We start from the raw sequence: 55,180 nt of genomic DNA, 5'->3' as shown, positions 1-55,180 counted from the left end.
GCCGATACGGAAGAACTCGTCCAGTGTCATGCTTGGCTCCCCGCGGCATCGCGCGTGAGGAACATGACGGAGTTCTCGAGCTCGAAGACGCTTTCGCCACGCTGGTTGAACAGTTCGCTGCGCATGGTGACGAAGCCGAGTTGCGGCTTCGATTTCGACAGGCGCTTGGCAATAACCATCAGGGTGCCGGTCAGTTGGTCGCCGGCCAGGACCGGCTTCTTCCATTTGACCTGATCGACTCCGGGCGCGCCCTGGCAGGTCGAGTCCAGCAGGAACGCATCGCACAGCATGCGCATGAACATGGCGCAGGTGTGCCAGCCCGAGGCGGCCAGCCCGCCAAGGATGCTGGCCTTGCCAGCTTCCTCGTCGAGATGCATCGGCTGCGGGTCGAATTCTCCGGCGAATTCGACGATCTCGGCGGCACTCACGAGTTTCGAGCCGAGGTCGATCGATGCGCCCTCGATGAAGTCCTCATAGGCCCATGTTTTTATCTCTGCAGTCATGGTCTGGAATCCGGCTTGTCGACCCGCGATCCCCAGGATCGGGGTTTCCGGATGCAGGCCGGCGTTCATTTGGTCAAGCGATTTCTACTGCGCCAGCCTGTGGCAGCCAGTCGACAGGGCCACTCAGAGCCAGCCGCGGCGGCGGAAGTACCAGAAGGGCAGGATCGCCGACAGCACCATCATGGCGATGGCGAAGGGATAGCCAAGTTGCCATTTCAACTCGGGGATGATGTCGAAATTCATGCCGTAGATCGAGGCGACCAAAGTCGGCGGCAGGAAGATGACGGCGGCGACCGAGAAGATCTTGATGATGGCGTTCTGCTCGATCGAGATCATGCCGAGCGTGGCGTCTAGCAGGAAGGAGATCTTCTGCGACAGGAAGGTGGCGTGGTCGGCCAGCGACAGCACATCGCGCGACAGCGTCTTGATGCGCGCCTTGGTGTCCTTGCTCATCTTGGTGCGGGTCGAGGCATGGGCGAAAAAGCCTGCCAGGCGCTGCAGCGAGATCAGGCTGTCGCGGATCGAAGACGCGATGTCCTCCTTGCGGCCGATGGCTTTCAGGAGTTCCTGGAAGTCGCGATTGCGCTTGGAAACCTTGGTCGATCGCGCCTCGAATATATCGCGCGAGATAGCCTCGATGTCGCGGCCGGCGCGCTCAAGGATATCGGCGAGACGATCGACGATCGCCTCCAGCAAGCCGATCAGGATGGTGTCGCCGCTGGTGCAGCCGGTCGCCACCTTTTCGGCGCGCTGCGGAAAGGTCTTGAAAGCTTTCGGTTCGTGGTAGCGCACCGTGATCAGCCTTGTGCCGGCAAGCACGAAGGTGACCGGCGACATCAAGGGATCGTCGACCTCGGTCTGGGCGGGCAGGGTGGCGGTCATGAAATAGGCGCCGTCCTCGACATAGAGGCGGCTCGAAATCTCGATCTCCTCCATCTCCTCGCGCGTCGGAATGGCAACGCCGAGCCAGCTCTCGATCGTTGCTTCCTCTTCCTTTGTCGGGTTGAACAGGTCCGCCCAGACGATGGTCTCGCTGTTTGCCAGGAGATCGTCGACGACGCGCAGGCGGTCATTGTCCACGACGAAGGCCTTGATCATCGCCTGATATCCCTTGCTGGGGCCAAAGGGTGCGTTCGGATTGACGCGTCGTGTTGGATTGCACGAGACGGACACTTTCGCCGAAAGCCGACCGCGTGCCCCAGCCGATTAGACCCGTGATGTGACAAGGTCAAGGCAGGCCATGCCGCCCGCAAAACAGGTCAACGGCAAGTGCTGTCAACGATGCAGAGAGATAGCGGACGGCACATTGCCGCCCGCCATCTTAGGATACGTCTACCGGGAGTTTGGCAGGATCTGGTGCAGCACGATGGCCCAGACCGCGCCGAAGGCGATCGATGAGCCGAGGATGTACTGCACGAGGTCGGGGAGCGTCTTGACGAAATCCGGCGGCGCCAGCGTGGCAAACAGCGCCATCAGGATCGGCAGACCGATGACCAGCATGTTGCGCTCGGTCAGGGGTGTACCGCGCACGACGCGGAAACCGTTCATGGCGATGACGACGCAGAGGACGCCGAAAACGCCGCCGATGACAGGCCCCGGTATCGAGGCGATGACCGCCGAAAGCTTGCCGATCAGCCCGAACAGCACCAGGAAGATGCCGGCGGCGGCAAAGGCGGCGCGGCTGGCAATGCCGGTGATGGCAATGATGCCGGCATTGGACGAATAGCCGGTCACCGGGGTGCTGCACAGCAGCGCGCTGACCAGGCAGCCGAGGCCTTCACCTGTCGCGCCCCTGTCGAGCTGCTCGTCTGACAGCGGCTTGTCGATGACGGCGCCGACGGCGAACCAGGTGCCGGTGGTTTCGGCGAGAACGACGATATAGACGATCAGCATCGTCAGTGTCGCCGACAGCGAGAACGTCACGTCGAGATTGAGGAAGGCGATTCGCGGCATGGAAAACCATGTCGCGTCCGCAACGCCCGCCATGTTCAACTGGCCCATGAAGGCGGCGGCCACGCTGCCTGCCACCAGGGCGATGATCACGGACAGCAGGCGCAGCCAGGCGCCCTTCGCGCCAAGTGCCATGCCGGTCAGCATGCAGCCGACGAGGAAGGCAGCGGCGACAAAAGCGAGGACGATGTTGCCGCCGACCGTGGCGGTGCCGTGGACCGCGAACACGCTCTCCTTGAGCGCCACCGGCATCAAGGCGACGCCGACGACGATGATGATCGCGCCGCCGACGATGGGTGGTACGAAGCGGTTGACGAGGCGATGGAAGATCCTGGTCGGCGACCCGAGCAGCATGACCAGTATGGCGCCCGGAATGAGCGCTCCGACCACGGCGGAAAGGCCGCCGATGCCGCCGCCCGCTCCGAATGCGATGGCCAGCACCGCGCCGATCGGGACGAAGGACGGCCCCTGTACGACCGGCAGCCGCATCAAGAGCTGCGACTGGATCAGTGTGGCGATGCCCGCCGCGACGAATGCAGACTGGATGAAGGCGCCGGCATCGCCGACGCTGAAGGCGAGCACCGACGCGATGATGAACGGCACGATGTAGACGTCCATCGCCAGCACGTGCTGGAGGCCGAGCAGCGCTGCCTTCCCCCATGGCAGCGGATCGTCCGGCTGGGCAATCAATGTGATCTCTGGCGCAACGCGTTCCATATACTGTTCCCTTCTGGCCCCTCTGGAAATTCCCGCTCAACCATGGGATCAGTCGAGGCCGAAGGACAGCGGCCACAACATTTGCCAACTGTTTTTTTGTAGGCCAAGCAGACCGTTAGCCTAACCGGAGCCGCAATGACGAGAGAACCCTTCACGCTGCTCGGCACCGCCTTCCACACGCCCCAACGCGGCAGGCTGGAGGTGCTGAAGGATCATCTGTTCAGCGTCGATGCACAGGGGCGCATCGCGGAAATGCTGGCGCCGGATCATCGCGAGTACGAGGTCAGGCAGAACGCTGCCCGCCAGGCGGGCACGCTGGTTGAGCTTGCCAATGGTCAGTTCCTGCTGCCCGGTCTTATCGACCTGCATATCCATGCGCCGCAATGGCCGCAGATGGGCAAGGCGCTGGATGTGCCGCTCGAAGTCTGGCTGCAGAAATACACCTTTCCGCTCGAAGCGCGCTACGCCGACGTCGACTATGCCCGCGAGGTCTATGCCGATCTGGTCGACAATTTGCTGGCGAACGGCACCACCACGGCGCTCTATTTCGCCACGATCCATGTCGACGCAAGCCTGGTGCTCGCCGAGACCTGTCTTGAGAAGGGGCAGCGCGCGCTTGTCGGCAAGGTGGTGATGGATGATCCAGAGCAGTGCCCACCCTTCTACCGCGATGCCGATGCGGCAAGCGCGGTGTCGGACACCAGACGGTTCATCGAGGCGGTCCAGGTGCTGGATCCGCGCGACAGGCCGCTCGTCCAGCCGGCGATCACACCGCGCTTCATCCCAAGCTGCACGGATGCGGCGCTGCAAGGACTCGGCGAGCTGGCAACCGAATTCGGCTGCCACGTGCAGACGCATTGCTCGGAGAGCGACTGGGCAAAGCAGTTCGTCGAGACGCGCTTCGGCCGCACCGATGCGGCAAACCTTGATGGTTTCGGCCTGCTCACCCGGCATACGATCCTGGCGCATTCGAATTTCATCGATGAGCAGGATATGGACCTCATAGAGGAGAGGGGCGCGGGTGTTGCCCATTGCCCGCTGTCCAATTTCTATTTCGCCAATGCCGCATTTCCGCTGCGCGCAGCACTTGACCGGCACATGCACGTCGGGCTCGGAACCGACATTTCCGGAGGCTACAGCCCGTCACTGTTCGATGGCTGCCGACATGCATTGTCAGCGTCGAGGACGCTGCAAAGCGGTGTGCATGCCGGCCTGCCGCCGGAGCAACGCGGTGCGCCCGGCGAACCCATCACGCACCAGGAGGCGTTCTGGCTGGCGACCGCCGGCGGTGCGGAAGCACTTGATCTGCCGACGGGCAATTTTCGCGTCGGCTATGAGTTTGACGCGCTGCTGATCGACACCAGCGCCAGGGCATCGAACATCCACATCGGCATGGCCGACGATACGCTTGAGGAGATATTCCAGAAGATCGTGCTCAACGCAGCGCGGGCCAACATCGCCACGGTCTGGGTGAGTGGCCGGAGGGTAGTTGGGCAATAGCTGGTTTCCCGGGCTAGCCGGAGAGGGCGCTGATCACGCCGCCACGGCGGCGTGACATCCGTCACATCAGGTGTTGAACTTGAACAACAGCACGTCCCCGTCCTGGACGACATATTCCTTGCCTTCGTCGCGCGCCTTGCCGGCTTCCTTGGCCGCCACTTCGCCGCCCAGTGTGACGAAGTCGTTGTAGGAGATGGTCTGGGCGCGGATGAAGCCGCGCTCGAAATCGGTGTGAATGACACCGGCGGCCTGCGGCGCCTTGTCGCCCTTATGGATGGTCCAGGCGCGCGTCTCCTTCGGCCCGGCGGTGAAATAGGTGATGAGATGCAACAGGTCGTAGCCGGCGCGGATGACCTTGTTCAGGCCGGGTTCGTCGAGGCCCAGCGACGACAGGAATTCCATTTCTTCCTCGTCGGAGAGCTGGGCGACTTCCGCCTCGATCGCCGCCGAGATCACCACGGTGCCGGCGCCCTGCGCGGCCGCCATCTTTTCCACGGCGCTGGTGTGCTCGTTGCCGGTGGCGGCGTCGGCCTCGGCGACATTGCAGACATAGAGCACGGGGTGCGAGGTCAAGAGGTTCAGACCCTGCAGGATGCGCAGATCTTCGGTCGAGATGCCCTTGAGCAGGATGCGGGTCGGCTTGCCGGCCTGCAGCAGCTCGAGCGCTGCCTCCATCAGCGGCAGCACGGTCGTCGCTTCCTTGTCCTTGCTGCCGGCGCGCTTGCGGAATTGAACGATGCGGCGTTCGAGGCTGTCGAGGTCGGCGAGCATCAGCTCGGTTTCGACCGTCTCGGCATCGGCGACGGGGTCGATGCGGCCCTCGACATGGGTGATGTCGTCATCCTCGAAGCAGCGCAGCACATGCACGATGGCGTCGACCTCACGGATGTTGGCGAGAAACTGGTTGCCCAGGCCTTCGCCCTTCGAGGCACCGCGCACCAGACCGGCAATGTCGACGAAAGAGATGCGAGTCGGGATGATCTCCTTCGACTTGGCGATCGCCGCGATCTTCTGCAGGCGCGGATCTGGCACCGCCACCTCACCGGTGTTCGGTTCGATGGTGCAGAATGGATAGTTGGCGGCTTGCGCCGCAGCCGTTCTGGTCAACGCGTTGAAAAGCGTCGACTTGCCGACGTTGGGCAAGCCAACGATGCCGCATTTGAAACCCATTTTTGTTCGGTCCTATCGGGAAAATAGAAATTTGATCAGGGCTATGGGCGATAGGGGTGATCAACGTCAAGCCCTTCGGTCCCCTTGATGCTCAGTCCTTGCCGCCGAACAGCTTCTTCAGCATGGCGGCCATTGGACCGCTTTCCGGCAGCTTGACCACCGGCTGTTGAGGCCGTGCTTGGCGGACATGACTTTGCTGCTTGTGCGCCGGCTGCTTCGGCGCCGGCTTTTCCGGTTCCGAGCCGGACTTACCCTGGACGGCGAGGCTGGCCTTGTTCATGAAGCCGGACTCGTCGCCCTTGGCGATCATGGCGGCGTTGTCGGCGATCGCGTCGAGCAGCGGGTCGAGCCATTCGCGGTCGGCTTTGGCGAAATTGCCGAGCACATGGTGCTGGACCATTTCCTTGACGCCGGGATGGCCGACGCCGATGCGTACGCGGCGATAGGCGTTGCCGACATGGCCGTCGATCGAGCGGATGCCGTTGTGGCCGCCGGCGCCGCCACCGGTCTTGATGCGCAGCTTGCCTTCGGCAAGGTCGATCTCGTCATAGAAGACGGTGAGCGCGGAAAGCTCAAGCTTGTAGAAGCGCAGTGCTTCGCCGACCGACTGGCCGGACAGGTTCATGAAGGTCTGCGGCTTGATCAGGACGATTTTTTCGCCGCCGAGCGTGCCCTCGGAAATCAGGCCCTGGAATTTCTTCGACCAAGGCGAAAAGGAATGGCGGCGGGCGATTGCGTCCGCCGCCATGAAACCGACATTGTGGCGGTTGTCAGCGTATTTCGCGCCCGGATTGCCGAGACCTGCAAACAGCAGCATCGCCTGCTCCGGGCGTGAAAGAGTTACTTCTCTTCGGCGGCAGGAGCCGCTTCAGGTGCAGCCGCTTCAGCCGTCTCTTCCGTCTCCGGCTTCATCGCCGACGAACCGGCAATGGTCGCGATGGTGAAGTCGCGGTCGGAGATCACAGGCTTGACGCCAGCCGGCAGCTTGACCGCCGAGATGTGGATCGAGTCGCCGATGTTGGCGCCGGTGAGATCGACGGTGATGAACTCCGGGATCGCATTGGCCGGGCAGTGGAACTCGACTTCGTGACGCACGATGTTGAGCACGCCGCCGCGCTTGATGCCGGGCGACTTGTCCTCGTTGATGAAGTGGACAGGCACGTCGACATTGACCTGGGTGTCCTTGCCGATGCGCAGGAAGTCGACATGGACAGGGAAATCCTTGACCGGGTCGAGCTGGAAGTCCTTCGGCAGGACCTGGATCTTCTTGCCGTCGACATCGATCGTGGCGATCGTGGTCAGGAACCCGCCGCCATGGATCTTGTAGTAGATGTCCTTGTAGGTGAGCGCGATAGCCAGGGGAGGCTGCTTGTCACCATAGATTACTGCAGGCACTTTACCGTTGCGGCGAACTGCACGGGCGGACCCCTTACCGACCTGTTCGCGTGCTTCGGCCTTGAGCTCGTAAGTGTCGTGGCTCATGGCATTTCCTTTCGGTTTGTTCTGGAGCGCTCACGGTTGGCAGAGTGCCTGGACCGTAAACGTCGAAAGCCGACATACCCATGCATGATCTGGTCCGAAAACCGGAATCCACTTTTCGGGATCATGCGGGAAGGCGGCCTTCCGCCGCGTTGCCTCCAAGGGTGTCTACGCGGGTGGCGGCTCTATAGCGGAAGGCGGCCGGAGGTGCAAGCCAAAGGCACGTCCGGCTTGATGCAGCCAGGCGGTCGCTATCCGCGCTTTTCGATGACGGCATAGAGCACGTTGCGGTTCTCGCCGAAGAACACCTGCGCCTCGACGGTGTTGCGGTCGACGCTGGCATTGACGATGTTCCACATATCGACCTCCGACCGCAGCAGCAACACCCAGTCCATGAATGTCTCCCGGTAGCCGGCGTCAGGCGTGCCCTCGGCGTAGTTCGCAAACAGGAAGGTGCCGTTCGGCTTCAACATCTGCAGGCAGGTCTTCGTGAGTTTCACGGCGACGTTGTGGGCGAGGTAGTCGTAAAGGCCAGAGGCGTAAATGAAGTCGAATTTGCCGAGCTTGTGGCCTCGCGTGAGCACGGTTCGCACCGAGCCGTCGATGGCTTCGACCGCGGTGCCCTGGAAGTCGCGCGCGATCAGCCCAACACTCTGGGGGTCCTGGTCGAGCGCAACCCAGCGCTTGAGCCGGCCCTCCGTCAGGGCGACCGAACGATTGGCTTCCCGCAAATGGCCGGCCGCGATCGCCAGGACCTCGGTTTGCGGCCCATTCTTGACCGCAATCTCGTCGACATATCGGGTCAGGAGGTCGCGTCGTTCCCGTGCGGCGACGCATGACGGTACGTTCTGGGTATGGCTGTACAGGGCCTTGCCGATCTCCGAGGCGTTGGCCACGCTCTCTGCCACATGCGGATCGCAATAGATGTAATCAAGCAACTGCGCGTCGCCGGAATAGCCCCTGGGCTTGGTGAACGACCAGTGCGTCAGCGGATCCTCGAGAAAATACTTCAGGATCGGATGGCTCTGCGCGACCGGTATCAACGCATGCCAGACGTCGGGATGAACCTTGGAATGCAGGCCATTCAGAAAGGACAGCAAGCGACCGACGATCTCGGCCGGGTTCTTGTCCTGTTCGACCTGCTGCTGTGTCGCGTGGAGAATGAGGGCCAGCTCAGCACGCGCGGTTTCGAACGCTTCGCCATGATGCTCGAGCTTTCCCCGAGGCAGCGTGCCGGCGAGCATCTCGGCAGTAATCAAGCTTTTGCCATCAAGAACGGTCTGCACGCCATCACTCCATAGTTAACAGTCGGTTAACTTATTGCGTAGAATGCTCCCTTTGCCAATGTCGAGCCGACGGCATTTTATCGTTATGATTAATTTCCCGCCAACCATGTTCCTCTTTAGACGGCTTTCGGCCCGAATTCCGGGTTCGAGTTAACGGAAACTTGTCTTGCGCGATTGCATTTGTTTGCCCGGCGTCGCAATCGCCGTCGCGTCCAAGGAGCCGGCCCGCGTGGGGGCAGAAGCTGGAAATGAGTTCGGAAAACAAAATCCCTTTCAAACGGGGTCTATTGTGATGAACGAACACCTGTCATCCGTATTGGTCGATGCGGTTGATGCGGAGCCGTACGAGCCGCGCTACGAACTGGGGGCCGACGAGCTTCGCACCCTTTACCGCACGGAAGCGCAGGCGACGCGAAGAGGGGAAGCCAGGCCAGGGCTTTGGATCGCGGTTGCGATCTATCTCTTGTTTTCGGCAACCGATCTGCTGCTGATCCCGGATGTGGCCGCCTATACGATCACGGCGCGCTTCACGGTCGGATTGAGCGCGCTTTTGATCCTGGAAGCGCAGCTTCGCCATGGCGTCGGGACGGAATGGCTCGACGTGACCTGCGCCGGGGCCATTATCTTTGGCTATGTTGGTTGGCTGTGTCCGGCGATTATGGGCGCGGACAAGGAAAGTGTCTCTTACTATATGGTCTTTGGGACCATATTCATGATGAGCGCCAATCTTTTCTTTACGTTCAATTTCAAGCTTTCTATCGTAACTTCCGCAATAATTTTATGTATACTTTACATTGTAAACTACTTTGTTCCTTCAACCCTCACATACAAAATGGTGTTTGGGGCTTTCTATGTTTCTTGTTTCACGTTCACCTCGTATGTGAACTGGAAACTAAATGAGGAACGCTACAACGTCTTTCTGAATGCCCTGGAAGCCAAGATCCAGCACAATGAGGCGACCGAACGCGGCAAGGCCCTGCTGAGGTTGTCGCGGACCGATCCGCTTACAGGTCTGGAGAACCGGCGCGCGATCGACGAGAAGCTGCGGGACTACTGGAGCGATTGGCAAAAGGTCGGCACCAGCTTCGGGGCGATCCTCATCGACGTGGACTTCTTCAAGAAATTCAACGACTGCTACGGCCACCAGGAAGGCGACCGCTGCCTGATCCATGTCGCCAATGCCCTTAGCGAGATGATCAAACAGTATAATGGTTCCATAGGCCGCTACGGCGGCGAAGAGTTCATCGTCCTGGCGCGCATGGAGACAAAAGAGCAGATCCTGAACATCGCGGAAGCCATTTGCAGCACGGTGGAGAACCTGGCGCTTACCCACGAGCTCCGGCGCGACGGCGTCTCGATCGTAACGGTGAGCGTTGGCGCCGCATTCACCAGGACGCAGACCGGGGCCAAGCTGGAGAAGATCATCCACGAGGCCGATCGCGCTCTCTACCTGGCAAAAGCCGGCGGCCGAAATTGTGCCCGGCTGTTCGATCCAACCGATCCGCAAAGCAGCGACGAGAGTGAGAACATTGCGGCCTTGCTGAAGATCGCGATCGGCCAGAATCTCGTTTCACTCGTTTACCAGCCCATCCAGGATGTCAAATCGGACCGGGTTGAAGCGGTGGAGGCTCTGATGCGCCTCAAGATGCTGGACGGCACATCGGTTCCGCCGAGCCTGTTCATTCCCGTCGCCGAACGAACCGGCGCGATCCTGGAACTCGGGCGCTGGGCGATAAGGACAGTGTGCGCCGAGCTCCTGGCAGACGATCACGTCCATGTCGTCAGTGTCAACGTCTCCCCGATCCAGCTCAAGACCCCGGGCTTCGCAACGTCTGTCGCGACCATTCTGGGCGAGACCCGCGTCGCCGGCAGCAGACTGGCCTTCGAGATCACCGAAGGGCTGGAGATGGAGATGCATTCGGACATCCTGCGCTGCATCAGCGACCTGAAGCTGCTCGGGATCAAGATATGGCTCGATGATTTCGGGACGGGCTTCGCGGGCCTTTCGTGGCTTCGCCTGATCGATTTCGATACGGTGAAGATCGACCGCTCGTTTCTTCACGACTGCAGCTCCCCGAGCGGCAAGGCAATGCTGCAGGACATTATCACCCTGGTCCGAAATCGCGGCCACAAGATCCTGGTCGAAGGGGTGGAAACCGACGAGCAGATGGTCTTGATGCGCGAATTCGGCATAGACAAGATCCAGGGCTTCCATGTCGGCCGCCCCGCTCCCGCCGTCAGTTTCCAGGCAAAGCGGGCCATGCGCAAACGGTCATTTGCCGTGCTTAAGTCCGCATGATGGTGGCCTCTTTCCGACGTTTGGCTTAGCCGCCGTCAAAAGCCGTGCTACCGGTCGCCAATCAACGCGTTGCGTAGCGCCTGGATCTGCCGGTTCAAGGCATCGAGCTCGGCCAGCTTCATGCCCGAGCGCTCAATCAAGGTCTCATTCAGGCAGTTGCATTGGACCAGCAGCCCGCGCCCGGCTAATGTCAGATCGACCTGCACCTGGCGTTCGTCGGTCTGGCTGCGCTGGCGTGTCACCAGCCCGGCCTGCTCCATTCGCTTTACCAGCGGCGTGACGGTGCTCGATTCCAGAGCGAGCCTGTGGGCGATGGTGCCGACCGACATGCCGTCAGCCTCTCCAAGTGCGTTCAGTACCAGGTACTGCGGATAGGTGATGCCCATCTCATCCAGCATCGGCTTGTAAGTGCGATTGATCGCCATGCTGGTGGCATAGAGCGTGAAACAGAGCTGGTTATCCAAAGGGAGAGGCACGGCGAATTCCTTCTTGCCGATACGGCCATCAATTCGATACCACGAAAAATGATATCGCGATATATATTTTCGTGGACAAGCGTTTTGGACTGAGCTAGCTCTATCATTATCGCGATATTGTTTATCGCGAAAACAATTGAAGGAGATTGAGATGACCTCGCAAACCAAGCCCAGTTCCGGCAGCGGTACGATCACCACCAAGGACGGAACGCAGATTTACTACAAGGACTGGGGGACCGGGCAGCCTGTCGTCTTTCATCACGGCTGGCCGTTGAGCAGCGACGATTGGGACGCTCAGATGCTGTTCTTCCTGTCACAGGGCTACCGTGTCATTGCACATGATCGTCGTGGCCACGGCCGCTCGACCCAGACCGATATCGGCAACGAGATGGATACCTATGCCGCCGACGTCGCGGAACTCGCAGCCCATCTGGACCTCAAGAACGCCATCCATGTCGGCCATTCGACCGGCGGCGGCGAAGTGGCGCGTTATGTCGCCAAGTATGGCGCCGGCGGCCGTGTCGCCAAGGCGGTGCTGATCGGCGCGGTGCCGCCAATCATGCTCAAGACTGCCGCCAATCCCGGCGGCCTGCCGATCGAAGTGTTCGACGGCTTCCGCTCTGCCCAGGCAGCCAATCGCGCCCAGTTCTTCCGCGATGTTCCCGCCGGTCCATTCTATGGGTTCAACCGCCCGGGCGCGGACATCTCGCAGGGCGTCATCGACAATTGGTGGCGCCAGGGCATGATGGGCGGCACCAAGGCGCATTATGATTGTATCAAGGCGTTCTCGGAAACCGACTTCACGGAGGATCTGAAGGCAATCGACGTGCCGGTCCTGGTCATGCACGGAGACGACGACCAGATCGTTCCGATCGCCGACTCGGCGCTGCTGACGATCAAGCTGCTCAAGAAGGGCGAGCTTAAGGTCTACGAGGGTTTTCCGCACGGCATGGCCACAACCCATGCCGATGTCATCAACGCCGACCTGCTGGCCTTCTTCAAGGCATAGGGCTTTCCGAATAGCCTACAAAAATGCACCCGCCATCAGGCGGGTGCATTTTTTGTGAGGTTCAGATTAGCGTGATCTAGGCAACTAACTGCGCTTTGCGTGCTTCCTTCATGTTCGGCAGGAACACGGTGAGCAATCCAAGAAACGGCAAATACGAGCAGATCTGGAAGACGAAATCGATGCCCTTCATGTCGGCGACGATGCCGAGCACGGCCGCCGCGATGCCGCCCATGCCGAAGGCGAAGCCGAAGAAGATGCCGGCGATCATGCCGACGCGGCCCGGCACGAGCTCCTGCGCAAAGACGACGATGTTCGAGAAGGCCGAGGACAGGATCAGGCCGATCAGCACCGTCAGCACCATCGTCCATTCCAGATTGGCGTAGGGCAGGGCGAGTGTGAAAGGCAGCACGCCGACGATGGAGAACCAGATCATCGCCTTCTGTCCGTAGCGGTCGCCGAACGGGCCGCCGAGCAGGATGCCCAGCGCCGAGGCACCGAGGAACAGGAACAGCATGACTTGGCTCATCTGCACCGAAACGCCGAACTTATGCATGGAATAGAAGGTGTAGTAGCTGGCGAGGCTGGCGATGTAGGCATTCTTGCTCAGCACCAGCAATGTCAGCACGATCAATGCATTCGTCACCTTGCGGCGCGGGAAAGGCGAAACGAAGCTCGCCGCCTTGCGGGTGCCCTGCGCGGCACGCAGCCGGCTGTACCAGCCGCCGACCTGCCACAAAACGATGATGCCGATCAGCGAGCCGACGGCGAACCAGGAAATGCTGGTCTGGCCGAACGGCACGACGATGAAGGCCGCCAGCAGCGGCCCCATGGACTGGCCGAAATTGCCGCCAACCTGGAACAGTGACTGCGCCAGGCCGAAGCGGCCGCCGGAGGCGAAGCGGGCGATGCGCGAGGATTCCGGATGGAATATCGCCGAGCCGATGCCGATCAGCGAGGCGCCGATCAGCAGCAGCGAATAATGCCCGGCATAGGCGAGCACAATCAGGCCGATCAGCGATGACGCCATGCCGTAGGGCAGCGAATAGGGCATCGGCCGCTTGTCGGTGATCATGCCGATCACAGGCTGCAGCAGCGATGCCGTCACCTGGAAGGTGAAGGTCAACAAGCCGATCTGCCAGAAATCGAGGCCATAATTCTCTTTCAGGAGCGGGTAAATGGCCGACAGCAGCGACTGCATGATATCGTTGATGCAATGGCAGAAGCTCACCGCCAGGATGACGGTGAAGGCCGTCGCCTGGGCTGAAGCGTGACTGGTGGTCGCCGGTGGGGCGACGCTGGCGGCTATCGTATCGGTCAAGGTAGGCTCCGTGGTCTTTTTGGCGGGCAGGGCCGCAGGCAGTTGACGGACGCACCTGCGGCCGCCTTGTCGGACGCTCCTGTGGAGCGCTTGGGGACGGTGCCTTATAAGCTGCTTGCGGGATGACTTCTTTCGTGGTTTGGTCCAATAGTTTCGCAAGTGGGCCATATCGGATGCCGCACGGCAAAGAAGTCTTTCACGCTGGCAACGCCAATCTCGGCCAGTTGCACGAGAGCCGCTGGCAGTGGCTTGAGCAAGTGGCCGGGCCGGCGGTGGCATTGCCGACCGAATATCCCGATGGCTACCGTGTGCCGCAGCACCGCCACAGCCGCAGCCAGCTCTTGCATGCGCTTGTCGGCGTGGTGTTGGTGACGACGCGCTACGGGCGCTGGATGGTGCCGCCGGACCACGCGATGTGGATTCCAGCCGGCACCGAGCATTCCGTCGAGATGCTGGGCGATGTCTCGATGCGCTCGGTCTATGTCATGCCACAGGCGATCCCCGGGCTGCCGGAAGGCTTGCGCGTCGTCGGCGTCACCGACCTGATGCACAGCCTGATCGTGGAATCGGAAAAGCTGCCGCAAGGCGGCGTTCTGGAAGGACGCGGTGGGCTGATCATGAACCTTTTGCTGCACGAAATCCCGACCTTGCCGGAACGGCCGCTCGGCCTCCCATTCCCGTCCGATCCGAGGCTGTCGGCGCTCTGCCGGCGCTTCGTCGCGGCACCGTCGCCGCATGCGACGATCGATGAATGGGCGGATGCCGCCGGCATGAGCCGCCGCTCCTTCACCCGCGCCTTCCAGCGCCAGACCGGCCTGTCGCTGTCGACATGGCGCCAGCAGGCCTGCCTGTTCGCGGCGCTGCCCAGGCTAGCGGACGGCGAGCCGATCACCAGGGTGGCGCTCGATCTCGGCTATGACAGCGTGCCGGCCTTCATCACCATGTTCAAGCGCATGCTGGGGAACTCGCCGCGCGGCTATATGCGCGGCGCACGAGAGAGCGTCGAGGTCGCTCGTCGCCTGGTCGGCCCGGTTCGGTTGGAAAGCTCTGTGCCGTAACGGCAGGTGCTGTTCTAGAGCGTTTCACCGTTTCACTGAAACGGCGATCTGCTCTAACTCTTTGTTTTGACGCGGTTCTAGACGGAAAACCGCTTCACACTTTTCCTGGAATTGCTCTAGTCGAACAGGCTCGACACCGATTCTTCGGTCGCGGTGCGCGAAATGGCTTCGCCCATCAGGTCGGCGATCGAGATGACGCGGATGTTGGGCGCGTCGAGCACGCCCTGGGTGGGCTGGATGGAATCGGTGATCACCAGTTCCTGCAGCTTCGAGCCGCTGATGCGGGCAACCGCACCGCCCGACAGCACACCGTGGGTGATATAGGCGGTGACGCTGGTGGCGCCGTTGGCCAGCAGCGCATCGGCGGCGTTGCACAGCGTGCCGCCGGAATCGACGATGTCGTCGATCAGCAGGCAATCCTTGCCGGCGACCGCGCCGATGATGTTCATGACTTCCGATTCGCCGGGCCGTTCGCGGCGTTTGTCGACGATGGCCAGTTGCGCATCGAAGCGCTTGGCCAGCGCACGGGCGCGGACCACGCCGCCAATGTCGGGCGAAACCACCACGACGTTGCCGAGTTGCTTGTATTTGGCCTTCACGTCGCGGGCCATCACCGGCACGGAAAACAGATTGTCGGTCGGAATGTCGAAGAAGCCCTGGATCTGGCCGGCATGCAGGTCAAGCGTCAGAACGCGGTCGACACCGGCGCGGGTGATCATGTTGGCGACCAGCTTGGCCGAGATCGGCGTGCGGCCGGAGGCGCGGCGGTCCTGCCTGGCGTAGCCGAAATAGGGGATGACCGCCGTGATGCGCTTGGCCGAGGAACGCATGAAGGCATCGATCATGATGAGCAATTCCATCAAATGATCGTTGGTTGGGAACGAGGTCGATTGCAGGATGAAGACATCCTCGCCGCGCACATTTTCCTGGATTTCGACGAAGATTTCCTGGTCGGCGAAGCGTCTGACCGTGGCTTTGCCCAGCGGGACGTTGAGGTACCGGGCGACCGCTTCGGCCAGCACCCTGTTGGAATTGCCCGCGAAGAGTTTCATGCACGGTTCCTGGTGGAGGATGATGAGACCTGACGGACTCGCTTGCGCCCTTTAACCGGGCTTTTAGCGGCCCGCGCCGGTATTGCAAGCGCCGAGATCGGGAATCCGCCGGCTAAACTCAAGAAAGCTCCGCGCCATCGCCGGGCTGCAACAGGGAGCAGCGGACTTGCGCTGCTCCTTCTTCTCGTTGGGCATCGGATTTTCCCAAACCGTCTCCACTTTTGGGTCCGATGCCTCTAGCCCGCCTTGCCGCCGAGCCAGGCCGCGAATTGGTCGATGGTCTGGTCGGCGATCGCCTGCATGGTGGCCGGCGAGACCCCCTTCCAGCTGTCGCCGCCCGCGCTGGCGCCGGAATTGACCGACGGGGCCTTCTGCTGACCATTGATGCGGTGCAGCCGGTTGCCGGCGGGGTCATAGACATCCCAGACGTAGATGACGGTGGTGTCGGCGCCTTCCGACATCGTCGAGAAATAGCCCTTCAGCACATGTGTCACGGTCTGGTCGGCGCTGCCGGCGAGCGTGATACCGCGCTGCCTGGCGCGCGTCTGCAACTCCGCCGTCAGAGGTGTCGCGGCCTCGACCGATGCGCCGACGATCGGCGCGATCTGCAGGCGGGTCTTCGACAGGATGGCAGCGCTTTGGGCTGATGTGACCGGTGCGGCGGTGGTTGCGGAAGCGCCCGCCGTGCTGGTGGCGGGCCCGGCCGGAACCGTGCTGCCTGACGTTGCGGGCAGCGTCTGGGTCGACGTCGCCGGCGGCGTGATCGCCGACGGTTCGAGCACGTCCTTTGCGTTGGTGCAGGCGGCAAGAGCCAATGCCACAAGCAATGACACGGTCGTCACATGCGATCGTCTCATTTGCCTTCTAACTCCTTGGCGAAGAACGCCTCCCACTGTGGATTCACTGTACGATCAAGTCGAGATCATGGCGGGACAGCGGCTTGGGCTGGGATTCGGTGGTCAGGTAGGTGCGGCCAAGCGTCATCGCCGTCTCGGTATCGGAGTCCATGATGATCATATGGGCGAACAGCGTCATGCTGGGCGCGATCGGTTCGGGATTGCCCTGGTAGAACATCGGCATGTCCATCCAGGACGGGGTGAAGCGGGCGCCGACTGAATAGCCGCAGGCGTTCAGCCGGTGCTTGGTCAGGCCGTGCGCCTCCATGGTGCGGGCATGAGCATCGAAGACGTCGCCGAAGCTGTTGCCCGGCGTCATCGCCTTTTCGACAGCCAGAAGTGCCGCGCGGGCGGCGTCGAACAGTTCCTGATGGCGCTTCGACACCTTGCCGGTCAGCACCGTGCGCATCATCGGTGCGTGGTAGTGGTTGAAGACGCCGGCCCATTCGAGCGTCAGCTGGTCATTTTTGGTGAGCTTGCGGCGGCCGGCCTTGTAGCGGCACAGCAGCGCATCGACGCCGGAGCCGATGATGAATTCGTTGGCCGGATAGTCGCCGCCGCCGGCAAAGATCGCACCCTGCATGGCGGCCAGGATCAGGGCTTCGTCGCCGCCTTGCTTGATCAGCGGCAGCGCCGCGTCGAGCGCATCATCGGAAAGATTGGCGGCCTTCTCGGCCTTGGCGACCTCGGCCGGGCTCTTGAACAGGCGCAGACGGCCGACAATGCCGGACGCATCGGCGATCTGGCCGAAGGTCTGCAACTGTTCGTCGAGCCGTCGGCCATTGAACGCGGTCAGGCCATGGGTGTCGTATTCGACACCGATGCGGGCGCCGAGCAGGTCGAGTTCGTTGAGCAGATTGCGCAGGTCGACCGCCGGATTGGCCCCGTTGCGGTCCGTCCACAAGACGATGTTGTCGATAATTGAGGTCTGACGCGCCTGGCGCAGGTCGGCCGAGCGGGTCAGAAGCACCATCGAACCGTCGGCCTTCACCACCAGGCACTGGAAGAAGCAGAAGCCGAACGTATCGTAGCCGGTCAGCCAGTACATGCTTTCCTGCGCGAACAGCAGGATGGCGTCGAGCTTCTTTTCGGCCATCTCGATGATCAGCCGGTCGCGCCGCGCGTCAAATTCAGATCGTTCAAAATGCAGCGCCATTATTCCCTCTCCAAGACAATTGCCGAAACCTGCCGGCCGTAATCGGGCTCCTTGCGATGCGTGGTGCGCCGGTAGGAGTAGAACAGGCCCTCCTCGGCGTAAGTGCAGCGGTCGAGGCCCTCAGCCGTCACGCCGGCCTTGGCCAACCGGTCAACCGTGTAGCGGTTGAGGTCGAACATGGCATGGCCGGCATTGGCGGACGGCGTGAAATAGAGGATGTTTTCGGCGTCGGCATCGACAAAGCGGGCGACGAATTCCGGGCCGACCTCGTAGTTTTTCGGGCCGATGGAGGGGCCCAGCACGGCGACGATGTTTTGGCGCCGGGCGCCGAGGCTTTCCATCGCCAGGATGGTGTTTTCGAGCACGCCGGTGAAGGCGCCTTTCCAGCCGGCATGCGCGGCGCCGATGACGCGCGCCTGCGCATCGGCGAACAGCACGGGACCGCAATCGGCGGTCGAGGCGCCGATGGCGATGCCCGGCCGGTCGGTGACGATGGCGTCTGCCTTGGGCCGCTCGCCGGCAAAGGGTTCGCTGACGCTGATGACGTCGGGCGAATGGACCTGCCAGGCGGTCAACAGATGGCTCGCCGGCACGCCCATCCAGGCGGCGACGCGGCCGCGGTTCTCGGCGACCAGCGCCTGGTCGTCATTCGATCCGGTGCCGATGTTGAGGCCCTGGTAGATGCCGCTGGAGACACCGCCGATGCGGGTGAAATAGCCGTGGCGGACGCCTTGTGCCTGCGCCTTGTCCAGCAGCGGCGACCGAACGGGATCCGGTTTGGTCTGATTCAGCATGCGGGCGTTGTTGTCCGTGTGGGCGGTTTCGTCAAGAAGAAGGTGCTTGGTCGAGAACAGGCGCTGCAAAGCGCGGACGGGAGATTGGGAGGGGCGGCGGTAAAAAGTCAATCCGCCCCGGCGAAGGGCCGAACCGCCACGCCGCGGGGCAGTACCGCAAGCACCTTGAACAGCTCGCCCATGGCTTGCGGCCCTGCGAGGCGCTCGACGTCCCCGGCGATCCTTTCGCGCGCCGCCTGGCCGGCATCGGCGCCAAGCCGGCCGGCGCGCTCGAGGATACCCATGCCGAGGAGGAAGTCGCCCTGTGTCGTCAGATGAGCTTCGAGGCCATGTGCACGCACGATCGCGGCAAGGGCGGCGAAATCGACATGGGAGGTGAGGTCGGCCTCACCGGGATTGGCCAGCACATCTTCGTGATCGTGGCTGCGCAAGGCCTGAAGCGTGTCCCCGACACCCGGCTGGAGATGGCCGTAGTCGAGAAACAGGCCAACGCCGCCATGCCTGGATATGCGCTCGGCGATCGTTGCCATGAGTGCGGTGCGGGCAGGCGCCACTTCGGCAATCGCACCTTGCGGCGCTTGAGTGGCATCGGCGGGCAGCAGCGTTGGGTCGACCGAACCGGCGCCGGCGAAGAAGCAAAGGTCGTTGGTTTCGTCGAGGCCGACCATGCGCTCGCGCCAGCCGGTGCCGGCGCGGACGAACTGGCGGATGGGCACGGCGTCGAACAGTTCGTTGCCGACGATGAACAGCGGTTGCTGCGGCAAGGTCTCGATGGTTTCATGCCAGCCAACCGCGAAGGGTGTGGCGCCAAGCGTCTGCTTCTGCACCTCGGTCAGGCGCGGGCTGGTTTCGATCATGGCGAAGAGGGCGCCGTTAGCCAGCTCCGGATCAAGCCGCGACAGCGTGCGCAGCATGTCCTTCATCAGCGTGCCGCGGCCGGGGCCGATCTCGGCGAAGGTGGCCGGCAGCGGCCGGCCGCTCGCCTGCCATGCCTGGTACATCCACACGGCGACCAGTTCGCCGAACATCTGGCTGATTTCCGGCGCGGTGATGAAGTCGCCGGCCGCACCAAAAGGTTCGCGCGTCGTGTAGTAGCCGTCCGCCGGGTCGAACAGGCACAGCGCCATATATTCGTTGATCGGAAGCGGCCCCAAGGCCTCGATCAGGTCAACGATGCGGGTTTTCAGCCGTGTCATGCCGGCTGCGGCTGCGTCACCGGCTTGGCGGTCAGCATCGCCCAGATACCGGCCAGCACCATCGGCGTCGACAGGATCATGCCCATGGTCAGCCAGTTGGTGCCGAGGAGGTAGCCGAGCTGCTGGTCGGGCTCTCGGAAGAACTCGACGAAAATGCGCGACAGGCCGTAGCCGCAGATGAAGGCGCCGCCGACGAAGCGCGGCGTCTTCAACTTGAGGCGCGAATGGGTGAGGATGCGCAGCACGAGGAACAGCACCACGCCTTCGAGAAGCGCCTCGTAGAGCTGGCTCGGGTGACGGGCAAACGGCCCGCCATTGGGAAACTCGAAAGCCCAGGGCACGTCGGTTGGCCGGCCCCACAGCTCGGAATTGATGAAATTGGCGACGCGCACCAGGCCAAGGCCGACCGGCACGCCGGCGGCCACGACGTCAAACAGCGACCAGATGCGGATGCCGCGCTTGATGGAAAACAGCGTCATGGCGAGGATGACGCCGAGCAGGCCCCCATGGAACGACATACCGCCTTGCCAGACCGCCAAGATGTCGAGCGGGTGGGCGATGTAGCGCGGCAGATCATAGAACAGCACATAACCGGTGCGGCCGCCCAGCACGACGCCGATGGCCGCCCAGACGATGAAGTCGTCGAGATCCTCCGGCTTCATCGGCAGGACGCCGTTCGGCCATAGCTTGGCATTAGAGGCGAGCCGCTTGGCATACCACCAGGCGAACAGGATGCCGACGATATAGCCGACGCCATACCAATGCACCGCCAGCGGCCCGATCTGGATGAGGATCGGGTTGATGTTGGGGAAGGGTAAGGAGGCCAGCGGCAGCAGGAAATATTCGTTCAACGGGGAACTCTCGGTTGCGAACGTGTTTGGGCGCCGGACCATGCGGCAGGGTTTTGGCAGGGTCAAGGCAAGGTGGGCGCTCCCGACTTGATGCCGCAGCAGGCTTCAACGTTCTTGCATTCCGCGCGCAGCGCCACTACGTCATTTCAATCAAGCGAGGATTTGCCATGTCGACCGGACCGAACCGCATTCTCGATGAATTCGCCAAGCTGATGACTGATGCCGCCGGCGCTGCCCAGGGCGTGCGCCGGGAGGTGGAGACCGCCTTCAAAGGCCAGGCCGAACGCATCCTCAACACCATGGACGTGGTGCAGCGCGAAGAGTTCGAGGCAGCGCGCGAGATGGCCGCCAAGGCCCGGGAAGAAAACACCCGCCTTGCCGCCCGTATCGAGGTGCTCGAGGCGAAGCTTGCGGAACTGGCCGGTGACGCCGCACCGGCGGCGGCGGCCAAGTCCCGCGCAAAAAAATAATCGTTAAACTTTTCCACATAGCCCGATCCTGAAAAGCGCTTTGCCGTGAATCGCTTAACGGCATTGCATGAATCTTTGTGACAGCGGCTTTCCACATGCGAATGACGCAGTGCGAAAAATTGGGCTGTTCACGCGACTCCCGATCAATAGACTGAATTTGTTGCATGATTCGGAGCAGGGTCATGCGACCGGGCGGTGGGGTCCGGTCTGGGGTCTTTGCGTCGAGAAGTAGTCTTTTGCGCAGGAAAGTCCTGGCCGTCCGAGTTCTAGACAAGATTGTTCGTTGTGTGTGCCCTCCCGCGGAGCGTGTGGCGGCGCTCGTACAGAACGACAGGAAGCATTCCATGGAACTTCTCGAACTCGAATTCTCCCGCGAAATCCATCCGGTGGATGTTATCGAGCAGGTGGCCCACAACAACGACTGGTCCTTTGAGCGGGCAGGTGACGACGAGATTTCGATCTCGGTTGCCGGAAGCTGGACCGACTATCACGTCTCCTTTTCGTGGATGGAGGATTTCGAAGCGCTGCACCTGGCCTGTGCCTTCGACATCAAGGTGCCGGAGACCCGCGCGCTGGAAGTGATGCGGCTCTTGTCGTTGATCAATGAGCAGATGCTGTTTGGCCATTTCGACCTCTGGGAGCAGGAGGGCGCGATTATGTTCCGCCAGTCGCTGCTGCTGGCCGGCGGGGTCGAGCCGTCGAGCCAGCAGGTCGAAGTGTTGCTGTCGTCGGCGCTGGAAGCCTGCGAATGCTATTTCCAGGCGTTCCAGTTCGTCGTCTGGTCGGGAACCTCGGCCAAGGACGCCCTGGCCGGCGTGCTGTTCGAGACCTACGGCAACGCCTGAGACCCCGTAAGGCAGACAAGAACCAAGATGAGTTCGAACAGCGAGCGCAAGCCCGAGATCAGTTTTGCCGATTTCGATCGTGTCGACATCCGCGCCGGCACGATCGTCGAGGCCGAACCGTTTCCCGAGGCGCGCAAGCCCGCATTCAAGCTGAAGATCGATTTCGGCGCCGGCATCGGCATCAAGAAATCGTCGGCGCAGATCACCAAATACTATACACCGGAGACGCTGATCGGCCGGCAGGTGTTCGCGGTGGTCAATTTCCCGCCGCGCCAGATCGGTCCGTTCATGTCGGAAGTGCTCACTCTCGGCTTTCCCGACGAAGAGGGCGCCGTGGTGCTCGGCGCCATCGAGCGTAAGGTGCCGGATGGCGGGCGGTTGTTTTAGGGTCCCGACTGGGGATCAGAATCCCAGGCGAACCGGGATAGATTGATACTCCTTTCGGCAGATGCTTCAGCATGGATTCATGCCGATGACCTGGCAGGAGTGTCGCGCGTGGACATCATCTGCTTTTCCTGTCCGCGTCGACCGATTTCCTTATTCTGTATAATTTGAACTGCTTGCCTTCGGCGATTAATTCAAGATTGCCGTGTCGTGGCGGGCCGCTCTCCGGCGTGATTACCAGCAGATAGTCAAAGTCACGGGTCCAATGCGCTGCATACGCCGCCTCGACCGGTGGGGAAGCACCGGCAGCGTAGGCCTCCAGTTCAGACATCGGAATAGGCCCGCCTTGCGGTATGGTCAGGTTTGCTACTTCCGGCCGGGGCCTCACCGGCTGTTTTCCCGGATAGGTGAACAGCGTTGGCATCAGTGCATTGCGTGTGACTACGGCCAACGCGGCAGCATTGTACATTGGATAAAGGAGCAGATTCGTCGGCGGGTCATCTGGGAGGCCATTCTGGCCGGTAAGGATTCGCGAACCCATTGGAATTGCGTCGAACGCGGTCATAAGGGCACGATATTCGCTGCGGCACGACAATTGCGCCCAGATCGTGATGCCACTGTTTGCAAGCCCGGCGCCAAACGCCAGCGCGACGAGAAGTGTTCCACGCGAGCCCTGCGGACGCTTGATCGTGACGAAGGCTGGCAGGATCAGAATAAGCGCCAGAAGAACGCGCCCGTCGACAAAGGCCGTGTCTGCAACGCGAAACGGCATGACAATGAACAGACACAAGAGCCCAAAGCCTATCCAGCAGCCGACGCCAGAGACCGCCACCATCCTGTGCTTCACCGCAAGGTAACTGAGAATGATCAGCACCACGGTCACGGCTGAGGAAGTGTATCTGCTGAAGCCGTTGACTTGAACCAGCGCCAACAATTTCGCCGACAGGGCCCATTCGGTTCCTTCGCCACCCACTTTGCCGCCGTAGGCGAGCGCCAGGGCGCCAACTGCGACGACCGGAGCAGACATTCCGGTAACCAGCAAGGTCGTGCGTTTCCAATTCTCAATATGGCCGGGCCAGCGGGAGAGTTCGTACAGTCCCACCACAATGCCATACAGGCCGAGGGCAAATAAGTGAGAGATATACAGAACCACGACGAAGACGGCATGGATCGCAAGGCGCAGCGGCAGAGCCCGTTCCGCAAGCCAAATCCAAACCGCGATGGACCAAAGAACGATCCCGAACCCAAATTCGAAATTCACGAATCCGAAAGCGAAAGGCATGGCGTAGAGGAAGAGCGAAGCGACGAAACCGCTGAGGATCACACGCCCTTGTGCGGCCGCTCCGACGGCCATTGCCCCGCTGACGACCAGCATTTGCGAGACTAGATAGAAAAGCTTTGATGCCAGCTCGATCCCGATCAAGCGTCCAGCGAACGGGACAACGAGATCCATGGCTAGATTAGGATAGGGTGCCCATGCGGCCTCATAGTAGGGATGGGCCTCGGGCGTACCGGCGCGCATCAGGATCGACATTCTTGCGAGATGATTTGGATAGTCCGCCATAGCCGGTATGTCGACGAGCAGTACGGGCAAGAAAGCCATCACCAGCAAAACTGTCAGCAAGATACCTTCGGGCCCGATGAAATGGCTCGTGTAACTGTTGATTCTGTTGGAGACTGTTGCTTCGAACATGCCGCAATGTAGGTAGAAATGGTAAATTTTGAGTCGCCGACATTTGCCAGAATTCTCCATGTCTTGGGAGGGCGAGATGGCGGCGCGCCTCAAGTATGGATGACTACGCAGCCCTGGACTGCATTATCAATTTGACTTGGTCATGGCTCCGAAGTCGCACAATACAAGCTATGACCCCAAGCCATCCCTTTGAAACAAGGTGCCGTGGCAGACTAACGGTTGATCATGCGTCGCCACGCTTTGTCATCCGTGGCGGTGCGTTGGCTTCGCCCTTGGATAACGAAAAGCACAGTCAGGCCGCGAGCTTTCGCGGTGTGCCCAGTGCTTCCTCGACCGTATCGAGAAACATCTCCGCACAGGCTTTCCAGCTATAGCGCATGGCACGTTCGCGGGCTTCGGCACGGTCTACATTGAGCGCCGCAAGCGAGGCCTCGCGCAGATCGTTGGAGACCGCGCCGCCAAAACCGTCGCCGACAATATCGATCGGCCCGGTCACCGGATAGGCGGCAACCGGCGTGCCGCTGGCCAGTGCCTCGATGATGACGTTGCCGAACGTGTCGGTGCGGCTCGGGAAGACGAAGACGTCGGCCGAGGCATAGATCTCGGCCAGTTCGTCGTTGGGGCGATGGCCGAGGAAATTCGCTTGCGGGTATTTCGCCTTCAGCCTGGCAAGCTCGGGGCCTTCGCCGACGATCACCTTGCTGCCCGGCAGGTCGAGGTCGAGGAAAGCACTCAGGTTCTTTTCGATGGCGACGCGGCCGACGCAGAGGAAGACAGGGCCGGGGAAGCCGAGATCCTTCTTCTTGTCGGGCCGGAAATGATCGGTATCGACGCCGCGCGTCCACGGCCGCAGCTTGGTGAAGCCGCGCGCCGAGAGGTCGTCGGCGAGTGACTGGGTGGCGACCAGCGTGCCCTGGCCGGAATTGTGGAAATCGCGCAGCCAGCGATAGGCCCAGCTTTCCGGCACCGGCAGGCGGGCGCTGAGATATTCGGGAAAGCGCGTGTGATAGCTGGTGGTGAACGGCCGGCCGGCGTTGCGGCAATAGCGCCGCGCCATGATGCCGAGCGGTCCTTCGGTGACGATGTGGATGTGGTCGGCCTTGCCGGCGTCGATCAGGCGCGCGACATGGCCGGGCGTGGTCAGCACCAGCCTGATGTCGGGATAGGTCGGCAAGGGCAGGGTGCGGAATATATTGGGCGTCAGGAAATCCACCGCGACATCGAAGGATTTCAGCGTCTCGGTGAGCCGCTCCAGCGTGTGGACAACGCCGTTGACCTGCGGGCGCCAGGCATCGGTGACCATCAATATGCGCATGGCGGCCCTTTGCAGGAAAGGTCGACGGTTGCCTCGAGACGATGCCGGAACGGCGACCAGCCTGCTGCTCTCGCTTCGCTCCAGCGCACCCGAACGGGTACGGGGTTGAAGTGAGGCGGCAAGGCCGAATCAATTGTGGTCGCGCGCTTCATGCGCGCTCTTGATCATGGTTTCATGACGGGCGGATGAAGCCGGTTTCCACTTTTCGGAATTGCGCCCGGTTATGCGGGAACCTTGATGATGGCGCGCAGTCCGCCGAGCGGGCTGTCTTCAAGGGTGATGTCGCCGCCATGGGAGCGGGCGATGTCGCGGGCGATCGACAGGCCGAGCCCGGTGCCGCTGGCATCGAGGTTGCGGGCCTCGTCGAGCCGCACGAAAGGCTTGAACACGTCTTCGCGTCGGTCGGCGGGAATGCCCGGACCATCGTCGTCGATGGTGACCAGCAGCGAGCCGCGGCCATGGGTGGCGTTGACCTCAACCGTCTTGGCATAGCGGAAGGCGTTGCCGATGACGTTGGACATCAGCCGGGCAAAGGCGTTCGGCCGCACATGCACATCGGGGTCTCCGGCAAGCGTCGTCGACAGCTTGCGCTTGCGCAGCCTGGCCTCCTCGTCGAGCTTCTCGAAATAGGCCTCGAGATCGAACCGTCCGGCGTCTTCCGAAGCCTCGCCACGGGCAAAGGCGAGATAGCCTTCGAGCATCGACTGCATATCGTCGATGTCCTGGTCGAGCGCGGCCTTGGTCTCGGCCTTGCCGCCGGAAAGCGCCAACTGCAGCTTGAAGCGGGTGAGGATGGTTCGCAGGTCATGGCTGACGCCGGTCAGCATGGCAGTGCGTTGCTCGATCTGGCGCTCGATGCGCTCGCGCATCTGCATGAAGGCAAAGCCGGCGCGGCGAACCTCTTCGGCGCCGCGCGGCCGGAAGTCGCGCGGCATCGGCCGGCCCTTGCCGAAGCTTTCGGCGGCTTCGGCGAGCATCAGGATCGGCCGGATCTGGTTGCGCAGGAAGGGAATGGCGATCATCAGGAGCACCAGCGAGGTGCCGACCATCCAGATCAGGAAGATGTGGGTGTTGGAGGCATAGGCCTGGCTGCGGCGCACGAAGACGCGCAGCACCTTGCCCTCGAGCTGCACGCGCACCTCGACGATGTTGGAGTTGCCGACCGTGTCGATCCAGAACGGGCGGTTGATCTGGCGGGTGATCTCGGACGAGAGAACATCATCCAAAATCGAGAAAAACGGCTTTGGACCGGGCGCGGGCAGTGGGTCGGGCGGCAAGAGGTCGACCTTCAGCTGCATGCGGTCCTGGGCGATGCGGATGATGTTGGTGTAGTCGGCATCGCGCGGATAGGTCTCGATCAGGTCGATGATGGCGGCGATGTCGCGCACGGTGGCCTGCGACAGGCGCTGCGTCACGGTTGCCCAATGACGTTCCATGAAGACGAAGGCGACGACCGATTGCAGCAGGATCATCGGCGCGATGACGATGATCAGCGAGCGGGCATAGAGCCGCTTGGGCATATAGAGCGAGACGAGGCGCCAGAAGCGGTTCCAGGCGCGCGGCACCGCCTTCAGCGTCCGCGCGGCGCGTGCGCTCAAGCCGCCATTGCCCGGCTGTTCCAGTTCCGTGGTTGCCATTCGCTCATTTCGCTTGCCCGCAGCCGCTCAGCAGGCCGCAGGCGGCATTCTATTCCACGCTGAGCCGATACCCAATACCGCGTACGGTCTGCAGCCAGACCGGGTTGGACGGATCGCGCTCGATCTTGCGGCGCAGCCGGTTGATCTGGACGTCGATGGTGCGCTCGCCGACCTCCGAATCGTCACCGACAAGCTCGTGGCGGGGTATCGTCTCGCCGGCCCTTGCCGCGAAGATCGCCAGGATCTCCTGTTCGCGGTCGGTCAGCTTCAGCGCCTCGCCGCCACGCTTCAATTCGCGCCGGGCGATCTGGAAGGTGTAGGGGCCGAAGACCAACTGCTCGACCTTGGGCGTGGTCGCCGGGCCACCACGGCGCAGGATGTTGTTGATGCGCAGGATCAGCTCGCGCGGATCGAACGGCTTCGGCAGGTAGTCGTCGGCGCCGGCCTCAAGCCCTGAGATGCGGCTGTCGGTCTCCGACAGGGCCGTCAGCATCAGGATCGGTACGTTCTTTTCGGCCCGCAGCGACTTGGTCAGGTCGACGCCCGTCTCGCCGGGCATCATGACGTCCAGCACCAGAAGGTCGAAGTCGAGGCCGGCAAGCTTGCGCCTGGCTTCGCCGGCATTGCCGGCGACGGTGACGCGAAAGCCGTTTTCGGTCAGATACTGCTTGAGAAGATTGCGGATGCGGGTGTCGTCGTCGACGACAAGCAGATGCGGCGCGTCGTCGTCCGGCGCGGCCGCATGATCGACCCGTTCAGTGCTCTCCATGGCTTTTCCCTGACATTTTTGCGGACCCAACGTCGATCTGCGCCCTCAGTTCCGGATTGACCATCGCTTCGAGGAACCGTTCCACCAAGGTCCGTTCGGTTACTCCGGAATCCCCCAATGCAGCATGGATGCGGCGCGACTGTGGCCGCGCCAGCGCCAGCGCCAGCGCACGGCCCTTGGCCGTCGGATAAAGTTCGCGCTGGCGGCGGTCGCGCGGACCTTGCAACTGCACGACATGGTCGGTGTCAATCAACTGCTTGAGCACACGGGCCAGGCTCTGTTTGGTGATCTTCAGCACGTCGAGCAGTTCGGCGACCGTCAGGCCCGGCCTGCGGTTGACGAAATGCAGCACCCGGTGGTGGGCCCGGCCGAAGCCGTAGTCGGCCAGGATCTGGTCCGGATCGGAGGTGAAGTCACGATAGGCGAAGAAGAGCAGCTCGATGATGGCGAAGTCGATGCCGTCCTCGACCGACATGGCGGTCCTGATCGGTTTTCCGGCGGCTGGGCTTCGATCCGTCATTATTTCTCCGTGGGAAAGAGAGATTATGTCAGTACTATTGACGTAATTTCCCTGCAATGGTAATTTTTGACAAGCTTTTGGGCGGATTGCGAACGAAAAGGCAAGGGAAGCCGGTTTTTCCGGAATTTCCTAAGTTTGCCAGAGCGCAATTATCCGCCTACGCTCCACCATAAAAGCCGCTTTGGGCGGCCGACACGAAACACACAACGATACAACTATCCGGGCTGCCGCCCGTGGGAGGTTACCATGGCATCCGTTCCCTTCGATCAACTCGATGGCTTCATCTGGATGAACGGCGAATTCGTCCAATGGGGTGACGCCAAGATCCATGTGCTGACGCACGGGCTGCATTACGCCAGCGCCGTTTTCGAGGGAGAGCGTGCCTATGGCGGCGAGATCTTCAAGCTCAACGAACACACCGAGCGCCTGCATGAATCGGCACGCCTGCTCGGTTTCAATATCCCCTATTCGGTGGCCGAGCTCAACGACGCCTCTTCCACGCTTCTCAAGAAGCAGGGTTTCCAGGACGCCTATGTCCGGCCGATTGCCTGGCGCGGCAGTGAGCAGATGGGCGTCTCGGCGCAGAACAACCGCATCAACTGCGCCATCGCCATCTGGCAATGGCCGAGCTATTTCGATCCTGCGCAGAAGCTGAAAGGCATCCGTCTCGATGTGGCGGAATGGCGCCGGCCCGACCCGCGCACCGCGCCTTCCAAGTCGAAGGCCGCCGGCCTCTACATGATCTGCACCATGTCCAAGCACGCCGCCGAGGCCAAGGGCTATGCCGACGCCATGATGCTCGACTGGCGTGGCCAGGTCGCCGAAGCGACCGGAGCCAACATCTTCTTCGTCAAGGAGGGCAAGATCCACACACCCAAGCCCGACTGCTTCCTCGACGGCGTCACCCGCCGCACGGTCATTGGGCTGGCCAAGGATCGCGGCTTGGAGGTGATTGAACGCGCCATCCTGCCGGAAGAGCTGGAAAGCTTCGAGCAGTGCTTCCTGACCGGGACGGCAGCGGAAGTGACGCCGGTTTCCGAGATCGGGCCTTACCGATTCGAGGTCGGCGAAATAGCCAAGAATCTTATGAATGACTATTCTGCGGCCGTTCAGCCCAAGCACGCGATTGCCGCAGAATAACGAAAGTCACAGCTTTTTTAGGAAGTAGGGGCGGTTTTCGGGCCGCCCCTTTTATTTCAGCGTTTCTGCATTTGACTTTCGTCCAATTCGGCGTCTCATGATGGTGTCGGCCCGGGAGGCTGACAGCTATGGAGGGACTAATCATATGGACATGAACACGCTTCTTCCGATCATCATACAGGTGATTACTGGCATCATCGGTGGTCAGGCGGTCGGTGCGGCGCTCAAGACGGCGGCGATGGGTCAGCTTCCCAAAATCCTGGGCGGAGCCATTGGCGGCGTCGGCGGTGCGGCGATCCTCGGCAGCCTGCTGGGTGGCGGTGCGGTCGATCCGGCGGCTGCGGCAGCAGCAACGAGCGGTCTCGGCAGCGCGCTGAACCTGCAGAACATCGTCGGCGGCGCCGGCGGCGGCGCGATCCTGACCGCCATTCTCGGCGCGGTCATGGGCGCCATGAAGAAGTAGGCAGGCCGTTTCGGTCTTTTCAAATGGGCGGCTTCGGCCGCCCATTTCCGTTTTCGGAGCTACCGATGTTCGTCTTTCGAGGGTGGACGCCCTTTGTCCGCGCCTCTACATCACCCGTGAACATCGAAAGGACGATCATGGGTCAGCTCAATGCCGGCATCGTGCCGGTCACACCGTTCCAGCAGAATTGCACCATCCTGTTCGACATGGATGACAAGCATGGCGTCGTCGTCGATCCTGGCGGCGATATCGACAAGGTGCTGGCGGTGCTGAAGGACAATGCGATCTCAGCCGGGGCTATCTGGATAACGCATGGCCACATCGACCATGCTGGCGGCGCAATGGAGTTGAAGGAGGCGCTCGGCGTCGAGATCATTGGTCCGCATGAGGCCGACAAGTCGCTGCTCGACAATCTGGAAAACCAGGGCAAGCGCTACGGCATCGCCGGAGCGCGTAACTGCGTGCCCGACCGGTTCCTGGCCGAAGGCGAGACCGTGTCATTCGGCGGCCATGTGTTCGAGGTGCTGCACTGCCCCGGCCATGCACCAGGTCACGTTGTTTATTACAACCGCGCGGCCAAGTTCGCCCATGTCGGTGACGTGCTGTTCCGCGGCTCGGTCGGCCGCACCGACCTGCCGGGCGGCGACCACGCGGCGCTGATCGCTTCGATCAAGGACAAGCTCCTGCCGCTCGGCGACGACATCGGCTTCATCTGTGGCCACGGTCCAGGCGGACGTTTTGGCGAGGAGAGGCGGACCAACCCTTTTTTGACTTGAACCAGGCTCGGAGCCGTAGCTGTTTTCATCAGCCTCAAGCGACCGTTGACATTGTAGGGACCACAACAAAAAAGCGCTGGCCTTGCGGTCAGCGCTTTTCTGTTTTGGGGGCAGGGAAGCCCTTGGTTTAATTGGCAGTGCAGAAATGCTGTTCGCCGTCATTGCCGGTGAACGTCCCGGTACGGGAATTGAAGCTGCGGTAGCGGTCCGAGCAGTATTCGTACCAGTCACGCGTCCACGGCTCGGCATAACGATCGGCGTAGACCACCCGCGGCTCCGCATAGTAGCGGCGCACCGGGGCCGGGCGTATCACCACGTCACGATCGTAACCGTCATCGTAGTAGCGGTCAGCGCCGGGCGGCGGCCGGTCATTGGCCAATGCACCACCGATCAGCGCGCCGGCCGCGAGGCCGAGCACGCCGGCGGCAATGGCATCGCCGTTGCCATGATGGCCATGATGACGGCGCCAGTCGCGCGCATTGGCGGCGGGCAAGGCCGTGAGCGTGGTAGCGACCACAGCAGCGGCCAGAACGGCGGTTTTGAAAATTCGGTTCATGTCGATCTCCTTCGTGCCGGCCCGTGTAGTTTCGGGGATGCGGTCCGGCTTTACCGAAGACTAATATGCGACCGTGGCTGAACGGGGGCTGAACGGATTTTTACGTGTCTATTCAAAACAGACGTCAAAAATCATAGGCTCTCAAGGGAGCGATCTGCTTGGGATCGCCGGTTTGAAGCCGGCTCAGCCGACCGACAGGTTGACGGCCTTGGGACCCTTGCCGCGCTTGTCCGGCTCGGTGTCGAACGACACTTTCTGGCCATCCTCGAGACCAGGAAGACCGGACGCCTGCACGGCTGAAATATGGACGAAAACATCCTTCGCTCCATCATCGGGCGTGATGAAGCCGAAGCCCTTGGCATGGTTGAAGAATTTGACGGTGCCGGTCTGCGGCATGGGAAGCTCCTTTGTCCCATAAACTCCAGTCTCGGGCCGGCAAATGCCCGAGTGGAAATTTGTCCTTTATTTTAGCGTCATCGGCAAGGGAAAGTTTTGCGGGCGTCTAAAGCACGTTGCGGCGCGCTTTGGGTCTTTGTTTTTATGCAAGTCGTTGCCCAGAACCTGGCGGCTTGGGCGACATCACCGGCCCGCGCCTTCGATAAGGAAAAGGCGCGACGAAGATCGCCGCGCCTTTCAAAATTCAGATCCCTCTCCAGGCCAGGTGCAGGCATGGAGCCTCCGTCGCACGTCCGAGTGACATGCGGCGCGCCGGTGGCTCAGGCTGCGCGGAGGTTGACGGCCTTGGGGCCCTTGCCCATGCGGTCCGGCTCGACGTCGAAGGTGACCTTCTGGCCGTCAACGAGCGTGCGCAAGCCGGAGGCTTCGATCGCGGAGATATGGACGAACACATCCTTGGCGCCACCATCAGGCGTGATGAAACCGAAGCCTTTGGTCGCGTTGAAGAATTTAACGGTGCCGGTCTGGGCCATTGGGGAAACTCCTTCACCCGTTCAGTCTTTGGTGGTCCCGCCCGCCGCCTGGCGCAAAGGGCAGTTCCCGGTGGTTGCTTCGGCAGTCATGCATTGGCGCATGGTCAAACCCCCCGCCGAAAACGGGGCCGTCAGAGATTCACAGTATCGGGGAAAGGTCGTCCAAAACGTTCCGCTCTCCGGGTCGCAAATGCCCGAACACGGAATTTATCGCACGGAAACGTGATGGTTGCAAGATACCGCCGCGGGCCGCCACACTGGGCGCATCCCGACGCAAGGATCGACTGACTTGGGCATCGATGGGCTCGGCATAGGCTTGCTTGCCGGTCGGGTCATCGGCCAGAGCCAGCCCACGAATGGGCCAGATATCGGCGGCGCGCTATCCCCCCTTGCGGGCCAGGCGCCGTTGTCGTTTGCGAGGCTCAAACGGGGTTGCATTTGGCAAAGGAATGGCGAGGATCGGTAACCGGGGACCGATCGTGGGAGATCATCATGAAATTTCTGGCGGCAATCTTTTCGCGGCAGGGTTTTGCCATCCTGTTGCTGTCGGCAATTCTTGCCGCCTGCACCGTCGTCGTCGATGAGGGACCAGGGCCGCGCCCGCGTCCGCCACGGCCCGAACCGCAATATTGCAGCAAGCAGTACGAGCCGGTCTGTGCCCGGCGCGGCGGCGACCGCCAGACCTTCGCCAATGCCTGTCTTGCCGACCGGGCCGGCTACCGCATCGTGCGCGACGGCCCGTGCCGCGACGGTGGCGGTGGCGGTGGCGGTGAAGAGCAGACGTTCTGCACCCGCGAATATGCTCCGGTCTGCGGCCGCCGTCATGGCGAGATGCGCACCTTCCCCAATTCCTGCGAAGCCCGCGCCGCGGACTATCGCGTCGTTGGCGACGGGCCGTGCTGAGAACGCTGCGCCTTGTTGAGGACGACAGGCGTCAAGCCGTCGGCTTCACCTGGCGACAGTAGGCGATGAACTCGGACGCGGGCATGGGTCTGGCGAAAAGCCAGCCCTGGGCATAGTCGACGTCGCGCGCCGCGAGATAGTCGGCTTGCGCCTGCGTTTCCACGCCCTCGGCAACGATCTTCAGCTTTAGTGTCTTGGCCATGTCGATGATATGCGGGGTGACGGAACTGGTGGCGGAATTCGTGCTGATCGTATCGATGAACGATTTGTCGATCTTGAGCGCGTCAAGCGGCAGCCCCTCGAGATAGGACAGGCTGGAATAGCCGGTGCCGAAGTCGTCGATTGCCACTGCGTGGCCAAGTTCGCGGGCACGAATGAGCGTCGAGCGGGCCGAGTTGATATCGACGAAACCTCGCTCCGTCGCCTCGAGCCAGATTTGCTGGGGCCGGATCCCGGTGTGCTGCAACGCCTTTTCGATGATAGGCAGGACCCGCGCGGTGCCGACATCGGTTGCGCTGAGATTGATGGCGATGTGAAGCGAGCGGTCGGCGACCAGAAGCCTGTTCAGGTCGAACACAACCATCGCAATGACCTGATCGGTGATCGCCGTGATCAGGCCGCTCTCTTCCGCCAGCGGAATGAAGAGATCGGGCCGGACGAGGGAACCGTTCGGCCGCTTCCAGCGCACCAGCGCTTCCGCGCCGATGCAATTGCCGGTCCTGAGTTCGACGATCGGCTGATAGTGGACGATGAATTCGCGCTTGCGTACGGCGATCTGCAATTCTCCCAAGGGCGAAAGCCGCCTTCGCGACAGCCACACAACCATGCCGATGATGAAGGCGGCCATGAAGGCGCCGAGCGGGAGCAGCAGAAATTGCTGCTGGCGAACGCTGCCCAGGATCTGGCTTGTCGGTTCGGTGGCGACAGCGATCCAGTCCGTTCCGCGCGCCGTGGCAAACAGGAGATCGTCATCGATGCCTTTGCCGGGGCCGGCGACGATCTTCTCGATACGAGCAGGATTCGGGCTGTTCAACGCGCCAAGCAGGATGCCCGTTTGCGTCGTCAAAGCGAGCTGGACACCGGGATCGACGATGACGTCGACAAAGCGTACCGGATCGACAAGGACGTTGTGGTCCCTGTATTGCAGCGCCATCAGCGAATGGCCCTCGCTCATCACCGGCTGCATGCGGGCGGTGACGGCAATGCCGTCCCTGGTGGTGAAGTCCGGGGTGGATTGCGCAACGCGCCCTTCGGTCGATCCCCAGGAAGAGCATTTAAGCAGGCCGTTTTCGAAATAGCCCATTTCTTCGATCGGGCGCGTGTTGATGGTGAGTTGCCGCATACGGGCTATATGGTCCGCCGAACAGCGGATGCCGGTGAACTGGTCGATCTGCCGCAAAGCGGCGGTGGCATCGTTGAGCGAGATGTCGGCCCTGGCGATGGCGCGGCTGGCGAACAGCTGCAGCCGCTCATGTTCCTTTTGGACGGTCTGAATCCAAGCGAGATGAAACATAGCCGCGATTGGCACGATGGCGCCCAGCATGGCCAACACCACCGCCGTCACGATGATGCGCGACCTGTCCATGCGCGCCTCCTGCCTTCTGGTATGAGCGGCGATCGTGGGTGGTCGCCCGCAACGTCTCGGCCACCAATCGCGGCAGTGGCCCGGTTCAGGCGGATCTTAGGGCCTCGATCTTACGTGAACTTTAATGGAGTCGTGGGGCAGCACCGCCGCTCTAAACCGGATAGGCGCCGTCGGCCGGGCCGGCGTAAAGCTCGCTGCCAGTGTCGTCACAAATGCGCAGGCGATCGGGGATTTGCGGCATGGCCAGCGTGTGGAACAGCGCGGTGGCGCCCTGCAGCGCGGCGCGCAGGTTCGGCGCCTCCAGTGATACCTTGTCGAGAGTGGCTTCGTCGGCGTCGCGCGACCGGTAGAACTCGATGACGAAATTCAAGCGCGCCTCCGTGGCAGAGCATTGCGCGGGCCTGTTCAGTCAATTCGTCCCCCACAGAGGGACGACGGAGAGGACGCACGAGGCGCGCCCTCCAGTTTGTCAGCCCTTCGACTTCGGCTTCAGGCTGCTCTCCGCCTGCTTGACCGAGGAGCCGAACGGGGAGGCGGGCTTTGCCACGACCTTGTCCTTCTTCGGCTTGCGCGTTTCGCGGTTGCTTCGCTGTTGACCTTTGGACATGTCGTGCTCCTGCTTCAGTGTTGGCTTGGCGGTGGGGTCTCAGATAAGCGGGTTGCTGGCAACAACCGGGTTGCCGGCAACAACCGGATCTGCCGGTTCGAGATTGTCTTCGGTGGTGACCCGCTCATAGGTCTCCTGCTCGCTGCGGATGCGGTACTGCGGCGAACCATCCTTGACCGGCAGCCTGCTCTTGATCTGGAACAGTTCGGCGGTCTTCTGGACGAGGCCGGTGCGGCTCTTCATGCGCACGGTCTGACCGATCGAAAACTGGTGCGCGGGCGTGTCGGTACGCGGGCGCGCATTCTGCTGGAAACGGATCATGCTGCATTCTCCCTGTCGCGCTTCAGCGCTGTTTCGAGTTCGAGGTAATCGATGGCGACAAGCTGGCTGGTGGGCGGGTTTTTCGCTGCCCTTGCCGGCAGATGGATGAAAGTGGCGACGCGGCGCCAGGCAAGCCGCGACATGCCCTCGATCAGCTCTTCGTCGTGGTCGATGTCGTAGTCGCCGGCCGGCAGCTGCCCTTCCAGTCCGCCGAGCACGAAAGGTGCGGTGAAGTGCGCGATGGAGTGGGTGGTGCGGTCCGGCATTGTCTTACCTATGCAAAGCAGCGGTCCTGAAAACAAAAAAGCGGGGACGAGCCCCGCTTTCCTATTTCCGGCAGTCGCTGGAAATAAGCCGCTTTCGAGAGCTGCCAGTACATCCGTGGTCAGCGTTCATCGAATTCGGCCGGATCAGATCAATTGCAATTGGCGGCCGACTCGCGGCCCTTGGTGTCACGCTCCAACTCGAACTGCAGCTTCTGGCCTTCGGCGAGGCCGGGGAAGCCGGCGCGCTCCAGTGCGCTGACATGGACAAAGACGTCCTTGCCGCCATCGGTCGGCTGAATGAAGCCGAAGCCCTTCTGGCCATTGTAGAACTTCACGGTTCCGGTGTTCATGTCGGTCTTTCGAAGAATGAGAATGGTCGCGCGGAGCGAATATGCCGCGCGCCCGGTATCGATGATTTGGAATGAGATTGGCGGGTCGAGAACCTCTGACGCCGCGAGATGCCAATTCTGGCCCAAAGCGATCCTGTACAGATAGGCCTTTGTTGTAATTTAATCAAGGCGTTTTAAAATAAAATTGGGTTTCATTCAAAAAATTGCGCGCTGTAACTATCAGAAAAATGATGATACAAATTCATACAATTCAAAAACTGTTTGAAGCTTAGCGGGAATAATTCTCCCAGTATTTTCATTTTTCTTGTGAATTGAAGAAGGAGACCTCGTGATGTCCGTAAAGACGCCAATAGGCACCCCCGTAACGATCACGCCGGTCGCAAAGCCGGTAATGGCAAAGCCGATGGTTGTCCTGTCGCCGCGGCTGACTGTCAGAAGTGACGAGGCGGCAAAGCGAAGGATCGCCGACACCGATGGAACGGTTCGGCGTGCCAGGCAGGTTGCCGAGACCAATCGCCTGATTTGATCTTTCCGCACCGACGAAAGGACGAGACAGCAAGCGAAGGCTTGAACCTGCGGCGCCGATGGCCTAGATCGCACAGGCGGATAAAACACGGCAGGTTTCCCATCAACAGAGATCAAAGACGAGCGGCGGGTGCGGGAGCCAGGTCTGGCGCAGGCGGACAGCCACCGCTGGGCCTCGACCAGTATGTGCAGCAGGCGTTGCAACTGCATCAGGCGGGGCGCCGGCAAGAGGCTGAGACGATCTACCGGCAGGTGTTGGCGCGTCAGCCCAAGCATGCGGCCGCGGCGCATTTCCTGGGACTGCTGCTGCACCAGACCGGGCGCAGCGAAGAAGGGCTGGATCTCATCGAACGGTCGGTGAGCCTGCAGCCGACGAATCCCGATTTCCTCAACAATTTCGGTACGGTGATGCGCGACCTCGGCCGCCCTGCTGCGGCCATCGATTTCTTCCGCGGCGCGGTGGATCTGCGGCCGGACCAGCTCGCGGCGCGCGACAATCTCGGCTCATCGCTGAAACAGGTCGGCCAGTTCGAAGAGGCCGAAGAGATTTATCGCGGCACGGTTGCACGCAACCCATTTCATGTGCGCGCCCGCATCGGGCTTGCCGAAACCCTGCAGGAAGCCGGGCGGCTGGATGAGGCGCTCGCCGTCTTCCGCGAAGCGCTGACGATCCGGCCCAAGGATGCCGATCTGCTGCACGGGCTCGGCGTCGGGTTGATGGAAAAGGGCAAGCTCGACGAGGCGGCCGACCTGTTCCGGCAGGCGTTGGCGATCAACCCCGCCATGGCCACAGCCTGGCTGATGCTGACGCAGGTCAAGCGCCAGAAGGAGCGCGACAGCGAGCTTGGGGGCATGGAGGCCCAGCATGCCAAGGCGCCGCAGGACAGTCTGGCACGCATGCAGCTGTCCTTCGGACTCGGCAAGGCGAATGACGATCTCAGGGATTATGGCCGGGCCTTCGACTATTTCGCCGAAGGCAATGCGATCCGCCGCAAAGGCATCGACTACGACCAGGCCAGGACGCGGGCCGAGTTCGAAGCGATGAAGGCCACCTTCGATGCCGGCTTCTTCGAGAAGCACAGGCCCAGCTCAATCAGCGACGACACGCCGATCTTCATCGTCGGCATGCCGCGTTCGGGCACGACGCTGGTCGAGCAGATCATTGCCAGCCATCCGCAGGTCTACGGCGCAGGCGAGCTCAGCATCTTGAAGAAGGCGGTCGGCAAGCAGTTCCCGGCGACCATGCCGGGTGGCTTCCCATGGGGCGTATCGGATATGGGCGATGCGGATTTTGCCGAGGCAGGCCAAGCCTATCTCGACATGCTGCATGCCCGCTATCCGAACATGCGTCACGTCACCGACAAAATGCCAGGCAACTTCCTGCTTGTCGGCTTCATCCACATGATGATGCCGAAGGCCAGGATCATCCACTGCGCGCGCGATGCGGCGGCCACCTGCCTGTCGATCTACAAGGTGCATTTCCGCGGCGACAGCCATCGCTATGGCTACGATCTCGGCGAGCTCGCCGACTTCCACAATCTCTACACCGACATCATGAAGCATTGGCACACGGTGCTGCCGGGCGTCGTGCACGATGTACGCTACGAGGATTTTGTCGCCGACCAGGACGGACAGACGCGGGCATTGATCGCTCATCTCGGCCTGCCTTGGGACGACGCGGCACTATCTTTCCACGAGACCGACCGACCGGTTCGCACGGCTTCAGCCGCACAGGTGCGCCAGCCGATGTATCAGGGGTCGGTCGATCTGTGGAAGCGCTATGGAGACCGGCTCAAGCCGCTGCTGGACAAGCTGGATTAGCGGCCTGGTCACAGTTTAGCCGAAGCACAAGCTTCGTCATCCCATGACCTGCGCGGCTTCGCTTCGCTCCTTGCTCCGCCATAGGATGACGAAGCGATGGGCGATTAGGTTAAGAGCAAGAAAGCGCCGCGCGAAAGGAATCCGCGCGACGCGCTTGGAGTATTTGGTGTGCAGGCCACCTTGGGTCGGCGCGCCTACATCTCAATGAATGGCTTGAAGCCACCGAAGATCATGCGTTTGCCGTCGAACGGCATGTCCGCCCAATCGGCCTTCAAGCGCGGGTCGGCCATCACCTTGGCCATGACGGCATCGCGACTCTCCCGCGACTCATAGACGGCCCAGGCGAAGACGACGATCTCGTCGTCCTTGGCCTGCACGGCACGCGGGAAGGACGTGACCTCGCCATAGGGCACGTCGTCGCCGATGCATTCGACATAGGCGAGCGCGCCATGTTCCCTCCAGATAGGCCCTGCGAGGTTGGCCAGCTTCTTGTAGTCATCGAGATTTGCCTTGGGCACGGCAAGTACGAAACCATCGACATAGGACATTTTGGATCTCCTCCTGGAATTTCACAGGGCCTCACCGGCACTGGCCGGTGAGGTCTCGGGCTATCGGCGGCAGATCAGGCTTTCTTCACCGGCGCGTTCATCGCCCATTCGACGCCGAACGGGTCGCGCATATTGCCCCACTGATCACCCCAGAACATGACTTGGAGCGGCACGGCGACTTCGCAGCCGGCATCGACGGCGCGCTTCCACCAGGCTTCGATGTCGTCGCTGCCGAGGTGAAGCTGCATGGTGTACCCCTGCGGCTTGACGGCGGGCATTCCGTTTTCTGGATAGAAATCGGAGAGCATGAGGGTCGAGCCATTGATGTGGAGGTGAATGTGCATGGTGCGGCCTTTTTCGTCCGCCGGGTAGGCAAAGACCTGCTCCGCGCCGAAGGCCTTCTTGTAGAATTCGGCAGCCTTGAAGGCGCCATCCAGCTGCAGATAGGGGGTCAATCCGCCGAGCACTTTGGCCGCGGGCTGAACGGGGGTCTGGTCGGTCATGTCTTGCTCCTCTTTGCGTTTGGCCTTGCGAGCCATAGGACGGATCAGGCGGCGGCGATCCTACATGGCGGCGAAATTTTTTTGGCGGTCGGCCCTTAATAATCCCGGACAGCCCGCGGGCTCGAGCGAGAGGCCTGAAACGAACTTGCGTCGGCGGTCCCCAATCAGAGCGCAATTCTCGCTGCTCGCGGGCTAGAACAGATGGATCACGCGAACGCCGCTTCAGCCCGAGATGACAATGATCCTCTACTATCAGACCCATTCACCCTTTGCGCGCAAAGCGCTCGTTTTCGCTCATGAGGCCGGCATTGCCGATCGGCTTGAGGTCATTCATCACGAGACCAGTCCGACCCTGCGCAATGCGCGCGTCTACGCCGAAAATCCCCTCGGCAAAGTGCCGGTGCTGTTGCGGCCCAACGCGTCGCCGATCTTCGATTCCGATGTTATCTGCGCCTATCTCGACACGCTGCATGACGGCCGCAAGCTGCTGCCGCAGGATGGCGAAGCGCGCTGGCAGGCGTTGCGCCTGCAGTCGGTTGCCCAAGGCCTGGCTCAGACGGGTATAGCCTTGCGCTGGGAGACGGAAAGAAGACCCGAACAGCTGCGTTATAGCGCTCTCGCCGACGGGTACCGGGAAAAGATCGAGGCGAGCTACGACTGGATCGAAAGTACGCTGGACGACGAGGCGCCGCTCCATGTCGGCCACATCGCCTTGGCCACCACGCTGTCCTGGATGGCGTTCCGCCACCTGCCGCCTTTTCACTCGCGGGCGCGGCTGACGCACTGGTTCGAGGCTTTCGAAAAACGCGTATCGATGCAGGCGACACCGCTTTCAGGTGATACGCATGACTGACTGGCGCCTCGCGAGGTCAGGGGCGGCGGCCGTTTTGCGCGTCGAAGACGTCCGGAAAGCCGATATCCTTGCGCAGCGAGGCAGGCAGTGAAAGCAGGATGCGCTCGCTGCGGTGACGAGCGCGCGCTGCCGCATATCGAGTTGCGACGCGACCGATGGATGAAAGAACCGACATGATAATTCTCCCTGGGTTGGCGCCGGCATCATCGTGTCGGCATCCCAAGGACGTGGCGGGTTCAGGCTATCCGACAGACCGTCGAAATTTTTTTATCGTGGCGTCTGATGGTCTATTCGAATGCTGCCGTACGGACCTACGCAACCCTGAGCGTAGGGATCGCTGAAACATCAACCTCACGCTCTGCGTGCCAGGCATCGAAAGCCGCCTGCATTCGAAGCCAGATCGCGGCTCCGTCGCCGAACAGCTTGCCAAGGCGAGCGGCCACAGCCGGTGAAACCGGCTTCTTTTCGCGGATGATGTCATAGAGATGCTGCCGGGAGATCCCGAGCAGATTTGCAATTTCCACCTTGGTCTTGCCAGTTGCCGGGATAATGTCCTCAAGCAGCGCTCCTGGGTGGGAGGGACAACGCTCAATAGGACGCGTCGGCTCGTGCACGGTCATAAGTCGAACTTCTCCAATCTGGCCGCCTCAGTGATATTGCTCGAAATCGACGCGGGCGGCATCCTTGCCGTCGAACTCGAATGTGATGCACCACGGGCCGTTGACGTGGACCGTGTAACGCATGGGATCGAGCCTTTCAGCGAGTGGAAATCGAAGCCGGGGAGATTCATTTCCTCCGGCTTCTCCGAAGCTTCCAGGCGGTCAAGCCGGACAAGAATGCGCTTGTGCATCTTGGCGTCGATCTTGCCGGTCTTTCCGGTTTGAAAGAGGTCCGACAGCGCCTTGTTCTTGAAGGACTTGATCATGGATAAATGTAAACAGATTGCTTACAAGAAGCAAGGCCTGTAAGCAAATAATTTACATTCCAGTCGACCTCCCTTGGCCTCATCCTGCCGTTTCGGCCACCTCGCGGAAGAAATCCTCGGGATTCTCGACTTCGGTCAGCCGCCGCTTGTCGATCAGCCAGAAGCGGTTGCCGATGGCGCGGATGAAGGAGCGGTCGTGCGAGGCGAGCACGCAGCTTGCCTGATGTGCCAGCAGTTCCGCTTCCAGTGCTTCCTGGCCGTCAATGTCGAGATGGTTGGTCGGCTCGTCGAGCAGGTAGAAGTTGGGATTGGCGAGCCTGAGCGTCAGCATCATCAGCCGCGCCTTCTGGCCGCCGGACAGCATGCCGATCTTTTTCTCCTGCATCTCGATGACCACGCCGGCGCCGGCCAGCAAGGACCGTGCGCGCTGCTCGCCGACATCGTAGCGGCGCGAGACCATCGCCAGCGGCGTGTCGTCGCCGCTGATGCCCGACAGCGCCTGATCGCTGTAGCCGAGCACCGTTGACGGCGTCACCTTCACATTCCGCACCGTGTCCGGTTCGACAATGGCATTGCGGATCAGGGTGACGAAGCGCGACTTGCCGACGCCGTTGCGGCCTAGCAGCACGATGCGGTCGCCCTGGCAGATGTGGCGCTTGCCGGTCCGAAACAGCAGCGTGCCATCGGGTGTTTCGACAGCCGCGTCGTCGAGCGTGATCAGCACTTTGGCGTGGGTGCCGCGATTGGCCAGTTTTATGGCACCCGCCGACTTCTCGCGATGCGCCGGGTTCGCCGCTTCCTCTAGTTTTTCGGCCCGCTGGTTGAGTTGCTTGGTCTTGACCGTCAGCAGATCGCTGCCCGAATTGATGCCGATGTTGTTGAGCTTGGCCGCCTGCCGGCGCAATTGCTGCGCCACCTTCATGTCGCGCTGGAACTTGCGCTCGGTCGAGGCGTCGACCTCGTCGAGCGCCAGCCTGGCGCGGGAGTAGGGCAGGGCAAACACCGGCGACTGTTCCGGGCGCAGGAACAGCGTCCGGTTGGTGGCGGCGTCGAGAAAGGCGCGGTCGTGGCTGGCAATGACGACCGGCACCTCACGCGGCAATGCGTTGAGCCAGGTTTCCAACTGGCTGATGCGAGCAAGGTCGAGATGGTTGGTCGGCTCGTCGAGCAGCAGCACGTCCGGATCTGTCACCCAGACGCGGGCGATCAGCGCCAGTCGCTGCCAGCCGCCGCTCAGCGCCTGCATTGGCCGCTCGCGCATGGGCTCCGGCACATCGAGTGAATCGAGAACCACGTCGACGCGCCACAGCTCGCTTTCAGCCCGCTCGGGCGGCAAGACGTCGGCCACTACCTGATGGAAGCTGCGGGTGAGAAGGGCCGGGGCAACGGATTGCTCGACATGACCGACGCGCAGGCCGCGCGTGCGGGTGATGTCACCGGAGGTCGGCTCCATCTCGCCGGTTAGGCATTTCAGCAAGGTCGACTTGCCGCGGCCATTGGCGGCGACAATGCCGAGCCGGTCGCCGGAGCCGATGGTGAGGTCGAGATTGGCAAATAGCGGCGCACTCATGGTGACGCCGAGGGAGTTGAGGCTGATCAGGGCCATTTTGATTTCTCTGGTCTTGCCGGAGGAAAAGTCCGGCTCAATGCACTTTGACGATGCGCAGGCTGGCCATCAGGCTCGGCGTTGCAACACCACGAAGGGCAGACCAAAAAATCGAAGCGGGAAAAACCCGGACCGTCCCTGGTCAGCCCTGCAAGCAAGCTCGCAGGGCAGAAATCGGGCCACGCTGACGATGGTGACGATGAAACGTAAACACGTGAGCCCTCCTTTCAAGACGTTCGAGTGTGCGGAGCGATTACACCAAAGGCGAGGCTGGTGGCAAGTGGGCGCTGGTTAGCAAAGCGAAGCGCTGAAGCTGCCAATCTCCCCACTCGTGGGGGAGATGTTTGGCAGGACAGAGGGGGGCGCTGTCCTGCCGGCGTTTGAATGACCTACTTCCCCGGCCGTCCGGTCTTGCCGGGCCGGCGTTTGTCGCGGCGGGCGTCGCCTGGATCTTCGTAGGAGCCGATGCCGGCGCGCTGGCGAACGATTGGTTTGCCGTCGCGTTCCTTCGCGCCCCCCTCCGTCCTTCCGGACATCTCCCCCACTTGGGGGGAGATCGGCTGTGGCTTGGCAGGCACTTTTCCCTCGACCGGCTTTTCCGTGCGCCGCACGGTCATCTCATCGAGCGAGTTCTTCTTAAACAGCGGCTTGACCGGCTCGCCGGGAATGCCGAAATCGGAGCCATGCGCTTCCTGCGCCGACTGTTTCTTGAACAGCGAGCGCGACACGGCGCCGGCCGGCGTCGGCATGTCGGTGCCTGGGCCCATATCGTCAATCGAGGGTTTCGAAAACAGCGGCTTTTTCACCGGTACGGCGCCATCGGCGCCCATTTCGTCGAGCGCTGGTTTGCGGAAGAGGTTGGGCCGGGCGGCCCTGGCGGCTTCCTCTGCGGCCTGCGCCGCGTCGAGCTTGCGGAAACGCTCCTGTTCCTCTGCTGTCCGATGTTTGGCCACGCCCTTGTTGTGCTTGCCCTTTTCGCGACCTGAGGCAGGACTTTCCATGTCGGCGTATTTGGCCAGCGGGTCTTCGGAGATGGACAGTTCCATCTCACGCAGGCGCTTGATCTCGTCGCGGATGCGAGCCGCCTTCTCGAAGTCGAGATTGGCCGCGGCATCGCGCATCTGCTTTTCCATCGCGTCGAGATGGGCCTTGAGGTTGTTGCCCATCATGGCGCCGGCACTGTCGGTGAACTGCGAGATGTCGGCGCGGACATGGTCTTTCTCGTAGACCGAATCCAGAATATCGGAGATGCGCGACTTGACCGATTCCGGCGTGATGCCGTTGGCCGTGTTCCACTCCATCTGCTTTTCGCGGCGGCGGTTTGTCTCGGCCATTGCCCGTTCCATCGAGCCGGTCACCTGGTCGGCATAGAGGATGACCTTGCCGTCGACGTTTCTGGCGGCGCGGCCGATGGTCTGGATCAGCGAGGTTTCCGAGCGCAGGAAACCTTCCTTGTCGGCATCGAGGATGGCGACGAAGCCGCATTCGGGAATGTCGAGGCCTTCGCGCAGCAGGTTGATGCCGACCAGCACGTCGAAGGCGCCGAGGCGCAGATCGCGCAGGATCTCGATGCGCTCCAGCGTGTCGATGTCGGAGTGCATGTAGCGGACGCGGATGCCTTGCTCGTGCAGATATTCGGTCAAATCCTCGGCCATGCGCTTGGTCAGCACCGTGACCAGCGTGCGGTAGCCGGCCTTGGTGGTGTCGCGGATTTCGCCAACGACATCGTCGACCTGGGTCTTGGCCGGGCGGACCTCGACCGGCGGATCGATCAGGCCGGTCGGGCGGATGACCTGTTCGGCGAAGACGCCGCCGGCCTGCTCCATTTCCCAGCCGCCAGGGGTCGCCGAGACGGCGACCGAAAGCGGACGCATGGCATCCCATTCCTCGAAGCGCAGCGGCCGGTTGTCCATGCAGGACGGCAGACGGAAGCCGTATTCAGCCAGTGTCGCCTTGCGGCGAAAGTCGCCGCGATACATGCCGCCGATCTGCGGCACGGTGACATGGCTTTCATCGATGAAGACCAGCGCGTTGTCGGGAATGTACTCGAACAGCGTCGGCGGCGGATCACCCGGCTGGCGGCCGGTGAGATAGCGCGAATAGTTCTCGATGCCGGCGCAGGAACCGGTGGCTTCCAGCATCTCGAGGTCGAAGCGGCAGCGCTGTTCCAGCCGCTGCGCCTCGAGCAGGCGGCCTGCGCGCTCGAGTTCGACCAGCCGGTGCTTGAGCTCTTCCTTGATCGACTTGATCGCCTGGTTCAGCGTCGGGCGCGGCGTCACATAGTGCGAATTGGCGTAGATTTTGACGCTTTTCAGCTCGCCGGTCTTCTGGCCGGTCAGCGGGTCGAACTCGGTGATCTGCTCGATCTCGTCGCCGAACATTGAAATGCGCCAGGCGCGATCCTCCAAGTGGGCCGGGAAGATCTCGATCGTGTCGCCGCGCACGCGGAACGAGCCGCGGACGAAATTGATGTCCTGCCGTTTGTACTGCTGGGCGACGAGATCGGCGAGCAGCGCGCGCTGGTCGAGCCGATCGCCGATCTGCATCTGGAAGGTCATCGCCGTATAGGTCTCGACCGAGCCGATACCGTAGATGCAGGACACCGAGGCGACGATGATGACGTCGTCACGCTCGAGCAGCGAACGCGTCGCCGAATGGCGCATGCGGTCGATCTGCTCGTTGATCGAGGATTCCTTCTCGATGAAGGTGTCGGTGCGCGGGACGTAGGCTTCCGGCTGGTAGTAGTCGTAGTAGGAGACGAAATACTCGACGGCGTTTTCCGGGAAGAATTTCTTGAACTCGGAATAGAGCTGCGCCGCCAGCGTCTTGTTCGGCGCCAGGATCAAGGCAGGGCGCTGCGTCTCCTCGATCACCTTGGCCATGGTGAAGGTTTTTCCGGAGCCGGTGACGCCGAGCAGCACTTGGGTCCGGTCGTTGTTGTCGACGCCTTCGACCAGATCCTTGATCGCGGTCGGCTGATCGCCGGCCGGCTCGAAATCCGAAACCATCTTGATGGCAATGCCGCCTTCGGATTTTTCGGGGCGGGCAGGGCGGTGCGGCGTCCACAGCACGCCGTCCTTGTGCAGCGGATTGCCGGATTCGATCAGCGCCGACAGCGCGGCGACGGTAGCGGTGACGCTGCCCGAGGCCATCGTCTCGGCGTCTTCCAGCGAGATGTCGAGACCGGCGACCGGGTTGAGGCCGGCTGCCGTGCGCTCCCTGGCTGACGCCGCGCCACCCATCGAGGTGCCGCGCGAACTGCGTCCCGGCGAGCTTGAGCGCTCGGGTATCTTCTTCGACGGCTTCGGCGATTTGCCGCCGTCGCCCTTGCCGGCAAGACGTCCTTCGTTTTCGGCTTCCTGCTCGATCTGCTCGGCCCAATCCGCGATCGAACCGGTCAGCGGCGTGCCAGAGAGCTCCGGCTGCGGCATCTCGGCGAAGCCGCCTTTGTGCAGCGGCTCCGAAGCGTCGAGGAAATCGGTCAGCGGGCTGCGCCGCTTCGGCGCGGCGCGGTCGTCGTTCGCCGTCGGCGGCGTTTTCTTATCGGGGGATTTGGCCATGTCCCGAATATGGGATTTCCTGGCCAAAATGGAAAGAGCGCGGTGGGGAGAGGCGTGCCGAACAGCGCTGCTCCTGACAGCAGGCTGTCAGGAGCAGGCGGGAAGGTGCGGCCGAAAGCCTCTTGTCGCTACACGCCCCTGGCGGCTGATGCGACCTGCGTCGCCGACCCGTTCAGGCGCGGCACCACGACAAGGCGTTTGATCTTGCCCTTCTTGTAGGCGGCGAGGAAGCGCGCATAGTCCTTGAAGGCGACGCAACCGCTCGACTGGCCGTAGCGGCCTCGAAGCAGGTAGGTATGGGCCAGAAAGCCGTCGCGATTGTATTTGTTGCGGCCATCGGCCGGTGTCAGGCGCAAGGCCTCCACTCCGTGGAAGCGCGTCTCGCGCAGCGACAGATTGTAGGTGTTGGGCGGTGTCGGTCCGCGGTTCTTCTGGTCGGCATAGCGCGGCTGGTCCGTCATGGCGCCGATGCCAGAATGAGCCTCGAGCCTTGAGCCGTCAGGCATGTAGACGGTGCCGGCGCTGATATCGTAGACGGCGACGCCATTTCCGGCTCCGCTTCTGGATCCCGGCGAGTTGAACAGATTTCTGAACGCCTTGCCAAGGCCGCCCGAAGGCGTGTCGGGCTTAGCATAGGCCAGCACATCGCCGCCATCGGCCGGCCGGCCTTGCCGCGTCGGTTTTGCCGGCTGGGCCTGCTGGACCGTCTCGCGTGCCGGCTTCGATTGCTGGGCGGGCTTGGGCTGCTGAACAGATTTGGGCTGCTGAACGGGCTTAGGCTGCTGCTGGACGATTTTGGGCTGCGGCGGGTCGAATTGCGGGCGGCGGGTCGGCAACGGCACGTCGTCGGTCAGCGCGTCCGGCAGCGAGGCGGCATCGCCGGGTTGATCCTGCTGGGTTTCGACGGGTGAAACCGCGACATCGGCTGACGATTCCTCGATCGGCAGCGGTGAGGCGAACGCCTCGTCGTCGGCCGGCAGCGACTGCACGAGGGCAAGCGCCAACTGCGAATTGTCCGGCGTATCGGATTGGGCAAAGCCCATCGGCTGCGGTGCGGTCTGCACGACCACCGAGCCGGTATCCAGCCGGGCGAAACGTTCGGCCGCCGGAACTGGCATGTTATCGGACAGGCTGGCCGTGACCTGGACGGACGGCACCAGCGACGCCTCGGCAATTCGCGGTGCGACGGTGGAGATCACCGGGCGCGTGTTGGCAGTGGCGGCAGGCTTTCCGGCGTCGGCAAAGGCAGCGGCCAGCTTCATCGGCGAAAGCGACGCTTCCATGCGTTCGAAGCGCTCCTGCGCCTTCGACTTCACGGCGGCTGGCATCGGCTTTGCCTGCGCTACAAGGCGTTCGGACTTTTCCGCCCGTGAGCTTACCCTGGCCAGCTTGAAACAGCTGGCACCGCACTGCACCGAATGATCATGCAGGGCCTGAGTGCCGCCATTGGCATTGGCCAGCACGAAGGGTGCTTTCAAGAAGTGCTGTTTCAGCGGATCGGTAAATGCGAGCGATCCCGGCATGGACAGCGTCTGGCGCAGGCCAACCGAAGTCGCCGACAGCGAGGCGCCGACGGAACTGAGGCCGGCCATGGTGCCGATCAGCCAAAGGCCGATGGCGGTGCTGGCGCAGGGCAGCGCGACCCAGCGGGCCACCCGGCCAGCGTTGAAGGAAGAGGAACGCGAAGCATCGACGAACTCGCCGCCCTCACGCTGTCCCCGGTTTTTTTTATGTGTACTCAACAACGCCATGCAACCAATCTCGCTTCAACCGGTTTCCCCGTACGTGGCCTTGAGAGCCGCGACGACCATTCTGTGAGTGATCCCAGGTGGTCCCCGACGCGTTTGCCGCGTCTGTAGTTGGTTGCCGATTGCTTCAAAATATGGACAAAGTTGGTTAATCAATTCCTCTCAAAACCAACGACGAGATGTGGATTTGGGCCAAATTTGGCTTCGTCCACGGCCAGGAAAGTGGTGTTGTCGCCCTTCCGACCTGGTTTTGCTGCCTGTTTTTGGCGGCCGAGTCAAGCAAAACAGCCGCTGCTAATTTTTGCGAAGCGCCTTCGCGCGGCATCTGCAGTGAGGTGACTGCCAGCAGACATCGCTTGGGAAATGCGCCTGTTCCAGTAAAAATGTTGCCGGTCTTGCCAAGATTTCCCCTGCGGAAGGGCCTCAAACATCCCGCCCTCAGTTGAACCAGAGCGCAAAGGTCAGAAACCCGCCGCCGCCGAACTGGCGCTGGATCTGGTCGAAATCGCTGCTGGTGACGAGCTCGCCGCTTTCGAGGTAGGGCGCGATGGCCGGGCCGGTAATCGACAGCACCAGATCGAAGTTTTTCGGGTCATCGAAGAAGCGCTTCATGTTGATGCCAAGGCCCGTGCCGGCGGTGACGCGGAAATGCGGCAGCAACTTGCGGCCCTCCAGGAGATCTTCGGCCATGGTCAGGGCGGCGAGCCAGGCCTGAACCTGCTCCTCGCCGACTTCGAGGCCGGTGAGCGGGTTCTCGCCCTTCTGCTGCGGTCCAGGCAGCCATTCGCGGTCATTGTCGGTCTCGGCGCGGATCGCCTTCCAGTCCTCGCGCGACAGCCGGATCATTTCCAGCAGGTGGCGGCGCGCCGCTTGCCGGCGCTCCGCTTCGACCACCGGCCAGTTGATGAGATGCACCATCGAGATGAAATCGGCGATGCGCCATTCCGAGGAGAAGATGCTCGAGCCCATGTCGCCGGCCGGCGGCACCAGAATATCCTGCAACGGCAGCTTGGCGCGCGGGAACAGCATGTGGAACGAGCCGTCGAAGGTGCTCCTGAAATCATGCGCAAGCCAGAAATCGGCCTGCGCCATCAGGAACTCGGCATAGCCCTGCAGCCAGTATCCGTCGGCGCGGTCGAAGCGGAAGGTGAGCGTGGGGACGGCGTCGTCCGATGTAATGCCGCCACGGGACAACGCGGCGATGATCGCCGCCATGCTCTCGTCCGGCGCGATGGTGCCGTCCTCGTTAAGGTCGATGCCGGCATGGGTGAGATCGATGACCATGCCGATATCGGCATCGGGCGGCACCGACGCAAACGTGGCCGCGGATTTCTCCAGCCGGTCGCGGAAGCCGACCAGGATGGCGCGGAACTGCTCGTAAGTCAGCGGCTCGGGATTGGGATTGTCGGGCACCGGCAACCGCATCAGCGGCAGCATGAAGGATTGCGGGCTTTCGAAACCATGACGGTGCAGGCCGGTGGCCAGGATCTCCAATGCGGTGAAGAACTCGCCCGCCCCGGCCGCATAGGCGGACGCCGGGTCGTTTGGCGCGGCGGCCTCCAGCATCGACAGGGCAGCGTCGCGCGCGGCCACGCTCTTCGCCTCGAACAGTCGGGTAGCCGCTTCGGGCATTGCCGCCGACGCGGAAGACAGCGGCAGGAGCAAAATGAAAGCGGATGTCAGCAGGCCTGCCAGTCGTGTCATCTTTCCCCCAATATTTTCGCAGCGCAAATATACACCATTTGCAACGCCGCGCTTCAACCCGCCCGGAGGACGGTCTACACAGGGCAAACAATTGGGCATCGCGTGTCGAATTATCCGTTTTCCTACAAGCTGTCCTGGCTGCCGCGTTTCCTGAGGCCGTCTCTGGCCGGCGACGTGCAAGACTTCGCGCCGGCGGCGGGAACGCTGATGGATCCGCCGAAGCGGGCGGTGCGGCTTGCCTTTGTCGGGGACATCTCGGCGGTGGCCAACCGCAGCGCGCCGGATTGCGATCCGGCGATCAAGGCGCTGTTCGCCGCTGCCGATCTGGTGATCGGCAATTGCGAAAGCCCTGTTGTGGACAGACCCAGTGCGGCTCTGGGCACCACGCTCGGCACGCATCACGCGATGAGCGAGCGTTTTCTTGATGGGGCGCTGGCGGCGGTCGGCATCCCGCGTGAAAAACTCGTGCTGTCGCTGGCCAACAACCATGTGCTGGATCAGGGCATCACCGGTTTCGACGAGACAATCGCGGCCTTGCGGCGGCTCGGCATCCGCATGATCGGCCTCGTCGCCGACGGTCCGGTTGTGCCGGTCCAGGTTGAATCGGTTGATATCGGCTTCGCCGCCTTCACGCTGTGGCGCAACGCCGATGAAAAACTGTTTGCGGGGCGCGTTTCGATGGACAGCGATCCGGCGCGCTGGCCGCCCGCTGGCTTGGATCTTCTCTGCGCCGTGCCGCATTGGGACTGGGAGTTCCGGCATTTTCCGCGTGCCGAGACGCGGGCGCTGGCCAGGCGGCTGGCCGGGCAGGGCGTCGGACTGATCGCCGGCCATCACGCCCATGTCGTGCAGCCGGTGGAAAGGATCGACAAGGCGGTGGTCGCCTATGGGCTTGGCGATTTCCTCGGCACCGCCTTTGCCCGCCAGCCATGGCCGGGTCGCGTCGGTTCTATCCTCACTGTCGATGTCAGTGCCGATGCCGGTACGCGCGGCACGATCGCATCTTACCGGATGCATCCCTTCATGCGCCTGCGCGCCGGCGACCATGAGCGGCTGGTGTTGGTGGAGGCTTTGGAGGGCCGAATGCGTGACAAGGTCGCGGAGCGACTGAAAGCGATCTTCCCCTCTCCACCAACCGATCAAGGCGTCCGCGCTTAAACGTCTGGCGGCCCCTGCAAAACCAACTATCATGCTCCCGCAGAGGCAAGCTTGCGGGGATAGCGGTGGAAACAGCGGATTTCATGCCGAGCGAAACGGTCATCGCCGGCATCCGGAAAGACATCGCGGCCTATGAAGCGGCGAGGGCGTCGGCAGTCCGGCAAGTGCGCTGGCGGGTGCCGGTGTTCCTCGGACTGGTGCTGGTGGCCGTGGTGCTGGTCGCCTGGCTGTTCAACAAGGTCGCCGACCCCAACGAGCAATGGGTCTCGACGCCGCATGTGTTCCTGTATGTCATCGGCTTCGCGGCTTCGATCCTGCTCTATTTCCAAGCCAGGAAACCGGCGACGCGGCTGCAGCAATCGTTCCGCGAGACGCTGTTGCCGATCATCTTCGGCTTCATCGCCGACATGCGCTACCAGCATGGCGTGACGCCGAATTCCTTCGACCGATTGCCGCGCACGGCGATCGGTCCGTTCAACCGGCAGGCGTTCGACGACATCGTCGCGGGCCGCTACGAGGGGTTTCCGTTCGAGCTCTACGAGGCGCATCTGCGGGAAGGGTCGGGCAAGGGCTCGTCGACGGCCTTTCAGGGCGTCATCGTCGCCTTCGAGACCATCGCGCCGTTCCCCGGCATATTGGTGGCGACGCGCCGGACCAACGCGGTCATCAGCTTCTTTCGCGGCATCTTCGCCAGCAAGCTGCGGGAGCTGTCCAGTGGCGACGTGGCGCTCGACGCCGCGTACGAGTTCCGCACCGACAATCTCGGGGCGGCACAGCCACTGGTGAGCGGCCGGCTGGCGCAGGCGCTGAAATGGCTTGGCGAAACCTGGCCGGACGATCCGGCCCGCGTCGCGCTCAATGGCAGCGATGGGTTCCTGCTGTTGCCGCAGACGAAGAACTTCTTCGAGCTGCCGGATATTTCGGTGCCGCTCGATTACACCACGCATGTCGCGCCGATGATATCGGACATGGGCGCGATGCTGGCGACGGCGGCACTTGTGCGCAAGATCGGCGCGAAGGACGAGATCGATTAGTTGGGCCTCGCTGTCAGCAGTCAAAGCCGTATTGGTCGCGCATGGTGTCCGCCTCCTCTTTCGACATTTTGTTGAACATGACGCAGACGGTGAAGCTGCCGACCTGACGCCCGCCGCGTGTGTATCCCCAGTCGGAAATATCGTCCCTGGTGAATTCCATGTTCTGGCCGAGGACGACGTTGTGCACTTGCTCCGGCTGGTTCGCCAATATGCCGACAAAGCCTGTTTCAGTGCGGCGGAACGGGATGACCCAGAAGTGCTCGCTGACGTTGCCGTCGCGCACCTTGACCTTCAATTTGAACCTGTCGGTGTCGGAGGAAGGAGCCTCGGACAGTGCCAGGAATTCATCCAGGCTGGCGAGCGCCTGCGCTGTCGCTGCCGCCATCTCGGGATCGTCCTCGGTAAACATAATCGTCTTGTCATCGCCCGGATCCGCGCCTTGCGCACAGGCGGACCCCGGCGCAAGCGCTAGCATCAGCGACATCGCGGTCCGGACTGCAAGTTTCATGGAAGGCCCCCTTTCATCGTAACGGCGCACCATCCTGCATCCGTTCCCGATTTTGCAACCGGAGCGCGAGTTTCATCCACTTCGGAGCGGCGAGTTGAGCTGATCCATGAAACAAAATGTGTATCGATGACCGGTCGGCAGTCTGTTTCGTGATGCCGCTCGAGACGGATTGCGGCGGCCGCGCCGTGATCGAAACCGCCCGCCACAATCCGGCTAAACGACTCTTTTCGCGGACAGAAGTCCCCTCATTGGGGGAGCCGAAGCGGCCTGAAATGATCTCGGTCGCAGACAATGTGTCGGAATTAAGCCTATGATATTGTTTGCAAAAATTCACCCAACGTGATTTGCGGAGCGAGCGCTTCCGTTCCAGTTTCAGGCCGTCCGGTGCTGTCGTTTCCCAAGGCGGCCCGGAAAAGTGAAACAGCACGGAGTGCTACCCATGAAGAAGACCCTCGCAACCACCGCCGCTCTGCTCGCCTTCCTCGGCACGGCCTATGCCGCGACCGTTCAGGGCACGATCCAGGCCGTCGACCCGACGACCAAGTCGATCACCCTCGACGACGGCAAGATCTACCAGCTGTCACCGGAAGCGACGATCGGGAAATTGAAGGTCGGCGCCAAGGTGGCGGTGACTGTCGATGACAAGACCGGCATCGTGACGTCGATCAAGAAGGCCTCGTAAGGCGAGAGCATCGCGCGTCGGCAGACCTGCTGACGCAATTTCAGACCCTGTTCCATTCTGGCCGGTCCTCCGGGGACCGGCCATTTTCGTGCCCTCCACCCCTCGATGCCAGGCGGAACGCTGTCCCGGCGGCATCGCTATGGTTTTTGCCAAAAAGCCGCGCTATCCCTTGGCCAACGGGGGATATTCATGGCCGACAAACAAAAAGGGTTTCGCCCGTCGCGGCGATTGCTGCTGGGTGCGGCTGTCCTAGGTGGCGCGGTGCTGTGGGGCGGCAACACCGTGGCGCGGCTGGCGCGCGCGCCTTCGGGGCCGAAGAACGCCGGACGGATAGCCGATATCGACGGCTTCGCGTTGCCTTTGAAGCCGCTGGACAATGCGCCGGCCTTCGATGCGTCGCTGCCCTGGTCGGCAAAAGGCGGCGACATCAACGATGCCAGCGGCCTGTCGATGACGCCGGTCTACGGCGTCGTCGAGGTCAGCGCGGACGAGCACATCGCCAAGGCGCTGGCCTTCGCGCGTGCCAATGGCCTGAAAGTCTCACTGGCCGCCATCCGCCATTCGATGGGCGGGCATGCCTTCGACGACAACGCGCTGGTACTCGACCTCAGAAAGTTCAACAAGGTGACCGTGGATGTGGCGGCGAAGACCATGACCTTGCAGCCGGGCGCGCGCTGGCACGACATCCAGAACCTTCTGCATCCGCGCTTTGCGGTGAAAGCGATGCAGTCGACCGACATCTTCTCGGTCGGTGGCTCGCTGTCGGTCAATGCGCACGGTATGGACCACCAGGCAGGTTCGGTGGCGGGCTCGATCCGCTCGATGCGAGTGATGCTGGCTGACGGCTCGGTGACGACCTGCTCGCCCACCGAGAACACCGATCTGTTCCGCCACGTCATCGGCGGCTACGGCCTGTTCGGCGTGGTGCTGGAGGCGACGCTCGATATCGTCGACAACGCCGTCTACCGCACCTCGCGCGAAATCATCAGATCGGACGATTTTCCGAAATTCTTCGCCGAGGTGCTGGAGCCGAACAAGGATATCGGCCTGTTCTACGGCCATCTGTCGACGGCCCCCGGCAATTTCCTCGAGGACATGATCGTCTACCGCTACGACAAGGTGGCGGAGCAGCCGCCGGCGGATCAGCCTGAGATCGGCGACCCGGGATCGGTCGGGTTGAAGCGGGTGATCATCAACCTGGCGAAATGGGGCAGCCTGTTCCAGGAGTTGAAGTGGTTCACCGAAAAGACGCTGGAGCCGAAATTCGAAAGCTGCACGGTGGCGCGTACTTCGGCCATGGCCGAGGGCGAGGCCTGTCTCGTCACCCGCAACAACCCGATGCACGATTCGGTGCCCTATCTCTTCAACGATCAAATAGAAGAGACCGACATCCTGCACGAATATTTTATTCCACGTGCCGCCTATGTCGAATTCATCGCGGAAGCGCGCGAGATCCTGCGCAACCAGACGCTGCCGGTGCTCAATGCTTCGGTGCGCATCGTCCACAAGGAGGATGTGGCGCTGACCTACGCGCCGGAGCCGGCCTATTCGCTGGTGCTCTACATCAACCAGCCGACCGATGCCGACGGCAACGCCAGGATGCGCGCGCTGACGCGGACGCTGATCGACGTGACGATCAAGCATGGCGGGCGCTTCTTCCTGCCTTACCAGCTGCATTATACGGCCAGGGAATTGCTGGCCTCCTATCCCGAACTGCCGGCCTTCCTGGCGGCGAAGCGGCAGTATGACCCGACGGAACTGTTTTC

59 protein-coding genes and 1 pseudogene (2 of these 60 running past the window's edge) are annotated in these 55,180 nt (G+C 62.0%); 17 read left to right on the top strand and 43 right to left on the bottom strand.

All coding sequences use genetic code 11. The annotated features are described in order from the left end of the window. The 4 genes from NKH52_RS11855 to NKH52_RS11840 all read right to left on the bottom strand — a co-directional run. On the bottom strand, positions 1–30 hold the 5' portion of the coding sequence (locus tag NKH52_RS11855) for a MaoC family dehydratase (RefSeq protein WP_352730034.1). Its footprint begins 441 nt before the window's first position; only the first 30 of its 471 coding nucleotides appear in the window; its start codon is at positions 28–30; its stop codon lies beyond the left edge, outside the window. Further along, the gene (locus NKH52_RS11850) at positions 27–503 is read right to left on the bottom strand and encodes a MaoC family dehydratase (RefSeq protein WP_023809833.1); all 477 of its coding nucleotides are present in this window, start codon (positions 501–503) and stop codon (positions 27–29) included. Before NKH52_RS11850 ends, NKH52_RS11855 begins: the two co-directional genes overlap by 4 nt. A 123-nt stretch (positions 504–626) precedes the next feature. Then, positions 627–1,601: a magnesium/cobalt transporter CorA gene (gene corA / locus NKH52_RS11845; protein ID WP_352730032.1), complete on the bottom strand. Its 975-nt coding sequence runs from the start codon at positions 1,599–1,601 to the stop codon at positions 627–629. Between the two features lie 234 nt (positions 1,602–1,835). Further along, positions 1,836–3,170, bottom strand: coding sequence for a uracil-xanthine permease family protein (locus tag NKH52_RS11840; protein ID WP_352730030.1), 1,335 nt, complete (start codon positions 3,168–3,170; stop codon positions 1,836–1,838). A gap of 135 nt (positions 3,171–3,305) precedes the next feature. Between NKH52_RS11840 and guaD the strand changes: the two genes are divergently transcribed. Then, positions 3,306–4,670: a guanine deaminase gene (gene guaD / locus NKH52_RS11835; RefSeq protein ID WP_352730028.1), complete on the top strand. Its 1,365-nt coding sequence runs from the start codon at positions 3,306–3,308 to the stop codon at positions 4,668–4,670. 66 nt (positions 4,671–4,736) lie between these two features. Here guaD and ychF read toward each other — a convergent pair whose 3' ends face one another. The 4 genes from ychF to NKH52_RS11815 all read right to left on the bottom strand — a co-directional run bounded on the left by ychF (position 4,737) and on the right by NKH52_RS11815 (position 8,605). Further along, positions 4,737–5,840, bottom strand: a complete 1,104-nt coding sequence (ychF, locus tag NKH52_RS11830; protein ID WP_352730026.1) for a redox-regulated ATPase YchF — start codon at positions 5,838–5,840, stop codon at positions 4,737–4,739. A 91-nt stretch (positions 5,841–5,931) separates the two neighbouring features. Beyond that, on the bottom strand, positions 5,932–6,657 hold the full coding sequence (gene pth / locus NKH52_RS11825) for an aminoacyl-tRNA hydrolase (protein ID WP_352730025.1): 726 nt from the start codon (positions 6,655–6,657) through the stop codon (positions 5,932–5,934). Between the two features lie 23 nt (positions 6,658–6,680). Beyond that, positions 6,681–7,322, bottom strand: a complete 642-nt coding sequence (locus tag NKH52_RS11820; RefSeq protein WP_023809827.1) for a 50S ribosomal protein L25/general stress protein Ctc — start codon at positions 7,320–7,322, stop codon at positions 6,681–6,683. Between the two features lie 248 nt (positions 7,323–7,570). After that, positions 7,571–8,605 (bottom strand): class I SAM-dependent methyltransferase, encoded by a 1,035-nt coding sequence (locus tag NKH52_RS11815; RefSeq protein WP_352730023.1) that lies wholly within the window; start codon positions 8,603–8,605, stop codon positions 7,571–7,573. 292 nt (positions 8,606–8,897) lie between these two features. On the opposite strand from NKH52_RS11815, the gene NKH52_RS11810 reads away from it, so the two are divergent. Then, complete coding sequence (locus NKH52_RS11810; protein ID WP_128303836.1) at positions 8,898–10,904, top strand: putative bifunctional diguanylate cyclase/phosphodiesterase; 2,007 nt, start codon at positions 8,898–8,900, stop codon at positions 10,902–10,904. A 47-nt stretch (positions 10,905–10,951) separates the two neighbouring features. Here NKH52_RS11810 and NKH52_RS11805 read toward each other — a convergent pair whose 3' ends face one another. Beyond that, positions 10,952–11,380, bottom strand: a complete 429-nt coding sequence (locus NKH52_RS11805) for a MarR family winged helix-turn-helix transcriptional regulator (RefSeq protein ID WP_352730021.1) — start codon at positions 11,378–11,380, stop codon at positions 10,952–10,954. 151 nt (positions 11,381–11,531) lie between these two features. Between NKH52_RS11805 and NKH52_RS11800 the strand changes: the two genes are divergently transcribed. Continuing rightward, on the top strand, positions 11,532–12,389 hold the full coding sequence (locus tag NKH52_RS11800) for an alpha/beta fold hydrolase (protein WP_352730019.1): 858 nt from the start codon (positions 11,532–11,534) through the stop codon (positions 12,387–12,389). A 76-nt stretch (positions 12,390–12,465) separates the two neighbouring features. Here the strand turns inward: NKH52_RS11800 and NKH52_RS11795 are convergent, their stop codons facing one another. Then, the gene (locus tag NKH52_RS11795) at positions 12,466–13,707 is read right to left on the bottom strand and encodes an MFS transporter (RefSeq protein WP_023809817.1); all 1,242 of its coding nucleotides are present in this window, start codon (positions 13,705–13,707) and stop codon (positions 12,466–12,468) included. 173 nt (positions 13,708–13,880) lie between these two features. On the opposite strand from NKH52_RS11795, the gene NKH52_RS11790 reads away from it, so the two are divergent. After that, on the top strand, positions 13,881–14,765 hold the full coding sequence (locus tag NKH52_RS11790) for an AraC family transcriptional regulator (protein WP_352730017.1): 885 nt from the start codon (positions 13,881–13,883) through the stop codon (positions 14,763–14,765). Positions 14,766–14,881: 116 nt separating this feature from the next. Here NKH52_RS11790 and NKH52_RS11785 read toward each other — a convergent pair whose 3' ends face one another. The 7 genes from NKH52_RS11785 to lgt form a co-directional block, all read right to left on the bottom strand. Next, positions 14,882–15,817 carry a ribose-phosphate pyrophosphokinase gene (locus NKH52_RS11785; protein WP_013530002.1) on the bottom strand — a complete coding sequence of 312 codons (936 nt, stop codon included), beginning with the start codon at positions 15,815–15,817 and terminating at the stop codon, positions 14,882–14,884. 63 nt (positions 15,818–15,880) lie between these two features. Further along, positions 15,881–16,012 carry a hypothetical protein gene (locus NKH52_RS11780; RefSeq protein ID WP_256747485.1) on the bottom strand — a complete coding sequence of 44 codons (132 nt, stop codon included), beginning with the start codon at positions 16,010–16,012 and terminating at the stop codon, positions 15,881–15,883. A 41-nt stretch (positions 16,013–16,053) separates the two neighbouring features. Further along, complete coding sequence (locus tag NKH52_RS11775) at positions 16,054–16,674, bottom strand: hypothetical protein (RefSeq protein WP_352730015.1); 621 nt, start codon at positions 16,672–16,674, stop codon at positions 16,054–16,056. A 43-nt stretch (positions 16,675–16,717) separates the two neighbouring features. Continuing rightward, positions 16,718–17,869, bottom strand: coding sequence for a M24 family metallopeptidase (locus tag NKH52_RS11770; RefSeq protein ID WP_352730013.1), 1,152 nt, complete (start codon positions 17,867–17,869; stop codon positions 16,718–16,720). Beyond that, positions 17,869–18,663: a peptidoglycan editing factor PgeF gene (gene pgeF, locus NKH52_RS11765; RefSeq protein WP_352730011.1), complete on the bottom strand. Its 795-nt coding sequence runs from the start codon at positions 18,661–18,663 to the stop codon at positions 17,869–17,871. The genes NKH52_RS11770 and pgeF overlap by 1 nt, the downstream gene beginning before the upstream one ends. Before the next feature lie 107 nt (positions 18,664–18,770). After that, a complete protein-coding gene (locus NKH52_RS11760; protein ID WP_352730009.1) occupies positions 18,771–19,859 on the bottom strand; it encodes a class I SAM-dependent methyltransferase in 1,089 nt (362 codons plus the stop codon). Next, positions 19,856–20,710: a prolipoprotein diacylglyceryl transferase gene (gene lgt, locus NKH52_RS11755; RefSeq protein ID WP_352730007.1), complete on the bottom strand. Its 855-nt coding sequence runs from the start codon at positions 20,708–20,710 to the stop codon at positions 19,856–19,858. Before lgt ends, NKH52_RS11760 begins: the two co-directional genes overlap by 4 nt. 167 nt (positions 20,711–20,877) lie before the next feature. Between lgt and NKH52_RS11750 the strand changes: the two genes are divergently transcribed. The 3 genes from NKH52_RS11750 (at position 20,878) to NKH52_RS11740 (ending at position 22,412) form a co-directional block, all read left to right on the top strand. Next, positions 20,878–21,180, top strand: a complete 303-nt coding sequence (locus tag NKH52_RS11750) for an accessory factor UbiK family protein (RefSeq protein WP_352730005.1) — start codon at positions 20,878–20,880, stop codon at positions 21,178–21,180. Between the two features lie 344 nt (positions 21,181–21,524). Then, positions 21,525–22,025, top strand: a complete 501-nt coding sequence (locus NKH52_RS11745) for a type III secretion system chaperone family protein (RefSeq protein ID WP_013893499.1) — start codon at positions 21,525–21,527, stop codon at positions 22,023–22,025. A 27-nt stretch (positions 22,026–22,052) separates the two neighbouring features. Then, positions 22,053–22,412 (top strand): tRNA-binding protein, encoded by a 360-nt coding sequence (locus NKH52_RS11740; RefSeq protein WP_127261686.1) that lies wholly within the window; start codon positions 22,053–22,055, stop codon positions 22,410–22,412. Between the two features lie 115 nt (positions 22,413–22,527). Here the strand turns inward: NKH52_RS11740 and NKH52_RS11735 are convergent, their stop codons facing one another. The 5 genes from NKH52_RS11735 to NKH52_RS11715 form a co-directional block, all read right to left on the bottom strand. Continuing rightward, positions 22,528–24,102, bottom strand: a complete 1,575-nt coding sequence (locus tag NKH52_RS11735) for a hypothetical protein (RefSeq protein ID WP_352730003.1) — start codon at positions 24,100–24,102, stop codon at positions 22,528–22,530. A 292-nt stretch (positions 24,103–24,394) separates the two neighbouring features. Then, a complete protein-coding gene (locus tag NKH52_RS11730) occupies positions 24,395–25,417 on the bottom strand; it encodes a glycosyltransferase family 4 protein (protein WP_352730001.1) in 1,023 nt (340 codons plus the stop codon). 221 nt (positions 25,418–25,638) lie between these two features. After that, positions 25,639–27,054 (bottom strand): ATP-binding protein, encoded by a 1,416-nt coding sequence (locus NKH52_RS11725; protein ID WP_127416366.1) that lies wholly within the window; start codon positions 27,052–27,054, stop codon positions 25,639–25,641. Between the two features lie 49 nt (positions 27,055–27,103). Continuing rightward, positions 27,104–27,823, bottom strand: a complete 720-nt coding sequence (locus NKH52_RS11720) for a response regulator (protein ID WP_013530014.1) — start codon at positions 27,821–27,823, stop codon at positions 27,104–27,106. Then, entirely contained in the window at positions 27,810–28,343 is a 534-nt protein-coding gene (locus NKH52_RS11715; protein ID WP_027039379.1) for a MarR family winged helix-turn-helix transcriptional regulator, read from the bottom strand. The genes NKH52_RS11720 and NKH52_RS11715 overlap by 14 nt, the downstream gene beginning before the upstream one ends. Positions 28,344–28,589: 246 nt before the next feature. Here NKH52_RS11715 and NKH52_RS11710 point away from each other — a divergent pair, with 246 nt between their 5' ends. The 3 genes from NKH52_RS11710 (at position 28,590) to NKH52_RS11700 (ending at position 30,722) form a co-directional block, all read left to right on the top strand. Then, entirely contained in the window at positions 28,590–29,483 is an 894-nt protein-coding gene (locus NKH52_RS11710; RefSeq protein WP_352729998.1) for a branched-chain amino acid aminotransferase, read from the top strand. Positions 29,484–29,628: 145 nt separating this feature from the next. Then, complete coding sequence (locus NKH52_RS11705) at positions 29,629–29,946, top strand: hypothetical protein (RefSeq protein WP_013530017.1); 318 nt, start codon at positions 29,629–29,631, stop codon at positions 29,944–29,946. A 137-nt stretch (positions 29,947–30,083) separates the two neighbouring features. Then, a complete protein-coding gene (locus tag NKH52_RS11700) occupies positions 30,084–30,722 on the top strand; it encodes an MBL fold metallo-hydrolase (protein WP_024505622.1) in 639 nt (212 codons plus the stop codon). Positions 30,723–30,849: 127 nt separating this feature from the next. Here NKH52_RS11700 and NKH52_RS11695 read toward each other — a convergent pair whose 3' ends face one another. The 3 genes from NKH52_RS11695 to NKH52_RS11685 form a co-directional block, all read right to left on the bottom strand. Then, positions 30,850–31,278 carry a BA14K family protein gene (locus NKH52_RS11695; protein WP_023809802.1) on the bottom strand — a complete coding sequence of 143 codons (429 nt, stop codon included), beginning with the start codon at positions 31,276–31,278 and terminating at the stop codon, positions 30,850–30,852. Between the two features lie 183 nt (positions 31,279–31,461). Beyond that, positions 31,462–31,674 carry a cold-shock protein gene (locus tag NKH52_RS11690; protein ID WP_013530020.1) on the bottom strand — a complete coding sequence of 71 codons (213 nt, stop codon included), beginning with the start codon at positions 31,672–31,674 and terminating at the stop codon, positions 31,462–31,464. Positions 31,675–31,994: 320 nt separating this feature from the next. Beyond that, positions 31,995–32,207: a cold-shock protein gene (locus NKH52_RS11685; RefSeq protein WP_006202520.1), complete on the bottom strand. Its 213-nt coding sequence runs from the start codon at positions 32,205–32,207 to the stop codon at positions 31,995–31,997. 492 nt (positions 32,208–32,699) lie between these two features. Here NKH52_RS11685 and NKH52_RS11680 point away from each other — a divergent pair, with 492 nt between their 5' ends. Continuing rightward, positions 32,700–33,110 (top strand): Kazal-type serine protease inhibitor domain-containing protein, encoded by a 411-nt coding sequence (locus NKH52_RS11680; RefSeq protein WP_352729996.1) that lies wholly within the window; start codon positions 32,700–32,702, stop codon positions 33,108–33,110. Positions 33,111–33,141: 31 nt separating this feature from the next. Here the strand turns inward: NKH52_RS11680 and NKH52_RS11675 are convergent, their stop codons facing one another. From NKH52_RS11675 to NKH52_RS11645, 7 genes are all read right to left on the bottom strand, one after another. Continuing rightward, complete coding sequence (locus NKH52_RS11675; protein WP_352729994.1) at positions 33,142–34,695, bottom strand: EAL domain-containing protein; 1,554 nt, start codon at positions 34,693–34,695, stop codon at positions 33,142–33,144. Positions 34,696–34,846: 151 nt separating this feature from the next. After that, complete coding sequence (locus NKH52_RS11670; RefSeq protein ID WP_023809801.1) at positions 34,847–35,065, bottom strand: hypothetical protein; 219 nt, start codon at positions 35,063–35,065, stop codon at positions 34,847–34,849. A gap of 99 nt (positions 35,066–35,164) precedes the next feature. Beyond that, positions 35,165–35,302, bottom strand: a complete 138-nt coding sequence (locus NKH52_RS11665; protein ID WP_164482279.1) for a hypothetical protein — start codon at positions 35,300–35,302, stop codon at positions 35,165–35,167. Positions 35,303–35,341: 39 nt separating this feature from the next. Next, positions 35,342–35,623: a hypothetical protein gene (locus tag NKH52_RS11660; RefSeq protein WP_023809799.1), complete on the bottom strand. Its 282-nt coding sequence runs from the start codon at positions 35,621–35,623 to the stop codon at positions 35,342–35,344. Next, positions 35,620–35,889: a hypothetical protein gene (locus NKH52_RS11655; protein ID WP_023809798.1), complete on the bottom strand. Its 270-nt coding sequence runs from the start codon at positions 35,887–35,889 to the stop codon at positions 35,620–35,622. Before NKH52_RS11655 ends, NKH52_RS11660 begins: the two co-directional genes overlap by 4 nt. A gap of 149 nt (positions 35,890–36,038) precedes the next feature. Further along, complete coding sequence (locus NKH52_RS11650; protein WP_352729991.1) at positions 36,039–36,239, bottom strand: cold-shock protein; 201 nt, start codon at positions 36,237–36,239, stop codon at positions 36,039–36,041. Between the two features lie 219 nt (positions 36,240–36,458). Then, positions 36,459–36,974 (bottom strand): hypothetical protein, encoded by a 516-nt coding sequence (locus NKH52_RS11645; RefSeq protein ID WP_352729989.1) that lies wholly within the window; start codon positions 36,972–36,974, stop codon positions 36,459–36,461. On the opposite strand from NKH52_RS11645, the gene NKH52_RS11640 reads away from it, so the two are divergent. Further along, positions 36,951–38,585 (top strand): tetratricopeptide repeat-containing sulfotransferase family protein, encoded by a 1,635-nt coding sequence (locus NKH52_RS11640; protein ID WP_127294959.1) that lies wholly within the window; start codon positions 36,951–36,953, stop codon positions 38,583–38,585. The genes NKH52_RS11645 and NKH52_RS11640 overlap by 24 nt on opposite strands. A gap of 194 nt (positions 38,586–38,779) precedes the next feature. Here NKH52_RS11640 and NKH52_RS11635 read toward each other — a convergent pair whose 3' ends face one another. Together NKH52_RS11635 and NKH52_RS11630 are read right to left on the bottom strand one after the other, a co-directional pair. Next, on the bottom strand, positions 38,780–39,133 hold the full coding sequence (locus tag NKH52_RS11635) for a DUF1428 domain-containing protein (RefSeq protein WP_352729986.1): 354 nt from the start codon (positions 39,131–39,133) through the stop codon (positions 38,780–38,782). 74 nt (positions 39,134–39,207) lie between these two features. Continuing rightward, positions 39,208–39,636, bottom strand: coding sequence for a VOC family protein (locus tag NKH52_RS11630; RefSeq protein WP_127268665.1), 429 nt, complete (start codon positions 39,634–39,636; stop codon positions 39,208–39,210). Between the two features lie 238 nt (positions 39,637–39,874). Here NKH52_RS11630 and NKH52_RS11625 point away from each other — a divergent pair, with 238 nt between their 5' ends. Next, positions 39,875–40,489 carry a glutathione S-transferase family protein gene (locus NKH52_RS11625; RefSeq protein WP_352729984.1) on the top strand — a complete coding sequence of 205 codons (615 nt, stop codon included), beginning with the start codon at positions 39,875–39,877 and terminating at the stop codon, positions 40,487–40,489. 16 nt (positions 40,490–40,505) lie between these two features. On the opposite strand, the gene NKH52_RS11620 is transcribed toward NKH52_RS11625, so the two are convergent. The 7 genes and pseudogenes from NKH52_RS11620 to NKH52_RS11590 form a co-directional block, all read right to left on the bottom strand. Beyond that, positions 40,506–40,664, bottom strand: coding sequence for a hypothetical protein (locus tag NKH52_RS11620; RefSeq protein WP_127268662.1), 159 nt, complete (start codon positions 40,662–40,664; stop codon positions 40,506–40,508). 136 nt (positions 40,665–40,800) lie between these two features. Beyond that, positions 40,801–41,109 carry a HigA family addiction module antitoxin gene (locus NKH52_RS11615; RefSeq protein ID WP_023809789.1) on the bottom strand — a complete coding sequence of 103 codons (309 nt, stop codon included), beginning with the start codon at positions 41,107–41,109 and terminating at the stop codon, positions 40,801–40,803. Between the two features lie 27 nt (positions 41,110–41,136). Then, positions 41,137–41,414, bottom strand: a pseudogene (locus tag NKH52_RS11610) (type II toxin-antitoxin system RelE/ParE family toxin). A 79-nt stretch (positions 41,415–41,493) separates the two neighbouring features. Beyond that, positions 41,494–43,020, bottom strand: coding sequence for an ABC-F family ATP-binding cassette domain-containing protein (locus tag NKH52_RS11605; RefSeq protein WP_352729982.1), 1,527 nt, complete (start codon positions 43,018–43,020; stop codon positions 41,494–41,496). 389 nt (positions 43,021–43,409) lie between these two features. Further along, positions 43,410–46,580: an excinuclease ABC subunit UvrB gene (gene uvrB / locus NKH52_RS11600; RefSeq protein ID WP_352729981.1), complete on the bottom strand. Its 3,171-nt coding sequence runs from the start codon at positions 46,578–46,580 to the stop codon at positions 43,410–43,412. 128 nt (positions 46,581–46,708) lie between these two features. Beyond that, positions 46,709–48,331: a DUF2778 domain-containing protein gene (locus tag NKH52_RS11595; RefSeq protein WP_352729979.1), complete on the bottom strand. Its 1,623-nt coding sequence runs from the start codon at positions 48,329–48,331 to the stop codon at positions 46,709–46,711. A 435-nt stretch (positions 48,332–48,766) separates the two neighbouring features. Further along, positions 48,767–50,032: a hypothetical protein gene (locus tag NKH52_RS11590; protein WP_352729977.1), complete on the bottom strand. Its 1,266-nt coding sequence runs from the start codon at positions 50,030–50,032 to the stop codon at positions 48,767–48,769. Between the two features lie 102 nt (positions 50,033–50,134). Here NKH52_RS11590 and NKH52_RS11585 point away from each other — a divergent pair, with 102 nt between their 5' ends. Together NKH52_RS11585 and NKH52_RS11580 are read left to right on the top strand one after the other, a co-directional pair. Further along, positions 50,135–51,190, top strand: coding sequence for a CapA family protein (locus NKH52_RS11585; RefSeq protein WP_352729975.1), 1,056 nt, complete (start codon positions 50,135–50,137; stop codon positions 51,188–51,190). A gap of 83 nt (positions 51,191–51,273) precedes the next feature. Next, positions 51,274–52,224, top strand: a complete 951-nt coding sequence (locus tag NKH52_RS11580; protein WP_352729973.1) for a hypothetical protein — start codon at positions 51,274–51,276, stop codon at positions 52,222–52,224. Positions 52,225–52,237: 13 nt separating this feature from the next. Here the strand turns inward: NKH52_RS11580 and NKH52_RS11575 are convergent, their stop codons facing one another. Beyond that, positions 52,238–52,732 (bottom strand): YegJ family protein, encoded by a 495-nt coding sequence (locus NKH52_RS11575; protein ID WP_352729971.1) that lies wholly within the window; start codon positions 52,730–52,732, stop codon positions 52,238–52,240. 13 nt (positions 52,733–52,745) lie between these two features. Beyond that, positions 52,746–53,159, bottom strand: a complete 414-nt coding sequence (locus NKH52_RS11570; RefSeq protein ID WP_352729969.1) for a hypothetical protein — start codon at positions 53,157–53,159, stop codon at positions 52,746–52,748. A 12-nt stretch (positions 53,160–53,171) separates the two neighbouring features. Here NKH52_RS11570 and NKH52_RS11565 point away from each other — a divergent pair, with 12 nt between their 5' ends. Both NKH52_RS11565 and NKH52_RS11560 read left to right on the top strand, forming a co-directional pair. Continuing rightward, positions 53,172–53,414: a DUF1344 domain-containing protein gene (locus NKH52_RS11565; RefSeq protein ID WP_013530037.1), complete on the top strand. Its 243-nt coding sequence runs from the start codon at positions 53,172–53,174 to the stop codon at positions 53,412–53,414. Positions 53,415–53,603: 189 nt separating this feature from the next. Further along, positions 53,604–55,180 carry the 5' portion of an FAD-binding oxidoreductase gene (locus tag NKH52_RS11560; RefSeq protein ID WP_352729967.1) on the top strand. The gene runs 46 nt beyond the window's last position, so only the first 1,577 of its 1,623 coding nucleotides appear in the window; the start codon lies at positions 53,604–53,606; its stop codon lies beyond the right edge, outside the window.

The sequence above is a fragment of the Mesorhizobium sp. M1066 genome (assembly GCF_040318635.1).
Taxonomy (GTDB): Bacteria; Pseudomonadota; Alphaproteobacteria; order Rhizobiales; family Rhizobiaceae; genus Mesorhizobium.
The sequence above is the reverse complement of the archived record's forward strand: the minus strand, read 5'-3'. Positions and strand labels throughout refer to the sequence as shown.

Bases quoted from the DNA above. Each gene is read 5' to 3' on its own strand.
- NKH52_RS11810 (WP_128303836.1), top strand. From the start codon at position 8,898: ATGAACGAACACCTGTCATCCGTATTGGTCGATGCGGTTGATGCGGAG.
- pth (WP_352730025.1), bottom strand. From the start codon at position 6,657: ATGCTGCTGTTTGCAGGTCTCGGCAATCCGGGCGCGAAATACGCTGAC.
- NKH52_RS11720 (WP_013530014.1), bottom strand. From the start codon at position 27,823: ATGGAGAGCACTGAACGGGTCGATCATGCGGCCGCGCCGGACGACGAC.
- NKH52_RS11800 (WP_352730019.1), top strand. From the start codon at position 11,532: ATGACCTCGCAAACCAAGCCCAGTTCCGGCAGCGGTACGATCACCACC.
- NKH52_RS11770 (WP_352730013.1), bottom strand. From the start codon at position 17,869: ATGGCGCTGCATTTTGAACGATCTGAATTTGACGCGCGGCGCGACCGG.
- NKH52_RS11615 (WP_023809789.1), bottom strand. From the start codon at position 41,109: ATGACCGTGCACGAGCCGACGCGTCCTATTGAGCGTTGTCCCTCCCAC.
- guaD (WP_352730028.1), top strand. From the start codon at position 3,306: ATGACGAGAGAACCCTTCACGCTGCTCGGCACCGCCTTCCACACGCCC.
- ychF (WP_352730026.1), bottom strand. From the start codon at position 5,840: ATGGGTTTCAAATGCGGCATCGTTGGCTTGCCCAACGTCGGCAAGTCG.
- NKH52_RS11625 (WP_352729984.1), top strand. From the start codon at position 39,875: ATGATCCTCTACTATCAGACCCATTCACCCTTTGCGCGCAAAGCGCTC.
- NKH52_RS11690 (WP_013530020.1), bottom strand. From the start codon at position 31,674: ATGCCGCAGACCGGCACCGTCAAATTCTTCAACCATGCCAAGGGCTTC.
- NKH52_RS11750 (WP_352730005.1), top strand. From the start codon at position 20,878: ATGTCGACCGGACCGAACCGCATTCTCGATGAATTCGCCAAGCTGATG.
- NKH52_RS11605 (WP_352729982.1), bottom strand. From the start codon at position 43,020: ATGGCCCTGATCAGCCTCAACTCCCTCGGCGTCACCATGAGTGCGCCG.
- NKH52_RS11730 (WP_352730001.1), bottom strand. From the start codon at position 25,417: ATGCGCATATTGATGGTCACCGATGCCTGGCGCCCGCAGGTCAACGGC.
- NKH52_RS11700 (WP_024505622.1), top strand. From the start codon at position 30,084: ATGGGTCAGCTCAATGCCGGCATCGTGCCGGTCACACCGTTCCAGCAG.
- NKH52_RS11580 (WP_352729973.1), top strand. From the start codon at position 51,274: ATGCCGAGCGAAACGGTCATCGCCGGCATCCGGAAAGACATCGCGGCC.
- NKH52_RS11840 (WP_352730030.1), bottom strand. From the start codon at position 3,170: ATGGAACGCGTTGCGCCAGAGATCACATTGATTGCCCAGCCGGACGAT.
- NKH52_RS11705 (WP_013530017.1), top strand. From the start codon at position 29,629: ATGGACATGAACACGCTTCTTCCGATCATCATACAGGTGATTACTGGC.
- NKH52_RS11775 (WP_352730015.1), bottom strand. From the start codon at position 16,674: ATGAGACGATCGCATGTGACGACCGTGTCATTGCTTGTGGCATTGGCT.
- NKH52_RS11725 (WP_127416366.1), bottom strand. From the start codon at position 27,054: ATGGCAACCACGGAACTGGAACAGCCGGGCAATGGCGGCTTGAGCGCA.
- NKH52_RS11595 (WP_352729979.1), bottom strand. From the start codon at position 48,331: ATGGCGTTGTTGAGTACACATAAAAAAAACCGGGGACAGCGTGAGGGC.
- NKH52_RS11740 (WP_127261686.1), top strand. From the start codon at position 22,053: ATGAGTTCGAACAGCGAGCGCAAGCCCGAGATCAGTTTTGCCGATTTC.
- NKH52_RS11715 (WP_027039379.1), bottom strand. From the start codon at position 28,343: ATGACGGATCGAAGCCCAGCCGCCGGAAAACCGATCAGGACCGCCATG.
- NKH52_RS11635 (WP_352729986.1), bottom strand. From the start codon at position 39,133: ATGTCCTATGTCGATGGTTTCGTACTTGCCGTGCCCAAGGCAAATCTC.
- NKH52_RS11575 (WP_352729971.1), bottom strand. From the start codon at position 52,732: ATGAAACTTGCAGTCCGGACCGCGATGTCGCTGATGCTAGCGCTTGCG.
- NKH52_RS11760 (WP_352730009.1), bottom strand. From the start codon at position 19,859: ATGACACGGCTGAAAACCCGCATCGTTGACCTGATCGAGGCCTTGGGG.
- NKH52_RS11780 (WP_256747485.1), bottom strand. From the start codon at position 16,012: ATGCCCAACGAGAAGAAGGAGCAGCGCAAGTCCGCTGCTCCCTGTTGC.
- NKH52_RS11790 (WP_352730017.1), top strand. From the start codon at position 13,881: ATGCCGCACGGCAAAGAAGTCTTTCACGCTGGCAACGCCAATCTCGGC.
- NKH52_RS11655 (WP_023809798.1), bottom strand. From the start codon at position 35,889: ATGCCGGACCGCACCACCCACTCCATCGCGCACTTCACCGCACCTTTC.
- corA (WP_352730032.1), bottom strand. From the start codon at position 1,601: ATGATCAAGGCCTTCGTCGTGGACAATGACCGCCTGCGCGTCGTCGAC.
- uvrB (WP_352729981.1), bottom strand. From the start codon at position 46,580: ATGGCCAAATCCCCCGATAAGAAAACGCCGCCGACGGCGAACGACGAC.
- NKH52_RS11650 (WP_352729991.1), bottom strand. From the start codon at position 36,239: ATGAACACCGGAACCGTGAAGTTCTACAATGGCCAGAAGGGCTTCGGC.
- NKH52_RS11685 (WP_006202520.1), bottom strand. From the start codon at position 32,207: ATGGCCCAGACCGGCACCGTTAAATTCTTCAACGCGACCAAAGGCTTC.
- NKH52_RS11710 (WP_352729998.1), top strand. From the start codon at position 28,590: ATGGCATCCGTTCCCTTCGATCAACTCGATGGCTTCATCTGGATGAAC.
- NKH52_RS11630 (WP_127268665.1), bottom strand. From the start codon at position 39,636: ATGACCGACCAGACCCCCGTTCAGCCCGCGGCCAAAGTGCTCGGCGGA.
- NKH52_RS11745 (WP_013893499.1), top strand. From the start codon at position 21,525: ATGGAACTTCTCGAACTCGAATTCTCCCGCGAAATCCATCCGGTGGAT.
- NKH52_RS11695 (WP_023809802.1), bottom strand. From the start codon at position 31,278: ATGAACCGAATTTTCAAAACCGCCGTTCTGGCCGCTGCTGTGGTCGCT.
- NKH52_RS11645 (WP_352729989.1), bottom strand. From the start codon at position 36,974: ATGCAGTTGCAACGCCTGCTGCACATACTGGTCGAGGCCCAGCGGTGG.
- NKH52_RS11620 (WP_127268662.1), bottom strand. From the start codon at position 40,664: ATGTCGGTTCTTTCATCCATCGGTCGCGTCGCAACTCGATATGCGGCA.
- NKH52_RS11735 (WP_352730003.1), bottom strand. From the start codon at position 24,102: ATGTTCGAAGCAACAGTCTCCAACAGAATCAACAGTTACACGAGCCAT.
- NKH52_RS11680 (WP_352729996.1), top strand. From the start codon at position 32,700: ATGAAATTTCTGGCGGCAATCTTTTCGCGGCAGGGTTTTGCCATCCTG.
- pgeF (WP_352730011.1), bottom strand. From the start codon at position 18,663: ATGCTGAATCAGACCAAACCGGATCCCGTTCGGTCGCCGCTGCTGGAC.
- NKH52_RS11675 (WP_352729994.1), bottom strand. From the start codon at position 34,695: ATGGACAGGTCGCGCATCATCGTGACGGCGGTGGTGTTGGCCATGCTG.
- NKH52_RS11660 (WP_023809799.1), bottom strand. From the start codon at position 35,623: ATGATCCGTTTCCAGCAGAATGCGCGCCCGCGTACCGACACGCCCGCG.
- NKH52_RS11565 (WP_013530037.1), top strand. From the start codon at position 53,172: ATGAAGAAGACCCTCGCAACCACCGCCGCTCTGCTCGCCTTCCTCGGC.
- NKH52_RS11820 (WP_023809827.1), bottom strand. From the start codon at position 7,322: ATGAGCCACGACACTTACGAGCTCAAGGCCGAAGCACGCGAACAGGTC.
- NKH52_RS11590 (WP_352729977.1), bottom strand. From the start codon at position 50,032: ATGACACGACTGGCAGGCCTGCTGACATCCGCTTTCATTTTGCTCCTG.
- NKH52_RS11665 (WP_164482279.1), bottom strand. From the start codon at position 35,302: ATGTCCAAAGGTCAACAGCGAAGCAACCGCGAAACGCGCAAGCCGAAG.
- NKH52_RS11785 (WP_013530002.1), bottom strand. From the start codon at position 15,817: ATGAAACTCTTCGCGGGCAATTCCAACAGGGTGCTGGCCGAAGCGGTC.
- NKH52_RS11850 (WP_023809833.1), bottom strand. From the start codon at position 503: ATGACTGCAGAGATAAAAACATGGGCCTATGAGGACTTCATCGAGGGC.